At 64.6% G+C, this 56,995-nt stretch carries 53 protein-coding genes, 1 other RNA gene and 1 riboswitch (2 of these 55 running past the window's edge); of the genes, 30 read left to right on the top strand and 24 right to left on the bottom strand.

Annotation, left to right across the window (positions count from 1 at the left end; translation table 11 throughout):
- From BACI349Y_RS07695 to BACI349Y_RS20520, 5 genes are all read left to right on the top strand, one after another.
- On the top strand, positions 1–3,069 hold the 3' portion of the coding sequence (locus BACI349Y_RS07695) for a multifunctional oxoglutarate decarboxylase/oxoglutarate dehydrogenase thiamine pyrophosphate-binding subunit/dihydrolipoyllysine-residue succinyltransferase subunit (protein WP_442858401.1). Its footprint begins 537 nt before the window's first position; only the last 3,069 of its 3,606 coding nucleotides appear in the window; the start codon falls outside the window, past its left edge; it ends in the stop codon at positions 3,067–3,069.
- A 156-nt stretch (positions 3,070–3,225) separates the two neighbouring features.
- Positions 3,226–3,825, top strand: a complete 600-nt coding sequence (locus BACI349Y_RS07690) for a GDSL-type esterase/lipase family protein (RefSeq protein WP_141160025.1) — start codon at positions 3,226–3,228, stop codon at positions 3,823–3,825.
- Positions 3,826–3,909: 84 nt separating this feature from the next.
- The gene (locus BACI349Y_RS07685) at positions 3,910–4,749 is read left to right on the top strand and encodes a DUF4097 family beta strand repeat-containing protein (protein ID WP_159631614.1); all 840 of its coding nucleotides are present in this window, start codon (positions 3,910–3,912) and stop codon (positions 4,747–4,749) included.
- Positions 4,749–5,363, top strand: a complete 615-nt coding sequence (locus tag BACI349Y_RS07680) for a PadR family transcriptional regulator (RefSeq protein WP_159631613.1) — start codon at positions 4,749–4,751, stop codon at positions 5,361–5,363. Before BACI349Y_RS07685 ends, BACI349Y_RS07680 begins: the two co-directional genes overlap by 1 nt.
- Before the next feature lie 117 nt (positions 5,364–5,480).
- Positions 5,481–5,555, top strand: coding sequence for a 50S ribosomal protein bL37 (locus BACI349Y_RS20520; protein ID WP_369299106.1), 75 nt, complete (start codon positions 5,481–5,483; stop codon positions 5,553–5,555).
- Between the two features lie 124 nt (positions 5,556–5,679).
- On the opposite strand, the gene rsrA is transcribed toward BACI349Y_RS20520, so the two are convergent.
- Together rsrA and BACI349Y_RS07670 are read right to left on the bottom strand one after the other, a co-directional pair.
- Complete coding sequence (rsrA, locus tag BACI349Y_RS07675; protein ID WP_056334975.1) at positions 5,680–5,940, bottom strand: mycothiol system anti-sigma-R factor; 261 nt, start codon at positions 5,938–5,940, stop codon at positions 5,680–5,682.
- Positions 5,937–6,749, bottom strand: a complete 813-nt coding sequence (locus BACI349Y_RS07670) for a sigma-70 family RNA polymerase sigma factor (protein WP_159635361.1) — start codon at positions 6,747–6,749, stop codon at positions 5,937–5,939. The genes rsrA and BACI349Y_RS07670 overlap by 4 nt, the downstream gene beginning before the upstream one ends.
- A 236-nt stretch (positions 6,750–6,985) precedes the next feature.
- Between BACI349Y_RS07670 and BACI349Y_RS07665 the strand changes: the two genes are divergently transcribed.
- From BACI349Y_RS07665 to BACI349Y_RS07630, 8 genes are all read left to right on the top strand, one after another.
- Positions 6,986–7,534 (top strand): DoxX family protein, encoded by a 549-nt coding sequence (locus BACI349Y_RS07665; protein WP_159631612.1) that lies wholly within the window; start codon positions 6,986–6,988, stop codon positions 7,532–7,534.
- A gap of 6 nt (positions 7,535–7,540) precedes the next feature.
- On the top strand, positions 7,541–8,929 hold the full coding sequence (aroA, locus tag BACI349Y_RS07660; RefSeq protein WP_159631611.1) for a 3-phosphoshikimate 1-carboxyvinyltransferase: 1,389 nt from the start codon (positions 7,541–7,543) through the stop codon (positions 8,927–8,929).
- Complete coding sequence (gene rsgA / locus BACI349Y_RS07655; RefSeq protein WP_159631610.1) at positions 8,913–10,028, top strand: ribosome small subunit-dependent GTPase A; 1,116 nt, start codon at positions 8,913–8,915, stop codon at positions 10,026–10,028. The genes aroA and rsgA overlap by 17 nt, the downstream gene beginning before the upstream one ends.
- Positions 10,029–10,072: 44 nt before the next feature.
- A complete protein-coding gene (gene hisN, locus BACI349Y_RS07650) occupies positions 10,073–10,885 on the top strand; it encodes a histidinol-phosphatase (RefSeq protein ID WP_159631609.1) in 813 nt (270 codons plus the stop codon).
- A 153-nt stretch (positions 10,886–11,038) separates the two neighbouring features.
- Positions 11,039–11,152: riboswitch (SAM riboswitch) on the top strand.
- A gap of 36 nt (positions 11,153–11,188) precedes the next feature.
- Positions 11,189–12,607, top strand: coding sequence for an aminotransferase class V-fold PLP-dependent enzyme (locus BACI349Y_RS07645; RefSeq protein ID WP_159631608.1), 1,419 nt, complete (start codon positions 11,189–11,191; stop codon positions 12,605–12,607).
- Positions 12,608–12,692: 85 nt separating this feature from the next.
- The gene (locus BACI349Y_RS07640; RefSeq protein WP_159631607.1) at positions 12,693–13,451 is read left to right on the top strand and encodes a class I SAM-dependent methyltransferase; all 759 of its coding nucleotides are present in this window, start codon (positions 12,693–12,695) and stop codon (positions 13,449–13,451) included.
- A gap of 73 nt (positions 13,452–13,524) precedes the next feature.
- Positions 13,525–14,235, top strand: a complete 711-nt coding sequence (locus BACI349Y_RS07635; protein ID WP_159631606.1) for a metal-dependent transcriptional regulator — start codon at positions 13,525–13,527, stop codon at positions 14,233–14,235.
- Between the two features lie 48 nt (positions 14,236–14,283).
- Positions 14,284–14,661, top strand: coding sequence for a hypothetical protein (locus BACI349Y_RS07630; protein ID WP_159631605.1), 378 nt, complete (start codon positions 14,284–14,286; stop codon positions 14,659–14,661).
- A 58-nt stretch (positions 14,662–14,719) separates the two neighbouring features.
- Here BACI349Y_RS07630 and BACI349Y_RS07625 read toward each other — a convergent pair whose 3' ends face one another.
- Positions 14,720–15,703, bottom strand: a complete 984-nt coding sequence (locus tag BACI349Y_RS07625; RefSeq protein WP_159631604.1) for a S1C family serine protease — start codon at positions 15,701–15,703, stop codon at positions 14,720–14,722.
- A gap of 216 nt (positions 15,704–15,919) precedes the next feature.
- On the opposite strand from BACI349Y_RS07625, the gene BACI349Y_RS07620 reads away from it, so the two are divergent.
- Together BACI349Y_RS07620 and BACI349Y_RS07615 are read left to right on the top strand one after the other, a co-directional pair.
- On the top strand, positions 15,920–17,029 hold the full coding sequence (locus tag BACI349Y_RS07620; protein WP_159631603.1) for an acyltransferase family protein: 1,110 nt from the start codon (positions 15,920–15,922) through the stop codon (positions 17,027–17,029).
- A 10-nt stretch (positions 17,030–17,039) separates the two neighbouring features.
- The gene (locus BACI349Y_RS07615; RefSeq protein ID WP_159631602.1) at positions 17,040–17,504 is read left to right on the top strand and encodes a pyridoxamine 5'-phosphate oxidase family protein; all 465 of its coding nucleotides are present in this window, start codon (positions 17,040–17,042) and stop codon (positions 17,502–17,504) included.
- 55 nt (positions 17,505–17,559) lie between these two features.
- Here BACI349Y_RS07615 and BACI349Y_RS07610 read toward each other — a convergent pair whose 3' ends face one another.
- Positions 17,560–18,615: a zinc-dependent alcohol dehydrogenase family protein gene (locus BACI349Y_RS07610; RefSeq protein ID WP_159631601.1), complete on the bottom strand. Its 1,056-nt coding sequence runs from the start codon at positions 18,613–18,615 to the stop codon at positions 17,560–17,562.
- Positions 18,616–18,802: 187 nt separating this feature from the next.
- On the opposite strand from BACI349Y_RS07610, the gene BACI349Y_RS07605 reads away from it, so the two are divergent.
- Together BACI349Y_RS07605 and BACI349Y_RS07600 are read left to right on the top strand one after the other, a co-directional pair.
- Positions 18,803–19,273, top strand: coding sequence for a pyridoxamine 5'-phosphate oxidase family protein (locus BACI349Y_RS07605; protein ID WP_159631600.1), 471 nt, complete (start codon positions 18,803–18,805; stop codon positions 19,271–19,273).
- A gap of 48 nt (positions 19,274–19,321) precedes the next feature.
- Entirely contained in the window at positions 19,322–20,362 is a 1,041-nt protein-coding gene (locus tag BACI349Y_RS07600; RefSeq protein WP_159631599.1) for a zinc-dependent alcohol dehydrogenase family protein, read from the top strand.
- On the opposite strand, the gene BACI349Y_RS07595 is transcribed toward BACI349Y_RS07600, so the two are convergent.
- The 16 genes from BACI349Y_RS07595 to BACI349Y_RS07520 form a co-directional block, all read right to left on the bottom strand.
- Entirely contained in the window at positions 20,332–21,357 is a 1,026-nt protein-coding gene (locus tag BACI349Y_RS07595; protein WP_159631598.1) for an ATP-dependent 6-phosphofructokinase, read from the bottom strand. The two genes, BACI349Y_RS07600 and BACI349Y_RS07595, sit on opposite strands and share 31 nt — an antisense overlap.
- The gene (locus BACI349Y_RS07590; protein ID WP_159631597.1) at positions 21,354–24,539 is read right to left on the bottom strand and encodes an HAD-IA family hydrolase; all 3,186 of its coding nucleotides are present in this window, start codon (positions 24,537–24,539) and stop codon (positions 21,354–21,356) included. The genes BACI349Y_RS07595 and BACI349Y_RS07590 overlap by 4 nt, the downstream gene beginning before the upstream one ends.
- 57 nt (positions 24,540–24,596) lie before the next feature.
- On the bottom strand, positions 24,597–25,061 hold the full coding sequence (locus tag BACI349Y_RS07585; protein ID WP_159631596.1) for a pyridoxamine 5'-phosphate oxidase family protein: 465 nt from the start codon (positions 25,059–25,061) through the stop codon (positions 24,597–24,599).
- Between the two features lie 145 nt (positions 25,062–25,206).
- Positions 25,207–25,575: a transfer-messenger RNA gene (gene ssrA / locus BACI349Y_RS07580) on the bottom strand.
- A gap of 73 nt (positions 25,576–25,648) precedes the next feature.
- Positions 25,649–26,122, bottom strand: coding sequence for an SsrA-binding protein SmpB (gene smpB, locus BACI349Y_RS07575; protein ID WP_043453530.1), 474 nt, complete (start codon positions 26,120–26,122; stop codon positions 25,649–25,651).
- A gap of 83 nt (positions 26,123–26,205) precedes the next feature.
- Entirely contained in the window at positions 26,206–27,636 is a 1,431-nt protein-coding gene (locus tag BACI349Y_RS07570) for a M23 family metallopeptidase (protein ID WP_159631595.1), read from the bottom strand.
- A gap of 27 nt (positions 27,637–27,663) precedes the next feature.
- A complete protein-coding gene (gene ftsX, locus BACI349Y_RS07565; protein ID WP_159631594.1) occupies positions 27,664–28,578 on the bottom strand; it encodes a permease-like cell division protein FtsX in 915 nt (304 codons plus the stop codon).
- Complete coding sequence (gene ftsE / locus BACI349Y_RS07560; RefSeq protein WP_159631593.1) at positions 28,575–29,363, bottom strand: cell division ATP-binding protein FtsE; 789 nt, start codon at positions 29,361–29,363, stop codon at positions 28,575–28,577. The genes ftsX and ftsE overlap by 4 nt, the downstream gene beginning before the upstream one ends.
- Positions 29,364–29,559: 196 nt before the next feature.
- On the bottom strand, positions 29,560–30,675 hold the full coding sequence (gene prfB, locus BACI349Y_RS07555) for a peptide chain release factor 2 (protein WP_159631592.1): 1,116 nt from the start codon (positions 30,673–30,675) through the stop codon (positions 29,560–29,562).
- A gap of 54 nt (positions 30,676–30,729) precedes the next feature.
- Positions 30,730–31,176: a pilus assembly protein TadG-related protein gene (locus BACI349Y_RS07550; protein ID WP_159631591.1), complete on the bottom strand. Its 447-nt coding sequence runs from the start codon at positions 31,174–31,176 to the stop codon at positions 30,730–30,732.
- Positions 31,173–31,559 carry a hypothetical protein gene (locus BACI349Y_RS07545; protein WP_159631590.1) on the bottom strand — a complete coding sequence of 129 codons (387 nt, stop codon included), beginning with the start codon at positions 31,557–31,559 and terminating at the stop codon, positions 31,173–31,175. Before BACI349Y_RS07545 ends, BACI349Y_RS07550 begins: the two co-directional genes overlap by 4 nt.
- Positions 31,560–31,797: 238 nt before the next feature.
- On the bottom strand, positions 31,798–32,214 hold the full coding sequence (locus BACI349Y_RS07540; protein WP_159631589.1) for a TadE family protein: 417 nt from the start codon (positions 32,212–32,214) through the stop codon (positions 31,798–31,800).
- Between the two features lie 3 nt (positions 32,215–32,217).
- Positions 32,218–32,514 carry a hypothetical protein gene (locus tag BACI349Y_RS07535; protein ID WP_159631588.1) on the bottom strand — a complete coding sequence of 99 codons (297 nt, stop codon included), beginning with the start codon at positions 32,512–32,514 and terminating at the stop codon, positions 32,218–32,220.
- 77 nt (positions 32,515–32,591) lie between these two features.
- Positions 32,592–33,533, bottom strand: a complete 942-nt coding sequence (locus BACI349Y_RS07530; RefSeq protein WP_159631587.1) for a type II secretion system F family protein — start codon at positions 33,531–33,533, stop codon at positions 32,592–32,594.
- On the bottom strand, positions 33,530–34,387 hold the full coding sequence (locus BACI349Y_RS07525) for a type II secretion system F family protein (protein ID WP_159631586.1): 858 nt from the start codon (positions 34,385–34,387) through the stop codon (positions 33,530–33,532). The genes BACI349Y_RS07530 and BACI349Y_RS07525 overlap by 4 nt, the downstream gene beginning before the upstream one ends.
- Positions 34,384–35,607: a CpaF family protein gene (locus tag BACI349Y_RS07520; RefSeq protein ID WP_159631585.1), complete on the bottom strand. Its 1,224-nt coding sequence runs from the start codon at positions 35,605–35,607 to the stop codon at positions 34,384–34,386. The genes BACI349Y_RS07525 and BACI349Y_RS07520 overlap by 4 nt, the downstream gene beginning before the upstream one ends.
- Before the next feature lie 330 nt (positions 35,608–35,937).
- Here BACI349Y_RS07520 and BACI349Y_RS07515 point away from each other — a divergent pair, with 330 nt between their 5' ends.
- Positions 35,938–38,853, top strand: coding sequence for a GH25 family lysozyme (locus BACI349Y_RS07515; protein WP_159631584.1), 2,916 nt, complete (start codon positions 35,938–35,940; stop codon positions 38,851–38,853).
- A 66-nt stretch (positions 38,854–38,919) separates the two neighbouring features.
- On the opposite strand, the gene rfbA is transcribed toward BACI349Y_RS07515, so the two are convergent.
- A complete protein-coding gene (gene rfbA / locus BACI349Y_RS07510; protein WP_159631583.1) occupies positions 38,920–39,789 on the bottom strand; it encodes a glucose-1-phosphate thymidylyltransferase RfbA in 870 nt (289 codons plus the stop codon).
- Positions 39,790–39,844: 55 nt separating this feature from the next.
- Between rfbA and rfbB the strand changes: the two genes are divergently transcribed.
- Genes rfbB through BACI349Y_RS07490 form a run of 4 tightly spaced genes read left to right on the top strand, consistent with a single transcriptional unit; the run spans position 39,845 to position 43,394 of the window.
- Positions 39,845–40,843 (top strand): dTDP-glucose 4,6-dehydratase, encoded by a 999-nt coding sequence (gene rfbB / locus BACI349Y_RS07505; protein ID WP_159631582.1) that lies wholly within the window; start codon positions 39,845–39,847, stop codon positions 40,841–40,843.
- Between the two features lie 3 nt (positions 40,844–40,846).
- The gene (locus BACI349Y_RS07500) at positions 40,847–42,277 is read left to right on the top strand and encodes a sugar nucleotide-binding protein (protein WP_159631581.1); all 1,431 of its coding nucleotides are present in this window, start codon (positions 40,847–40,849) and stop codon (positions 42,275–42,277) included.
- Positions 42,274–42,999, top strand: a complete 726-nt coding sequence (locus BACI349Y_RS07495) for a glycosyltransferase family 2 protein (protein ID WP_159631580.1) — start codon at positions 42,274–42,276, stop codon at positions 42,997–42,999. Before BACI349Y_RS07500 ends, BACI349Y_RS07495 begins: the two co-directional genes overlap by 4 nt.
- A gap of 8 nt (positions 43,000–43,007) precedes the next feature.
- Positions 43,008–43,394, top strand: coding sequence for a DUF2304 domain-containing protein (locus BACI349Y_RS07490; protein ID WP_159631579.1), 387 nt, complete (start codon positions 43,008–43,010; stop codon positions 43,392–43,394).
- 85 nt (positions 43,395–43,479) lie between these two features.
- On the opposite strand, the gene BACI349Y_RS07485 is transcribed toward BACI349Y_RS07490, so the two are convergent.
- Positions 43,480–44,361 (bottom strand): glycosyltransferase family 2 protein, encoded by an 882-nt coding sequence (locus BACI349Y_RS07485; protein WP_159631578.1) that lies wholly within the window; start codon positions 44,359–44,361, stop codon positions 43,480–43,482.
- A gap of 192 nt (positions 44,362–44,553) precedes the next feature.
- On the opposite strand from BACI349Y_RS07485, the gene BACI349Y_RS07480 reads away from it, so the two are divergent.
- The 7 genes from BACI349Y_RS07480 to BACI349Y_RS07450 all read left to right on the top strand — a co-directional run bounded on the left by BACI349Y_RS07480 (position 44,554) and on the right by BACI349Y_RS07450 (position 53,360).
- Positions 44,554–45,273 carry a glycosyltransferase gene (locus BACI349Y_RS07480; RefSeq protein ID WP_224027177.1) on the top strand — a complete coding sequence of 240 codons (720 nt, stop codon included), beginning with the start codon at positions 44,554–44,556 and terminating at the stop codon, positions 45,271–45,273.
- A 104-nt stretch (positions 45,274–45,377) separates the two neighbouring features.
- A complete protein-coding gene (locus BACI349Y_RS07475; RefSeq protein ID WP_224026508.1) occupies positions 45,378–46,208 on the top strand; it encodes a glycosyltransferase in 831 nt (276 codons plus the stop codon).
- A 53-nt stretch (positions 46,209–46,261) separates the two neighbouring features.
- Positions 46,262–47,305 carry a hypothetical protein gene (locus BACI349Y_RS07470; RefSeq protein WP_159631575.1) on the top strand — a complete coding sequence of 348 codons (1,044 nt, stop codon included), beginning with the start codon at positions 46,262–46,264 and terminating at the stop codon, positions 47,303–47,305.
- 27 nt (positions 47,306–47,332) lie between these two features.
- The gene (locus BACI349Y_RS07465) at positions 47,333–48,565 is read left to right on the top strand and encodes a lipopolysaccharide biosynthesis protein (protein WP_159631574.1); all 1,233 of its coding nucleotides are present in this window, start codon (positions 47,333–47,335) and stop codon (positions 48,563–48,565) included.
- Positions 48,562–50,535 (top strand): DUF6541 family protein, encoded by a 1,974-nt coding sequence (locus tag BACI349Y_RS07460; RefSeq protein ID WP_159631573.1) that lies wholly within the window; start codon positions 48,562–48,564, stop codon positions 50,533–50,535. Before BACI349Y_RS07465 ends, BACI349Y_RS07460 begins: the two co-directional genes overlap by 4 nt.
- 150 nt (positions 50,536–50,685) lie before the next feature.
- Positions 50,686–51,666, top strand: a complete 981-nt coding sequence (locus BACI349Y_RS07455) for a substrate-binding domain-containing protein (RefSeq protein ID WP_159631572.1) — start codon at positions 50,686–50,688, stop codon at positions 51,664–51,666.
- The gene (locus tag BACI349Y_RS07450; protein WP_159631571.1) at positions 51,663–53,360 is read left to right on the top strand and encodes a DUF2142 domain-containing protein; all 1,698 of its coding nucleotides are present in this window, start codon (positions 51,663–51,665) and stop codon (positions 53,358–53,360) included. The genes BACI349Y_RS07455 and BACI349Y_RS07450 overlap by 4 nt, the downstream gene beginning before the upstream one ends.
- Before the next feature lie 251 nt (positions 53,361–53,611).
- Here BACI349Y_RS07450 and BACI349Y_RS07445 read toward each other — a convergent pair whose 3' ends face one another.
- Positions 53,612–54,088, bottom strand: a complete 477-nt coding sequence (locus tag BACI349Y_RS07445; RefSeq protein WP_236560761.1) for a GtrA family protein — start codon at positions 54,086–54,088, stop codon at positions 53,612–53,614.
- A gap of 102 nt (positions 54,089–54,190) precedes the next feature.
- On the opposite strand from BACI349Y_RS07445, the gene BACI349Y_RS07440 reads away from it, so the two are divergent.
- A complete protein-coding gene (locus BACI349Y_RS07440; protein WP_236560760.1) occupies positions 54,191–55,747 on the top strand; it encodes a DUF2142 domain-containing protein in 1,557 nt (518 codons plus the stop codon).
- 67 nt (positions 55,748–55,814) lie between these two features.
- Here BACI349Y_RS07440 and BACI349Y_RS07435 read toward each other — a convergent pair whose 3' ends face one another.
- On the bottom strand, positions 55,815–56,995 hold the 3' portion of the coding sequence (locus BACI349Y_RS07435) for a glycosyltransferase (protein WP_159631569.1). It continues 790 nt past the right edge of the window; only the last 1,181 of its 1,971 coding nucleotides appear in the window; its start codon lies off the right edge, out of view; the stop codon is at positions 55,815–55,817.

Here is a 56,995-nt window from a genome sequence, read left to right as displayed (position 1 = left end):
ATGCCCAAGCCCGACGGCACCCGGCTGCTCATGGTCCCGAACATCAAGAAGGCCGAGACCCTCAACTTCGCCGAGTTCTGGCACACGTACGAGGACCTGATCAAGCGGGCCCGCAACGGCAAGCTCACCGCCGAGGACCACCAGGGCACCACCGTGTCCCTGACCAACCCCGGCGGCATTGGCACCGTCCACTCGGTGCCCCGCCTTTCCAAGGGCCAGGCCGCCATCATCGGCGTCGGCGCCCTTGACTACCCCGCAGAGTTCCAGGGCGCCAGCGAGAAGATCATCGCCCAGAACGCCATCAGCAAGGTCCTCACCCTGACCTCGACGTACGACCACCGCGTCATCCAGGGCGCCGGCAGCGGCGAGTTCCTCAAGCTGGTCCACCAGCTGCTGCTGGGCGCGCAGAATTTCTACGACGAGATCTTCGAAGCCCTGCGCATCCCGTACGAGCCCGTCCGCTGGAGCCCGGACCTGCAGGTGGACCCGGCCGACGAGATCAACAAGGTGGCCCGGATCCAGCAGTTGATCCACTCCTTCCGCGTCCGCGGCCACCTCATGGCGGACACCGACCCGCTGGAGTACGTCCAGCGCAAGCACCCGGACCTCGACGTCCTCACCTACGGCCTGACCCTTTGGGACCTGGACCGCGAATGGCCCACCGGCGGCTTCGGCGGCAAGCCGATGCTGAAGTTCCGCGACATCCTCGGCGTCCTGCGCGATGCCTACTGCCGCACCACGGGCATCGAGTACATGCACATCCAGGAGCCTGCCGAGCGCAAGTGGTTCCAGGACCAGCTGGAGCACGCCTACTCCAAGCCCAGCCGCGAGGAACAGCTGCGGATTGTCTCCAAGCTGAACGCCGCCGAGGCCTTTGAGACGTTCCTGCAGACCAAGTTCGTGGGCCAGAAGCGCTTCTCGCTGGAAGGCGGCGAGTCCCTGATCCCGCTGCTTGACGCCATCATGTCCGATGCCGCCGACGACGGCCTGGACGAGGTTGCGATCGGCATGGCCCACCGTGGCCGCCTCAACGTGCTGACGAACATCGCGGGCAAGACCTATGCCCAGGTGTTCCGTGAGTTTGAGGGCACCCAGGATCCGCGCTCCGTGCAGGGCTCCGGTGACGTCAAGTACCACCTGGGCACCGAAGGCACCTTCACCTCGGACAACGGCAAGGAGACCAAGGTCTACCTCGCCGCCAACCCGTCGCACCTGGAAGCCGTGGACTCCGTCCTCGAAGGCATCGTCCGGGCCAAGCAGGACCGGCTGGACCAGGGCGAGTCGTTCCCTGTCCTGCCCATCATGGTCCACGGAGACGCGGCCTTCGCCGGCCAGGGCGTGGTGGCTGAAACGCTGAACCTGTCCCAGCTCCGGGGTTACCGCACCGGTGGAACCATCCACATCGTGGTCAACAACCAGGTGGGCTTCACCACCGCACCGTCGTCGTCGCGCTCGTCCACCTATTCCACGGACGTGGCCAAGATGATCCAGGCGCCGGTGTTCCACGTGAACGGCGACGACCCCGAGGCTGTTGTCCGCATCGGCCAGCTGGCCTACGAGTTCCGGCAGCGTTTCCACAAGGACGTTGTGATCGACATGGTGTGCTACCGCCGCCGGGGCCACAACGAGGGCGATGACCCCTCGATGACCCAGCCGCTGATGTACAACCTCATCGAAGCCAAGCGCTCCGTCCGCAAGCTGTACACCGAGTCACTCATCGGCCGCGGCGACATCACCGAGGAAGAAGCCGAGCAGCTGCTCCGCGACTACCAGGAACGGCTGGAACGGGTCTTTGCCGAGACCCACGCCGCCCAGACCTCGCCTATCCCGATCGTGACCGCCGACTCCGCTGCCGTGTCCGACATCGAACGGCCCAAGGCACAGCAGTCCGATTCCAGCGTCAGCGCACCGGCCTCCACGGCCATCAGCGCCGAAACCCTGGCCCGGATCGGCAAGGCACACGTCGAGATCCCGGACGGCTTCACGGTCCACCCCAAGCTGAAGCAGCTTCTGGAGAAGCGCGAACAGATGTCCCGCGAGGGTGGCATCGACTGGGGCTTCGGCGAGATTGCAGCCTTCGGCTCGCTGATCATGGAGGGCGTCCCCGTACGCCTGGCCGGCCAGGACTCGCGCCGCGGCACCTTCGTGCAGCGCCACGCCGTCTTCCACGACCGTGCCAACGGCAAGGAATGGCTGCCCCTGGGCAACCTCTCCGATGACCAGGCCAAGCTGTGGATCTACGACTCCCTGCTGTCCGAATACGCCGCCATGGGCTTCGAGTACGGCTACTCCGTGGAACGCCCGGACGCCCTGGTCCTGTGGGAGGCCCAGTTCGGCGACTTCGTCAACGGTGCGCAGACCATCATCGACGAATTCATCTCGTCCGCCGAGCAGAAGTGGGGCCAGCGCTCCTCGCTGGTCCTGATGCTTCCGCACGGCTACGAGGGACAGGGCCCGGACCACTCCTCCGCCAGGATCGAGCGGTTCCTGCAGCTGTGTGCCGAGGACAACATGATCGTGGCCAACCCGACCACGGCGGCCTCGCACTTCCACCTGCTGCGCCGCCAGGCGTACAGCCGCCCGCGCAAGCCGCTGATCATCTTCACGCCCAAGCAGCTCCTGCGCCTGAAGGCTGCCGCGTCGTCCGTCGAGGACTTCACCAACGGCACGTTCCGCCCCGTCATCGGTGACCACGAGCAGCTGCCGGCCACCGCCGTCGAACGCGTGCTCCTGGTGTCCGGCCGCCTGTACTACGATCTCCTGTCCACCCGGCAGAAGACCGGTGACAAGACCACCGCCATCATCCGCGTGGAGCAGCTTTACCCGCTGCCGCACGCCGAGATCGAGGCGGAACTTGCCAAGTACCCCAACGCCGAAGTGGTATGGGCGCAGGACGAGCCTGCCAACCAGGGGCCGTGGCCGTTTATGGGCCTGCACCTGCCGGAGGCCCTCGACCGCCGCGTCCGCCTGGTGTCCCGCCCGGCATCGGCCTCCACGGCCGCCGGTTCCATGAAACGGCACGCTGCGGAGCAGGATGTGCTGCTGAAGCAGGCATTTGCACGGAAGTAAGCAGTAAGGCTGCCCGGCCGGAGTCGAAATACCCGACTCCGGCCGGGCAGTTCTGTTTAATGGATTGACAGCGCCTCCCCGCGCCGCCGCAGCTGCGGCGGCAACGATGGCAGCGGCCGTATCGAAGTAAACCCGTACCGAAGTAAAGAGGAACGCGTGGAAGACAGGAAGCTGCGGATCGCGGCTGTAGGAGACGAACTGCTGGCCGGACTGGGCGATCCCCGGGCACTTGGCTGGCTGGGCCGCGTCCTGGCCCGCACTCCCCAGGACGGCATGCTGCTCGAAAGCTATGCCCTCCCCTGCCCGCAGGAAGGTACGGAAGGCCTCGCTGCGCGCTGGCTGGATGAAGCCGGCAGGCGATTCAGCCCCCAGGCGGAGAACCGGCTGGTCATCGGCCTTTCGGGCCGCGACATCGAGTTCGGCCTCTCCACTGCACGGAGCCGGCTGAACCTGGCCAATATCCTGGACTCGGCTTCCCAGAACCGGATCGAAGTATTCGTCGTGGGGCCACCCCCCACCCTGGACCCCGCCCAGAACCGCCGGCTGGACGAACTCAATACCGCTTTCGCGGATGTGACCACCCGCCGCAAGCACCTCTACGTTGACACGTTCTCGCCCCTGCTGAACCACGAACAGTGGCGCCAGGACCTCGCCGCAAACGGCGGAACCCCAGGCCAGGCCGGGTATGGCCTCATGGCATGGCTGGTGCTGCACCGCGGCTGGTTCCAGTGGCTGGGCATGGACGCGCCCCAGTAGCGCCGTTCGAGATATATCTTGACCCCGCCACCGGGCGGCGATACCTTGGAGCAACAACGCGATATATCGCCTTTGGAGGGGACCATGGCCGGAGAAAACTGGACAGTCGCCAGCCCGCAGACCATCGACGTGGACGCCGTGACGTCCGTGAAACTCGGCATGGTCGGGGGCAGGTTTGAGATCATCGAGCACGACGCACCCGCAGTTCGCCTGGAATTCTCCGAGGTCCACGGCGACCCCGTGGCGGTGTCCCTGAACGGCGGCAGGCTGGAAGTCCGGCATCAACTGCACGGTGCGCAGGGCTGGTTCAAAAACCTCATGGAGACCGTCAACCACACCAGCGACAACTCCGCCGTCATCACCGTCGCCGTTCCCCGCGGAGTGGAGGTGGAAGCCGGAACCGTGAGGGGGGACGGAACCGTCTCAGGTATTGCCGCCCATGTCCGGCTCAACACCGTGGCGGGTTCCGTCACTGCGGACAGCACCTCCGGCGAACTGCAGGTCAACACGGTCAGCGGCAGCGTGGCCGTCAGGAACCACCGGGGTGTCCTTACCGCCAAAAGCATCTCCGGCGAAGTCACTGCGTCCGGCCACTTCAGCCATGTACGCACCAACACCGTCAGCGGACACCTCAGCTTCGAGCTGCTCGATTACACGGAGGATTTTGGCTCCAACTCCGTCTCGGGAGACCTCACCATCCGCCTGCCCGCTGACGTGGGCGTCGACATCGTCGCCAAGTCCGCCGGCGGGGCGGTCATCCTGGACGGCCACCAGTGCCTCCTTACGAACGGCAAGGTGGAGACGATTGCCGGGCCCGATGGGCAGCTGATGCTTGTCCGGACCAACTCGGTGTCCGGCAAAACCTCCATCTCGCACGCACCGGCACCTGCGCCCGTCGACTCCCTTGGGGAAGCTGAACGCTGATGCCTCCCGTCTTCGCACACGGTGCGTTGCGCCTCTATCTCCTCTCCCTGCTCGAAAGCGGCCCCAAGCACGGCTACGAGCTCATCAAGGCGCTCAAGGACCGGTTCGGCGGGACTTATTCACCGAGTGCGGGAACCGTCTACCCCAGGCTGGGCAAGCTCGAAGAGGACGGACTGGTGTCCACCGAGCCGGCGGGACGGCGCACCAACTACCGCATCACAGCCGCCGGCCTTGCTGAACTGAACCGGCGCCGCGAGGACCTGGCGGGCGTTGAGACTGACATCGCAGCCTCGGTGCAACGGCTTTCCGGAACCCTCAGGGAGGACATCCGCAGCAGCATGCGGGGGTTCCGGAGCGACCTTGCGGCAGCGGCGGAGGCAGCCCGTGCCGCGGCTGCCTCGGCCACCACTCCGCCGGGAAGCGGCCAGCCGCAGGCGCGCAGGGGGCAGCCGCTCAGGGAGGCAGAACTGCTGCTGCAGGATTTCCGCGACGAACTCCGCGCGGACCTGCGGCGCCAGGCCATGCACCGGCCCATCAGCCCCGTGACGCTGGAGACGGTCAGGACGGCCCTGGACGACGCCCGTGCGGCCATCCGCGGCACCCTCCAGCCCTAGCACCCCGCCACGCAGACCTGCCGCAGGTCATCCGCCGTTTCCCGGTTCGCGGGGCGCCAGATCATGTGGGAGACTTGAGGGCAGCTCTTTTGAGTACCAACAGTAAGGAGGCCAGCTATGAGCAAGCGTGCACGCAAGCGTCGTGACCGTAAGCGTGGCGGCGCGAACCACGGGAAGCGCCCCAACACCTAGGCAAATGCCAGGGACTACGGTTCAAGTGAAGGACCCCGCAAGCCACTCAGCTTACGGGGTCCTTTGCTGTCTTACGGGGTCCTTTGCTGTCTTCGGCCCTGATGGGCGTTACCGCGTCCGGTACCTACGCCTCCACGGGACGGATCGCGTGGATCCGGTCCAGGATGGCGTTCTTGAGGTTGTCCGGTGCGGACTCGGTGCAGGACCGCTTGACCATGTTGCGGATGACGCATTCGAGGTCATACTGCTCCGTGCATTCGGGGCAGTCATCAAGGTGGTTCTTGATTTCCGTAATATCCTCGCGGGTCAGTGCCCCGTCAAGGTACTCGTAGATGCGTTGCATCCGGGTATCGTCGCAGTCGCCCAATCCCTGGCAGTCGCTCATTTCCTGTTCTCCTGTGCTTTGCTTCCTGCCGCATCCGACGCATCCGCGGCCGTTTTGAATCCCCGCTCGGCGGCGTATTCCGCGAGCATGTCCCGCAACATTCGCCGGCCGCGGTGGAGCCGGGACATCACGGTGCCGATGGGCGTGTTCATGATGTCTGAAATTTCCTTGTAGGCGAAGCCCTCCACGTCCGCGAAGTAGACCGCCAGGCGGAACTCTTCCGGAATGTCCTGCAGCGCCCTTTTGACGTCGGAATCCGGAAGGTGGTCCAGGGCTTCAGCCTCGGCCGAACGCAGTCCGCTTGACGTGTGTGATTCCGCCCGGGCCAGCTGCCAGTCCTCGATGCTGTCCGAGTTGGACTGCAGGGGCTCACGCTGCCGCTTGCGGTACAGGTTGATGTACGTGTTGGTCAGGATCCGGTAGAGCCACGCCTTAAGGTTGGTGCCCGGCTTGTACTGGTGGAAAGCCGAGAAAGCCTTGGTGTAGGCCTCCTGGACCAGGTCCTCCGCGTCCGACGGGTTCCGGGCCATACGCATCGCCGCTGAGTACAGCTGGTCGACATACTGCATGGCGTCCCGCTCAAAACGAAGGCGGCGTTGTTCCACGCTTTCCGTGGCAACGTCCACGGTGCTGTCTTCAGCGTCCGCGTCAACGGCCGGCGGACCGGCATCCGCCGGCCCTGCGGCCAGGGGTGACGTTCCTTCCCTGCCGTTCGCTTCGCCGGGAGAAGCCTCATACATGGCCGCGACGGCCGGATCCAGGGTGCTCATTGCCTTCAAGTCTACTGTCAGCCGCCCTGCCGGGGGCATGCCGTACCCGGGCGGCTCGGTGGCCAGCTTGTCCACTGCCACCGGTCCCGCCTGTCTGGTCCCGTCCAACACCTTCCGCAAGGCCCAACTCCGCTCTGTATCGGGTGATTGATCGCCGGGCCCATCCTTCAGACCCGACAGCCATAACCGTCTCCCGCGGGCAAATATTCCCCAAAAGTGCAAGACTAGGACCGACTCCGCCGCTCGCCGCGGTCCGTCCATCCAGGAGGAAATCCATGTCCTTTGTCCGCACGCTCGCCAGGCCCATGCTCGCCTCCAGTTTCGTTCTTGCCGGACTGGACAAGCTCAAGAACTCCGACGACACTGCACAGCAGCTCTCACCCCTGCTGCGCAAGGCTGCGGCCTCGCTTCCCTTCCAGACGAACGAGAAGACCCTGGCCCGCGTCATCGGCGGAACCCAGGTGGGAGCCGGCGTCCTGTTCGGCCTTGGCAAGTTCTCCCGGCTCTCGGCCGGCCTGCTCACCGTGGTTTCCCTCCTGAACACCTTCGTTGAGTGGCGCAGCGCGGACATCAGCAGCAAGGAAGGGCGCGAAGGCCGCAGGAACCAGCTGCTCAAGAACCTCTCCCTCAGTGGCGGCGCCCTGCTCGCCTCCGTGGACACTGCAGGCAAGCCCGGCCTCGCCTGGCGCGCCGAACACCTGGCCGCCGACGCCCGCCGGAACGCTTCGCACCTGGCCGCCGACGCCCGCCGGACCACCACGAAGAAGCTGAACAAGGCGGACAAGGCCGTACGCCGCGCCGTCGAGCACGCCGCGGGAGCCTAAGCACGAATGACCGCAGCAGCTGCCACCCGGGACACCTCCGGAACACCCGTCCAGCACTGGGCCGCACCTTTCGCGTCCCGGCCCGTCAACGCCACCGTGTCCGTCCCCGGATCGAAGTCCCTGACCAACAGGTACCTGGTCCTCGCGGCCCTCGCGGACGGCCCGTCCCGGCTCCGGGCACCCCTGCACTCCAGGGACTCCGCACTCATGATCGAAGCGCTCAGGCAACTCGGCGCCACGATCACCGAAGTGCCGGGGGACGGTTCCTTTGGGCCCGACCTGGAGGTTGTTCCGCTGGCGGCGGCAGCCGCGCCGTCCGCCACCAGGATCGACTGCGGGCTGGCCGGCACCGTCATGCGGTTCGTCCCGCCGCTCGCAGCGCTCCGCAACGGCGCCAGTGTGTTCGACGGCGATCCGCATGCCCGGAAGCGTCCCATGGGGACCATCATCGAAGCCCTCAAAGCCCTGGGCGTGGCTGTTTCCGCCGAAGACGGCACCGCGCCGTCGTCGCTCCCGTTCGTGGTGGAGAGCACCGGCGCCGTCCGGGGCGGCCACCTGGTTATCGATGCCAGCGCCTCCTCGCAGTTCGTCTCCGCCCTCCTGCTGGTGGGAGCAAGGTTCGACGAGGGCCTGCACCTTGAGCATGTCGGAAAGCCTGTGCCGAGCCTGGACCACATCAACATGACGGTGGCCGTCCTGCGCGGCGCCGGCGTGTCAGTGGACGATTCCGTCCCCAACCATTGGGTGGTGGCACCGGGACCCATCCGCGCCTTCGACCAAAGGATTGAACAGGACCTCTCCAACGCCGGGCCCTTCCTGGCGGCGGCCCTGGCCTCACGGGGTACGGTCCGCATCCCCAACTGGCCCTTGGAAACGCAGCAGGTGGGCGACCTCTGGCGCGGCATCCTGGCCCGGATGGGAGCCACCGTCACCCTGGCTGACGGCGTCCTGACCGTCACCGGCGGCCCGGAGATCAAGGGCGGTGACTTCGCTGACACCAGTGAGCTGGCTCCTACGGTCGCGGCCCTGTGCGCCCTTGCCATGGGGCCTTCCCGGCTCAGCGGGATCGCACACCTCAGGGGACATGAGACCGACCGGCTGGCGGCCCTGGTCGCGGAAATCAACCGGCTCGGCGGCGACGCCGAGGAAACCAGCGACGGCCTGGTCATCCGGCCCGCCCGGCTGCACGCCGGCGTCGTCCACAGCTACGCCGACCACCGCATGGCCACTGCCGGGGCAATCCTGGGCCTCGCGGTGGACGGCGTCCAGGTGGAGGACATCGCCACCACAGCCAAGACCATGCCCGACTTTCCGCAGCTGTGGGCAAACATGCTGGCCCAGGATGCCGCCGGGGCGCCGGGGCCGGAAGGGCGCGGCAGTGGCGCGGAGCACTGACTCCTGGGACGAATCAGACGTCCGGATCCGCCCCAGCAAGAAAGGCTCCCGGCCCCGCACCAAGGACCGGCCCAGCCATGACGATGCCGTCACCGGACGGATCATCACGGTGGACCGCGGCCGGTACACGGCAGTGGTGGGCGAAGACTCGGGCAACGAACGCGTTGTCATCGCGGCGCGGGCCCGCGAACTCCGCCGCTCGCCCGTGGTTGCCGGCGACTTCGTCTCACTCGTGGGGGACGTGTCCGGGGCACCGGACACGCTTGCCCGCCTGGTGAAAATCCAGGACCGCCACACCCTCCTGCGCCGCAGCGCCGACGACACCGACCCCGTCGAGCGCGCCGTGGTGGCCAACGCCGACCAACTGGTGATTGTGGTGGCGGCCGCCAACCCGGAACCACGCACCGGGTTCATCGACCGCGCCCTGGTGGCTGCCTATGACGCCGGGATCGAGCCGATCCTGCTGGTCACCAAGGCCGACGTGAAAGACCCCGCGGAGCTGCTGTCCAACTACACCCACCTGGACTTCCCTGTGATCATCAGCCGGACCGCCGATGCACAGGCCTCCGGGATCGATGCACGGTCGGACGACGGCCTCTCCGCCCGGCTGGACAGCGCGGCGGTGGCCGACCTCCGCGCCCATCTCGACGGCAAGGTCACCGTGATGCTGGGGCACTCCGGCGTGGGCAAGTCCACCATGGTGAATGCGCTGACCGGCGCCGAGCGGGCCACGGGCGGAGTGAACGCGGTCACGGGGCGCGGCCGCCACACGTCGTCGTCGGCCCTGGCCCTGCGCCTGGCGGACGCGCCGGCCGGCAGCTGGATCATTGACACCCCCGGTATCCGTTCCTTCGGACTGGCACACGTGGACCCGGACCGGATCCTGCGCTCCTTCCCCGACCTGTCCCCCGGCATCGAAAACTGTGAACGCGGGTGCAAGCACACTGCAAACGCGGTGAACTGCGGCCTCGACGACTGGGTGGCAGGCGGACACGCAGGTCCCACCGGCCCGGCACGCCTGGCATCGCTCCGGCGGCTGCTCGGCACGGACCCGCGCATGGACGCACAGGAAACCAAAGAGCTCGGCAGCGTCAACTGACGCGTTCTCCCGGCAGAAGCGTCCACAGACGGTAGTTTGTAACCATGATCCAACCCGCTTCGAGCTACAACGATGACCTGCGCCTGGCCCATGTCCTGGCCGACTCCGTGGATGACCAGACCATGAGCCGCTTCAAGGCCCTGGACCTCCACGTTGAGACCAAGCCGGACCTGACGCCCGTCACCGACGCCGACAAGGCAGCGGAGGAAGCCATCCGCGGCCAGCTCTCCCGCTCCCGGCCCCGCGATGCCGTCCTGGGTGAGGAGTTCGGCAGCACCGGGCACGGTTCACGGCGCTGGATCATCGATCCCATTGACGGGACCAAGAACTTTGTCCGGGGCGTCCCGGTCTGGGCCACGCTGATCGCCCTGGTGGATGAAGGCGAGCCTGTGGTGGGCGTGGTCAGCGCCCCGGCCCTCGGCAAGCGCTGGTGGGCGGCAAAGGGCATGGGCGCGTACATGGGCCGGTCCCTGGCAGCCGCCACCCGGCTGCGCGTCTCCGATGTGTCCAGCCTCTCCGACGCCTCCCTCTCCTACTCCAGCCTGAGCGGCTGGAAGGAACGGGGCAACCTCGACGAGTTCCTCGGGCTGACCGAGGACGTCTGGCGGACCCGGGCCTACGGCGATTTCTGGTCGTACTGCATGGTGGCAGAGGGCTCGGTGGACATCGCCTGCGAACCGGAGCTCAACCTCTACGACATGGCTGCGCTGGTGCCGATCGTGGTTGAGGCGGGCGGCCGGTTCACCTCCCTCGAAGGCGAGGACGGACCGTTCGGGGGGAACGCGCTGGCCACCAACTCGATCCTGCACTCAGAGGTGCTGCACCGCCTCAACCCGTACCTGGATGACCTGTTGTAACTGCCACGGTTTGGCCCCCTCAAACGAATATTGCGACACCGGACACCTCCAGACGGGGGTGTCCGGCGTCGCTTATTCGATATTGCGTAACAAAGCCCTTAACAATTGCCGCGGCTTCAATCCTGGCCGCCCCATGTCCTACGCTTTTATGCAGGTCACGAGTGCCAGCGCAAAACCCCGGTTTGCTGGCCGGCAACCCTCCATTCGCGGCGGGGTGCCCCGGGTGACGACCAGGCCGGTCCGGAGTGGATGCGGCAAGCGCGGATTCCCTGTGCCGGAGTCCTGTATTCAAGTGAGGTCTCTGTGACAACTGCCACCGTCTCCCCCCAGCCCGCCATTGCCGAATCCGGCGCTCCCGGCGATCGCCACGCCGTTGCCGGCCGTCCCCTGGCTGCCGTCACCGGCGCCGAAATCCAGGCACCGCTGATTTCCGGCGGCCACATCCGGTACGCGAACCTTGACTACGGCGCATCCGCTCCGGCGCTCTCCGTGGTCTCCGCCTACCTGAACGAGATCCTGCCCTACTACGCCAGCGTCCACCGCGGGGCCGGCTACGCGTCCCAGATCAGCACGTCCGTTTACGAGAACGCCCGCAGCATTGTCCGGGACTTCGTGGGCGGCCGGCCGGATGATTCGGTCATTTTCACCCGCAACACCACCGATTCGCTGAACCTCCTGGCCGGCTGCCTGCCTGCCACCGACGGCCGGCATGACGGCGAGGTCCTTTACCTGGACATCGAACACCATGCCAACCTCCTGCCGTGGCAGGGCGTCCCGCACCGCAGCATCGTTGCCGCGGACACCATCACCGGCACCCTGGACGCCGTCCGGACCGAGCTGGAGCAGGGCGGCGTCAGCCTGCTGGCCGTCACCGGCGCCTCCAACGTCACCGGCGAGATTCTTCCCATCCGGGCCCTGGCCGCGCTGGCCCACCAGCACGGCGCCCGGATCGTGGTGGACGCGGCCCAGCTCGCGCCGCACCGCAGGGTGGACATCAGCGCGGACGACGTCGACTACCTCGCCTTTTCCGGCCACAAGCTGTACGCACCGTTCGGTGCGGGTGTCCTGGTGGGACGTCCCGACTGGCTGGACACCGGCGTCCCGCACCTCGCCGGCGGCGGGGCGGTCAAGGAAGCACGGCTCGACGGCGTCAGCTGGGCCACGGGCCCGGCCCGCCACGAGGGGGGCTCGCCGAATGTCCTCGGCGCCGCCACCCTGGCCCGCGCCACCCAGGTCATCGCCGAACTCGACCAGGACCGGTGGCACGCCCACGAATCCGCCATCCGTTCCTTCCTGGTGGAGGGCCTGCAGGACATCGACGGCGTCACCGTCCACCAGATCTTCAAGGACACCAACCCGGAAACAGACACCATCGGCGTGGTCAACTTCTCGGTCGAGGGCTACGACGCAGGGCTGGTGGCCGCCTACCTTTCCGCAGAGCACGGGGTGGGCCTGCGCGACGGCCGCTTCTGCGCCCATCCCCTGCTGAAGCGCCTGGGCCTGCCGTCCGGCTCCCTCCGGGCAAGTTTCGGCGTGGGTTCGCGGCTGGAAGACGCCAAACGCCTCCTCACCGGCATCCGGACGCTGCGCAGCAACGGACTGGGATGGGACTACGTGGTGGATGCGGGCCGCTGGGTGCCCGCCAATGATTTCCGCACCTACCCGCACTGGGCGCCCAATACCCCCGGGACGGCCGGCGCAGCCCCCTGCCTGGACGACTAGGCGGCGGGGCGGCGGCTGCCTGCTGATGCCGGGCATGCGGTAAAATCAAAGGACATCCGCAGGCAGCACCAGAAGGAGGCCACGCGTGGTTCGGGGTGGCCCCAGGCTTGATCACGGCCGGCGCACGGAGCTCGGGCAGAGCTTCCAGGACGGCGGCCGCCACTACCAGCGTGTCCGTCCCGGCTATCCTGCGGAATCTGCACGGTGGCTGGTACCGGCCGGAGCCCATGACGCCCTGGACGTCGGCGCGGGTACGGGAAAGTTCACCGCGTTGCTGCTGACCATGGGACTGGACGTCACCGCCGTCGACCCCTCTGCGGACATGCTCGCCCAGCTGAAGGCCCACTGCCCCGCCGCCACGGCTGCGCCGGGGACTGCCGAGGCGACAGGCCTTCCCGACGCTGCCTTCGACGTCGCGACCGTTGCCCAGGCGTGGCACTGGTGCGACCCCCTGCTGGCAAGCACCGAGCTGGCGCGCGTCTTGCGCCCGCACGGAACACTTGGCCTGGTCTGGAACCAGCTGGACACCTCCGTCCCCTGGGTGCACCGGCTCTCCCGGATCATGCACGCCGGCGATGTGTACCGGCCCGGCCACAAGCCCGTCGTCGGGCCCGAATTCCACGGACTCGAAGGTCACGTCACCCACTGGCAGGACAGGGTGACCACCGGGGACTTGATGGAGCTCACCAAGTCGCGCAGCTACTACCTTCGGGCCGGTGAGGCGACGCGGGCAAAAGTTCTGGCCAACCTGGACTGGTACCTGCACGAGCACCTGGCCCATGCCCCCGGCCAGGAACTTGACCTTCCCTACCTCACCCTGGCCTGGCGCGCCACCAAGGCATGACGCACGCGGTCTGCGGCGGGGTGGCCGAAGCGGCGCACGCTGCCGCACCGGCCAAACCGGTAGGCTTGGGCATGTGAAGACCAGCGCGCCCTCCTCCTCGATCGAGGACTACGTCAAGGTCATCTACTCATTCACCGAATGGCAGGACAAGCCCATCACGTCCTCCCAGCTGGCACAGCGGCTGGGAGTGGCAAATTCCTCGGTCTCGGAAATGGTCCGGAAGCTGAAGGACCAGGGCCTGGTGGACCACAAGCCCTACAGCGCCGTCACGCTGACCGAGGCCGGCCTGCGCCTGGCCCTGTCCATGGTCCGGCGCCACCGGCTCATCGAGACCTACCTCGTCCAGCGGCTCGGCTACAGCTGGGACGAGGTCCACGATGAAGCTGAACAGCTGGAGCATGCAGTGTCGGATACGTTCATCGAACGCGTTGCCGCCAAGCTCGGGGACCCTAAGCGGGACCCGCACGGCGACCCCATCCCCACCGCGGACGGCCAGGTCCTGATGCCGCGCGCCCACCTGCTCGCCGCGCTGGACCAGGGACACAGCGGCAAGATCACCAGGATCAGTGATGACAACCCCGAGCTCCTGCGGTACCTCGCCGCCCAGGACATCGACCTCGACGCCGAAGTCGAGGTGATGGGACGGCGGCCGTTTGGCGGCGCGCTGATGGTCCGGATCGCCGGTTCGGGCGGCACCCGCGACTACGACCTTGCTGACGAAATCGCCTCAGCGTTGTGGGTCTCCAGCGACACCCCGCACCCTGGCTGCGTCCTCGGCGGTTAAGCGGGCTGTCCTCTGCCGATTTGGCCGGCTCCCGTATGGTGGAAGGTGATGATCAGCAGACGCGACGCAGCAATAACCCTTGATGTTCCCCTTGAGATGGCACAGCGCCACGGCCTGCCGAAATGGATGTCGGAGGACGAGCTCCGCGGCATCATGGACAATCCCCCGCCCTGGCTGGTGCAGTCACGGGCCAACCGCACCGGCAAACGGCCCGTCTGGGTACACCTGGAATGCGCCGTCTGCGGGTACGAGGAAGCCGCCCGGCCCAAGAAGTGGTGGCCGGACTTCACCTACGTGGTGTGCGGGCACCACGCCCCTTCGGACGTTCCCGCCGTGCGCCCCGGCTGCGTCCGCAGCGAGTACGACGGCGTGGGGACGCGTTTCGTGGGCATCGCTGACGTGGAAGCGCCTCCGGTCAGCCAGTAGTCTTTCGTACTTCGCCTTCCGGACGTGCCCGCCCACGGTGCCGGGCCGCCGTCGACCCTTATCCAGCGCCGTTGGCCGTCATTTCCTCCGGAACAGCCGTCAGGTGAAGCTCGGCGCCGTCCCGCAGCACGGCCAGGTCGAGGGGGCGGCCGATGGCATCGGCGAACAGCAGGCGCTGCAGGCTCTCGGCGTTGCTGACGGGACGGCCGCGGGCTGTGACGATGACGTCCCCTGCCAACAGGCCTGCCTTGCCTGCGGGCGAACCGGGCAGAACCTCAACGACGCGGAGACCTTCGCGCAGTCCGGTGCGGATCACGGCGCTGGATCCGAGCTGCATCGGGGTGCTCACCAGGCCCAGGTACGCGCGGCGCACCCTCCCGTCTGACAGCAGAGCGGAGATGATCCTGCGTGTGGTGGCGTTGATCGGGATCGCCAGCCCCAATCCGGCTCCGGCCACGGCAGTGTTGATGCCCACGATCCTGGCGTGGGTGTCCGCCAGCGCACCGCCGGAGTTTCCGGGGTTCAGGGCCGCGTCTGTCTGGATGACGTCCTCGATGACCCGCCGGTTACCGCCCGACCAAACCGGAATGGCCCTGCCCAGGCCGCTGACCACCCCCGCGGTCACCGAACCGGCCAGTCCCAGCGGGTTTCCCACTGCGACCACCAGTTGGCCCACCCGGAGCGATTCCGCCGCGCCGAACTCTGCAGGCCGGATTCCGGGCCGCGAACCTTTCACCACGGCAAGGTCTGACAACGGGTCCGCGCCCACCAGTTCCAGCTCCATCCTGCTGCCGTCGCCAAAGACCGCGAAGCCTTGCCGGGTGCCGGCCACCACGTGGGAGTTTGTGAGCAGGTAGCCGTCCTCGGTGAAGAGGACCGCGGAGCCCGCGCCCACCCTGACCCGTCCGTTGCGGCGCTGCGCCGTCATTTCAATGGCTGCGACGTGGGGCGTGACTGCTGCCGCGACGCGCATCACCGTCTGCGAGTAGGAGTCCAGGACGTCGCCTGTATCCGCTGGCATGGGTTCCTGCGCCTGTTCCATGGCGCACCTCCGGATTCAGTTCCGCTCTCGGCGGTCGGGTGCCCTCAGGGGCCTTACGGAAGTCAACGATGCAGGGCACGAATCCAGTCCCGCGCCGGCTACGCCTTCGGTGAACGGTGCCGGGGCAGCGCTGCACTTTGCGAGGGGGTACCCTCGACGCCCTCAATATTCCATCAAGTAGAGAAATACCGCTTTCGTCGCTGTTAGCTTGGGGCAATGTCACGGGGGAACCACGGACCAGCCGTTGCGGAGCAGCCGGCAAAGGTCCGCGTCGAATGGATTGATGCGGCACGGGGCCTGTGCGTCGTCGCGGTGGTGCTCTTCCACGTTGGGTCGTGGCACTTCCTCCGCTTCGAGCACGAGGCCAGCGTTGCGTTCACCTTCTGGGACATGGTGGCAACCGGACTTGGCTCGGTCCGCATGCCGCTGCTCCTTGCCGTCTCCGGAATCCTTGCCGCCTCCAAGGTCCGCAACGGGTTCGGGAACGGCAGGGCGTGGAAGTACAGCCTGAACAACTACTACCTGTACGCCGTATGGCTGCTTCTCTATGCACTGCTCAGCATCGTCCTGGCGGGTTCGCCGCGGCCGCAGCGGGTTGTCTCTGCCGGCGATTTCTTCCTGCAGCTCATCGCCCCGGACACTCCCCTCTGGTTCATTTACGCCCTGGCCGTCTACGTCCCGCTGCTGGCCCTCTGCAGGAAACTCCCGTCGTCGGTGGTCCTGGCCGCTCTTGCAGCCCTGAGCATCATCACCGCCGTACTGGTAGACAGCACCGCCGGCCAGTGGGGCAAAGTCCCGGAGCTTGCGGTCTTCTTCGCCGCCGGTGTCTACGGAAAGAACATCTTCCTAAACATCGCGGGCGCCCGCAGGCTGCGCTGTCTCGCTGTGTCACTCCCGGCCTTCGTTGCCCTGATGGCGCTGCCGGAGATCCACCCCGGACTCGATCAGGCCGTCTTCATAGTTCAGGGATTGGCCGCTGTCATTGCACTGGTAGCGGTGATCAGTGCGGTCACCAGGTACCGGCCCATTGCGGTGGCAGGGTCGTGGATTGGGCGGCGCACGCTTGGCATCTACCTCCTGCACACGCCCATCATGGATGTCCTTGTCCTGGCTTTCCACGGCCCTTTGTCGCCGGTTGGGCCGTCCATTTCGAAGTCATTGCCCATCACGCTGATCTACCCGCTTGCCTTGACCGCGGCCGTCATCGCCGCCTGCGTGGGGGTCCAATCCCTCTTCAGGAGATGCGGGTTGACGTTCCTGTTCCAACGTCCGGGCGCCATGCCGGGTCCTGTGCCCACCCGTGCGCGGCTGCTGTCCAGGCTCTAGGATCGGTAGCATGACTGATTCGCCTGCCGGGTCCCGGACCGAACTGTTGAATCCTGACGAATGCTGGCGGTATCTTCGGTCCTCCTACATCGGCCGGCTGGCAGTCATCAACGGTGACGTGCCCGAGATCTTTCCGGTGAACTTTTCCGTTTCCGGGGAAACGCTGGTGTTCCGCACGGCACCGGGCACCAAGCTGCGAGCCCTGCTCAGTGGCGCAGTTGCAGCCCTGGAAGTGGACGGGCTCAATCCGTACGCCACGGAGGTCTGGAGCGTGGTGGCCAAAGGCAGGCCGGAACCCTTCGATGAGGAACGGATGGCGTTACCGAACGCCGATGCCGACCGGGAACCGTGGGAGCCGGGTATCAAGGACCATCTGGTGGCCATTACCCCCACGGACATCACCGGGCGGCGTTTTGCCGTGCGGTCGCGCACGCGGTGGTGGCCGCCGGTCGACTTCTCCGCGGACTGGCTCTAGGTCCCGGCAGCCCCTCCGCAGTTCCCGTCAGGCCTGTGCAGTTCCTGCCAAGACGTCACGATGTGAGGATCACCTTGAGCGCCTTGGTCTCGGCAGCCCGGGAGAACGTGTCGTAGGCGTCGAGGAACTGGTCGAAGCCGAAGTGGTGCGTGGCGAATTTCTCCGCCTTGATCTTCCCCTGCGCCACGAGCCTGAGCAGCATGGGCGTGGTGTTGGTATTCACCAGGCCCATGCTGATGTTGATGTTCTGGATCCATAGATTCTCCAGATGCAGTTCCACTGGTTTTCCATGCACCCCCACGTTGGCCACAGACCCGCCGGGCCGCACTATCCCGGTGCACATGGAAAAGGTTGCGGGCACGCCCACGGCCTCGATGGCGACGTCGACGCCGCGCCCTCCGGTCAGGGCCATGACCTGGTCCTTCCAGTCAGCGCTGCCCGAGAGGACAGTGTCCGTGGCGCCGAACTCCGTGGCCTTGTGGAGGCGGTTGGCGTCCAGGTCGATGGCTACGACGGTGGCCGCCCCATAGAGCCCGGCGGTGGTGATCGCCGCCAGTCCCACGGGCCCGGCACCGACCACCGCCACAGTGTCGCCTGGCTTCACCCGACCGTACTGGACGCCGATTTCAAACCCGGTGGGAAGAATATCGGACAGCATCACCGCCTGCTCGTCGGTGACGCCCCCGGGCAGCAGGTGCAGCGAGTTTTCGGCGTAGGGGACCCGGACATACTCCGCCTGGGTCCCGTCGATCAGGTGGCCGAAAATCCAGCCGGTGCCTTCCTGGCCCTCGGCTCCCAGGCAGTGCGAATAAAGTCCCGTCCTGCAGTTCGCACAGTGGCCGCAGGATTTGATGCAGGAGATGATGACGCGGTCGTTCACCTTCAGTCCGGTGACGGACGGACCGGTTTCCACAACGGTTCCCACGCCCTCATGGCCCAGGATGCGCCCCTGTTCGACGGCGGGAACGTCACCTTTGAGGATGTGCAGATCCGTGCCGCAGATGGTGGTGGTGTCGACTTTGACAATGGCGTCACCAGGTTGCTGGATTCTGGGGTCCGGGACGTCGGTCCAGGACTTCTCCCCGGGTCCGCCGTAGACGAGGGCTTTCATGGGATTCTCCTTAGGCTGAAGGCCTGCCCTGTGGCATGCCGGGCGGCTTGCGCGGACTGTGCAGCCCCAGCAGGCATCCCACAGCGTCCCACCGGGCCGGGCGGGTCCCAAGTGCCATAGGTCCTTCCTTTTTCGCCGGGCCTTTATGCCCTTTCCGGACGCCGGAGAGTTGCCTACGCTGTGGCCTATGACTGACAACACGAACGTACCTGTCCCGGAAATCCTCGATGCGGAAGAGTGCTGGACCCTCCTCGGCCAAACCGGGGTGGGGCGGCTGGCCGTGATCGCCGACGGCCATCCCGACGTCTTTCCCGTCAACTACAAGGTGGACGGCCAAACGCTGGTCTTCCGGACCGGTGCCGGCACCAAGCAGCAGGCCATCGAGTCGGACGCCACCGTGGCGCTGGAAGCAGATGCTGTCAGCGCACAGTTCGGCCTTGCGTGGAGCGTCGTGGTCAAGGGCAAGGCCGTTGACACAGTGCCGACGGGACCTGACCTTGATAACATCCGGCGGGCCCTGTTTCCTTGGCAGGGCGTGGGGCAGGAGCATTTCATCCGCATCACGCCGGAGTCGGTAACGGGACGGCGCTTCACCATGAACGCCCCACTTTTGTGGCAGAGCCCCCTGGACGACGCGACCCGGGCCGGCTTCGAGTAAGCGGGCCGCGACGAGGCACGGGCCTGCAGGCTCCGGGCAGGAGAAACAGTGCGCGCATGGTGGGTTAATGAGCCCGGCGCCATATCCACCCATCCACTGGTACAGGGGATCCGCGCCGCGCCCCGGCCAGCAGCCGGTGAAATCCTGGTGGAAGTGAGCGTCTGCGGCGTTTGCCGCACCGACCTCCACCTCGCCGAGGGAGACCTGCCTCCGCGGCACCCGCAGGTGGTGCCCGGGCACGAAGCAGTCGGCGTCGTCATTGAAACGGGGCCGGACTGCTCCCGCTTCAGGCCCGGTGACAGGGTCGGGGTAGCATGGCTGGGCGGTGTCTGCGGCCGCTGCGACTACTGCCGCCGCGGCGACGAGAATCTGTGCGTAGCACCGGTGTTCACCGGATGGGACCGGGACGGCGGCTATGCCGAGCAGATGACCGTCTCAGAGGACTTTGCCTACCCGGTACCTCCGGTCTTCACCGACGAACAGGCCGCGCCGCTGCTCTGCTCCGGGATCATCGGATACCGGGCCCTGAAGCGCGCCGCCCTGCCCGTTGGCGGGCGCCTGGGCATCTACGGCTTCGGCAGCTCTGCGCACATCACGGCCCAGCTTGCGCTTAAGCAGGGCGCCTCCGTGTTCGTGATGACGCGTTCCGAAAATGCCCGGGCGCTCGCACTGGAGTTGGGTGCTGAGTATGCGGGAGACGCTTACGACAGCCCGCCGGTACCGCTCGATGCTGCCATTCTCTTCGCCCCGGTGGGCGGCCTGGTCCCGGTCGCGCTGCGTGCCCTGGACCGTGGCGGGACCCTGGCCATCGCCGGGATCCACCTGAGCGGCATCCCTTCCCTGGATTACGGCAGGGAACTCTTCTTCGAACGCCAGGTGCGCAGCGTGACAGCCAATACCCGGGCCGACGGGCGTGAGTTCCTGGCCCTCGCGGCGCGGCTTTCCCTGGCCATCACCACTACGGCCTACCCTTTCGATGCTGCGGACAGGGCTTTGGAAGACCTGGCAGCCGACAGGATTACGGGATCCGCCGTCCTGCGGATCCGGCCGGGGGACAGTCAGCCGAACAGGACAGCGGCCTCCTGGTAGCGCGCCTCCGGCACCACCTTCAGTGCCCCCAGCGCTTCCTCGAGGCCAACGTTGACGATGTCGGTGCCCCGGAGCGACACCATGGTGCCCCACCTTCCTGCCGCAGCGGACTCGACTGCGGCCAGGCCAAGCCGGGTGGCCAGGACACGGTCGAAGGCTGTTGGTTCGCCACCGCGCTGGATGTGGCCCAGGACCATGGCCCGGGTTTCGATGCCTGTTCTCATCTGCAGTTCCCCCTCCAGCAGCAGTCCGATGCCTCCCAGGCGCGGCCGTCCGAAGGTATCCAGGCCACGGGGAGCGTAGGGGGCCGGGTGGCCCTCGGGCGCGAAGGCCTCGGCCACGACGACAAGGGGCGCCCTGCCACGGTCACGGGCGGAAAGTACCCACGAGCAAATTTGGTCCAGGGACACGGGATGCTCAGGCATCAGGATGGCGTGTGCGCCGGAAGCCATTCCCGAATGAAGTGCTATCCAGCCAGCGTTGCGGCCCATGACTTCGGCAACCATGCACCGGTGATGGGATTCGCCTGTAGTCCGCAAGCGGTCGATGGCCTCGGTGGCAGTCTGGACCGCCGTATCAAAGCCGAACGTGTAGTCCGTGGCGCCGAGGTCATTGTCGATGGTCTTGGGCACCCCCACCACATTGATGCCCTGTCCGCACAGCTCGCGGGCTGCCGCCAAGGTGCCCTCTCCCCCGATGGCAATCAGTCCGTCGAGGCCGTTGCGCTGGACGCAGGCGCGGACGCCGTCGATCCCCTTCTCCACCAGCGGATTGGTCCTGGACGTGCCCAGGATGGTTCCGCCCAGGCGCGAAATACCCCGGACGCTCGTCCGGGGTAACGGAACAACGTCCTGTTCCAGGACACCACGCCACCCATCCCGGAATCCCAGGAATTCGTACCCATGCGCAACATCACCGCCCAGCACGGCTCCCCGGATAACCGCGTTGACTCCCGGGCAGTCACCCCCGCTGGTGAGGATCCCCAGCCTCTTCATGACGCCGCCACCCCCGGATCCTTTACAGGTATGGGGAACTGCCGGGTCTGGCCGGGTGGAAGGACCACATCATTGCCGGACACGTGCACAGTGATGGGGCCGGCGTCACCGGGTGCGGAAGCGATGCTCATGTGCCCGTCCTTAAGGTTGACCCGGAGGCGGTGGCCCCGGTACAGGACCTCAAAGGCTACCGCACGGAGCCCCGTCGGCAGGTTGGGAGCGAACAGGATGGTGTCGCCGCTGAACCGCAGCCCCGCAAAGCTGCGCTGGACCACGTCGATGGTTCCGGCCATCGCACCTAAATGGATACCCGTGCGGGTGGTGCCGTGCTGGGTGTCGTCGAGGTCGGCGTCGAGCGCTTCCCGGAAGCTGTCCCATGCCCGGTCCGCATCCAGGCCTGCCAGGACAGAGGCGTGTGCCACCCGGCTCAGCGTGGACCCGTGGGCCGTCCGGGCCAGGTAGTACTCGATGGTCCGGTTGAGTTGTTCCTGCGTAAAGCCGTAGTGCAGCCGCTGGAGGATGGCGATCAACCCTTCATGGCCCAGGAGGTACGGGAGCATCAGGACATCCGCCTGCTTTGCCAGTTTGTAGCCGTTGGTTGCGTCGTCTTCAGCTTCGAGGATCAGGTCCAGCCGTTCAATGTCGCCGTACCGGTCCCGGTAGTGTTCCCAGTCGAGTTCCTGCAAGTTCCCGTAGCCTTCGAACTGGCTGATCACGCCGTCACTGTGAAAGGGCACGTACATGGCGGTTCCCATGTGCGCCCACCCGGCTGTTTCCTCCTCGCTGACTCCAAGGCGTTCCATGAGTCCGGCACGCTCGCTGCCGTGCAGGAAGGACATGATGCCTGCTGCCTGCGAGCAGACCCAGGCCGCCATGACATTGGTGTACGCATTGTCATCCAGCCCGGGTTTGTCGCGGCCGGGATAGCCCGTATGGTACTCGTCCGGACCCACCACGTCCCGCAGATGGTACCTGCCGCCGTGGTCGTCGTAGACCGCCAGGGAGTGGAAGAACCGGGCAACCTCGATGACCAGCTCAGCCCCCTTCTGGAGGAGCCAGATCTTGTTTCCCGTGGCCTGGAAGTACTGCCAGGCATTGAAGGCCACGGCCAGGCCGGAGTGGACCTGCAGGTGCGAGTGGTCCCGCACCCACCTGCCGGACCTGTCGTTGTACAGCCATTTTGGGGTTTCTTCGGTCCCGTCACTTCCGCTTTGCCACGGGAACTTCGCGCCTGCGAGTCCCTCCGTGGCAGCCGCGTGCCGGGCCGCCGGAAGCCGGCGCCACCGGTAATCGAGCACTGAGCGGGCAATATCGGGAGTCCTTGAGGTGAGTACCGGGAGGACGAACAGCTCATCCCAGAAGACATGGCCTCGGTAGCCCTCGCCGTGCAGGCTGCGGGCGGTAACGCCGGCGTCCAGTTCAGCCGTGTGGTGTGTCAATGTCTGCAGGAGATGGAAGATGTGCAGGTTGAGGACCAGCCGCACCTGGACCGGCGCGTCAATCTCCACCAGGAACGGACGGAGCTCGCGCCGCCATGCCTCCTCGTGCGCCGCCAGCAATGCCTCGAAGTTTCCGCCGGTACGCTCAAGGACCGCACGGGCCCCCGTTTCCGGCGAGGCGATGGCCCGGTCGCGGGACGTCACCACCGCCACCGTCTTGGTGATCTGGACCGGGATACCGGCCTCGAGGGAGAGCCGCAGGGTCCGGAAGTGGAAAGCCCCTTTCCTGCCCACCTCGGTTCCGGCCGCCCCAGGAGAAACATGGGTCCGGTAGGCTGCGGCGATGCGGATCAGGCTTTGGGTGGTTTCAACTTCGACGACGGAGGCGGCGTCCGGGGGCAGGTCCTGGTCCGGGCACGGCGGGGCTGTCCTGTCTGCCAGGTGGACATCGGATCCTTGGGCGCGTTCGGGCAGGTTGGCATTGCGGACACCGGCATTGATTCCGCTGCGGACCTCAACTGCTCCGCTCCAGCCCAGTGCCGTAATAACCGTTTGAAGGGCCAGCAGGTGGGGTTCGGCCATGGACGCAATGCGGGTCTGTACCACTTCCAGGCGCCGCCGGTCCGGACCCTCCAGTAACAGCCTTCGCTCCAGCACCGCCCTCTTGAGGTCCAGGACCCTCCGTTCGCGCACCACGGCCATGCCGCCTTCCGACCACCATTGCCGGCCGGGCAGGCGAAGATCAAGGGGAAGGCAGTCGGGTGCGTTGACCATGTGTTCTTCCAGCAGCATCTCGTCGGCGGACTTTGCCCTGACACGGTTGTAGACGCCGGCGAGATACATTCCTGCGTAGCTGAACGGACCACCCTCCGGCGCCGCCCCACGGACGCCCATGTAACCGTTGCCAAGGGTGGTCAGGGCTTCCCGGTGTCCCTCGTGGGCGGCGTCGAAACCTTCGAACACGAGGTGCCAGGCATTGCCGATGACCTGGCCCAGGTCCAGCTCTCCCACGTCGTTGAGGACTGTTCCGGCGCCCGCGGCTTCGAGCTGCCTGCGGTTGCCGGTGCGGTCGATCCCCACCACGAGGCCAAAACCGCCCCGCCGCCCTGCCTCAACGCCTGCAGCGGAGTCCTCAATCACCACGGCATGCGATGGAGCGACTCCCAGCCTGGCTGCCGCCTCAAGGAAAGCGTCAGGTGCCGGCTTTCCCTGCAGCCCAAGACGTGCCGCCGCCGCTCCGTCCAACACCACGGTGAAGAAGCCCTGTATGCCCGCTGCCGCCAGAACCGACGCGGCGTTCCGGCTTGACGTGACGACGGCCGTTGGCACCTCCGCGCGTGCGAGCCGTTGCAGCAGTTGCAGCGTTCCGGGGTAGCTTTGGACGCCATCCCGCTGGAGGTGTTCCAGGAACAGGGCGTTCTTCCACCGGCCCAGGCCGAATCCGGTCCAGGTTCCGGCCTCATCTGCCTCCTGGCCTATTTCAAGATGCACTCCCCTGCTTGCCAGGAACCGCACCACGCCTTCCTCGCGGGGCATGCCATCGATGAAGGTGAGGTAGTCCGACCTGCTGAGCGGGGCACGGTTGGTACCGGATGGAATCCTCGGGTCCTGCAGGATCCGGTCGAAGGCGTCCTTCCATGCGGCATGGTGGACCAGGGCCGTGTTGGTGACCACCCCGTCCAAGTCGAAAATGACGGCGTCGAACGGAGGCTTGGCAGCGGCGGCGGTGGGGGACGCGATCATAGGTCAGTGCTACCAGCAAGGAGTCGTTCAGCAAAGGGCCGATGGGCCCGCCGCCGGCTACGCAGTGTCCCTGCCCGCACGTTGCCCCACGTGGTTCCACCAGGTCAGCGGGGACGTGATGGTGAAGCGCCTGCCGCTGACGGAAGTGGGGACGATTCGGACAAAGTGGTCCTTTTCTCCGGCCTGCCAGGGAAACAACGTGAGGCCCGCCCCGGACAGGAGCTCCTCTGACGGCTCCAGGATGACGGCGTTGCCTTTGACCAGCACGCTCCACGCCTGGACGTCGTCATGGCCGTCTGCTTCAAGCGCGACGGCGAGTGGTCCCCCGGCGGCCCGCAGCTTGGTTCCTTCCCCGGTGCGGAAGATCACCGACTGTTGATCCACCTTGTAGTTGACGGGGAAGACTTCCGGATATCCGTCCACCAGCACGGCCAGATGGCCGACGGACACTCCGTGCAGGAGGTCCCAGCATGTTCCGGCGTCCAGTACTTCAGTGGGCGGTTGCGGCGGGTCGTTGTGCATGGACTGGACGGTACCGGCCTGCCGGGCCACCCCGCTAGAGCATTTTGGCCCGGACGTGGATCATGGGCAAAGAAAAACACCCCGGTCCGAAGACCGGGGTGTTTTACGAAGCGGGCCGGACATCCTGTGGATGTCCGGCCCGCCGGGGTGGAGATGGGGGGAATTGAACCCCCGTCCGATGTCGTGTTGTCAGGGCTTCTCCGGGCGCAGTTTGCGTCGGATTTTCTCGGCCCCAGCCATGCCGCAAACAGCTGGCTGATCCGGGCCCAGTCATCTAAAAGTCCCGTTTACTCCGATGACGGGAGCAAACAGCAGTGGCTATCTAAATGACGCCAGGATCCGGGGCGATAGCAACCCCGGGCTGACGGACTGTCTTACTGCTTAGGCAGCAAGAGCGAAGTCAGTGCGCTTAGATTCGGCACTTATTGGTTTGCAGAAAGCGTTTACGAGATAATTCTGCATCCTCGGCCCGCTTCACCTGTCGCGACTAACACCGTCGAAACCGATCATCCCCGTATTTTGTTACCAAACCGGCTGGCAAGCCTGCCGGACTATCCATACTAACGCACGCCCTGCCGAAATAATTCCTAGCGGCGGCGGTTGCGTTCGCGCATCTCGCGCTGGGCCTCACGGTTGTCCTGCTGTTCCCGCAGCGTCTGCCGCTTGTCATACTCACGCTTACCGCGGGCCACCGCGATTTCCACCTTGGCCCGGCCGTCCACAAAGTACAGCTGGAGCGGCACGATGGTGTAACCGGCTTCCTGGACCTTGCGGGAAATCTTGATGAGCTCCTCGCGGTGCAGCAGCAGCTTACGGCGGCGGCGCGCAGCGTGGTTGGTCCAGCTGCCCTGGTTGTACTCGGGAATGTGGATCGCTTCCATCCACAGTTCGTCGTTGTAGAACGTGCAGAATCCGTCCACCATCGAGGCGTGGCCCTCGCGCAGGGACTTCACCTCGGTGCCCATCAGTGCGATGCCGGCCTCGTAAGTGTCCAGCACGTGATAGTCGTGCCGGGCCTTGCGGTTGGTGGCCACCACCTTACGGCCACTTTCTTTAGGCACGGGAAAACTCCTCGGGTTCAGGTCGGATGCTTCCGGGCCTTTGGCCCGAAGCTATACAAGTCTACGGCAGCGGCGCTTGTCCCCTAGAGCAGACCCATGGGGTCCACAGCCCTGCCGTTGAGCCAGGTTTCGAAGTGGGCGTGGCAGCCGGTGGAGTTGCCGGTGCTGCCCGAGTACGCGATCAGCTGGCCCTGCGAGACCCGCTGCCCGTTTGAAACCACGATGCTCGAGTTGTGGTAGTAGATGGTGGTCAGGGTGTTGCCTTGCATCACGCCATGATCGATCTTGACGCGCCACCCGCCACCGTCGGCGGAGTTCCACCCGGAGCTGAAGACCTCCCCGGCAGCCGCCGCATACACGGGGGTGCCGCAGGCGGCACCGAAGTCGATGCCGGTATGCATGTAGCCGCCGGTGCCGTAGAAGTCGATCGTTCCCGGCGGAGTGGTGCGGTATCCAAAGCCGGAGGTGATGGGAATGCTGCCGTCAAAGGGATGGCGAAGGCCAAAGGCCGACGGCGAGCCGGCCGCCGGCGGTACGTACGGCTGGACGGGCGGGGCGGGGCGGTTCGCTGCCGCGGCTGCGGCGGCAGCGGCTGCAGCTGCGGCCTCAGCCTGCCGGCGCTGTTCTGCTTCCCACGCCTCGCGGGCCTTGCGGTCACGTTCAGCAATTTCGTTGGCCACCTGGTTCTGGTTGGCCTGGACACCGGCCAGCTGCGCCTGGATCCCGGGCTTGGCCGCCTGGAGCTCGGCATCGAGCCGGGTGGTATCGGCAATCAGCTGGTCAACCTGGGCCTTCTTGGCCGCAGCCTCATCGCGGGCCGCCTTCTCCCGCTCCAGCGCGGCGTCTGCTTTGGCCTTAAGGTCCTTGATCTCCGCTTCGACGGCCTGAAGCCGTGCTTCGGAGTTGACGTTGGTGGCATTCTGCTGGCTGAGCTTGTCCATGGCAGCGTTTTGGCTGCGCATGGCCTGGTCCGCGAGGTCCATGGTTTCGGTCAGGCTGCTGCCGCTGTTGGAACCGAAGAAGAGCGACAGGTTGGAGGGAACGCCGCCGGACTTGTAGGCCTGGGTGGCGATCTGCCCGATCAGTTTTTTGGTGTCCGCGATCTTCTGCTTGTCTGTTTCCAGCTGCTGGGTGATCTTGGCTTTGTTCTGCTGGGCCATGTCCACGCGGGCCGACAGGGCTTCGACTTCCTTGACCGCGCCGGCGACCCGCCCCTGGGCTTCAAGCAGCGCCTGCTGGGCACCCGGCAGCTGGCCCTGGTAGATCACCAGGTCACCGGCGGCCTTGGCAATCCGGGAATCGACAAATTCCAGGGACGCCTGGACACGGGCAGCTTCAGCTTCGAGCGCAGCCTTGCGGTCTTCGAGGTCGTCTGCGAAAGCGACGGGTGTCGCAACGGCCATCCCGGCGGAAAGGATGATGGTGAGCACGCCGCTGACGATCCCCAAACGGCGGGCAGCGGTCCGCCCGCGGCTGTGCCGGGGGCGGTGCAAGGTCTGATCAGTTACGTTCATGGGCATTCCTCGGTCGGTGTGCACAGCCTAAACGCGCAAATATCTGCGTAAGGTCAAGAGAGACGAAATTCCTGCCAAGGATCCGCCAAGGACCAGCAGCGCCGGTGCGAGGATCAGGGTCTGGCCGGAGGAGATGAAGGCCGTGTCAGGGTACTGGCGGGACATGTAGTCGCCCAGGAAGAACTGCGCCACTGCCCACAGGGTGCCCGAGGCCAGGGCTGCACCGATGACCGCCGCTATGACGCCCTCGAGGATGAACGGCAACTGGATGACGGTCTTGGATGCACCGACAAGCCGCATGATTCCGGTTTCCCTGCGCCTGCTGAATGCAGAGAGCCTGATGGTGGTGGCGATCAGCAGGATCGCGCAGACGATCATCACACCTGCGATGCCCACTGCCACCAGGGAAGCCCCGTTCATCACCGAGAAGAGACGCTCGAGCAGCTGGCGCTGGTCAATCACCGTTTCCACGCCAGGCTGGGAGGAGAAGGACTCGCTGATGATCTGGTACTTCTCCGGGTCCTTCATATTGATCCGGAACGATGCCGGCAACTGGTCCGGCGTCACGGAATCAACGATGGGCGAGTTGGAGAACTGGTCCTTGAAGTGCTTGTAGGCCTCATCCTTGGACTCGAACTGGAAGTCATTGATGTACTGCGCCACGGCCGGTGACTCCAGGAGCGCGTTCAAGCCCTGTTGCTGCTCAGGGGTGACGGGCCCCGAGGCGCAACCCGGCGCCGTCGAACCTTCGCTGCAAAGGAAGATGGCCACCTGGACCTTGTCGTACCAATAGCCCTTCATCTGGTTGATCTGCATCTGCAGCATGCCGGCCGCGCCCACGAATGTGAGGGACACGAACGTGACCAGGATGACTGAGACCACCATGGAAAGGTTGCGGCGCAGGCCGCTGCCAATCTCGGAAAGAATGAATGCGAGCCTCACCGCTGGGCCTCGCCTTCGGCACCGTTGCCCGGAAGGCCGGCGTCGGGCGCTTCCCGGCCGCTGGCGTCCTTCAGGCGCCGGGACTGCCCGACGACGGGGATCATCGAGGTGTACAAGGCCCTGGCTTCGTCGCGGATCACCACGCCGTTCTTGAGTTCCACCACCCGCTTGCGCATCTCGTTGACGATGTCGTCGTCGTGGGTGGCCATCACCACCGTGGTTCCGTTCTGGTTGATCTTGTCCAGCACGCCCATGATTCCCATGGAGGTGGTGGGGTCAAGGTTTCCTGTCGGTTCGTCCGCGAGGAGGATTCCGGGCCGGTTGACCACGGCGCGCGCAATGGCAACGCGCTGCTGCTCGCCGCCGGACAGCTCGTGCGGCATGCGGTGTTCCTTGCCTTCGAGCCCTACTGTTTTGAGGACCTCGGGGACGGTGTCGCGGATCACGCTGCGGCTCTTGCCGATGACTTGCATGGCGAACGCCACATTGGCGAACACGTTCTTCTGCGGCAGGAGCCGGAAGTCCTGGAAGACGACACCGATGCCGCGCCGGAGGCGGGGAACACGCCAGCTGGAAATCTTGGCGACATTCTGGCCAGCGACGTACACGGCACCGGAGGTGGCGCGGTCTTCCTTCAACACCAGCCGGAGGAAGGTGGACTTCCCGGAACCGGAAGCACCCACGAGGAAGGCGAATTCGCCGCGGTCGATCTCAAGATTGACGGAATCCAGTGCCGGTCGGGCTTTCTGGTCGTAAACCTTGGTGACATTTTCGAATCGGATCATGGCCCTAAGTACCCTGCAGGGCATGGCTGATCCGTCTGATGCAGCCCAGTTCTGCAGCCGGTGCACGGGTTTTCGTTTGGGGAAAGTAGGGCCCCGGCCCCTCGACTATACGCAGGATGGCCGGCGGTTGGGCGGGCTTTCGGTGGCGTGTCGCCGGATCAGCCGGCGGGCAGCCGGGAGGATCCGGGAGGACCGCCTACTTTTCAGCGTTGCGGTTGTCAGTACGCCAGCGGATGCCCGCGTCGATGAAATCGTCAATCTCGCCGTCGAACACCGCGGACGTATTGCCCACCTCGTGTTCGGTGCGCAGGTCCTTCACCATTTGGTACGGGTTCAGGACATAGGAGCGCATCTGGTCACCCCAGGAGGCCTTGACGTCGCCGGCCAGCGCCTTCTTTTCCGCGTCCTCCTGTTCCTTCTTCAGCAGCAGGAGCCGGGACTGCAGCACGCGCATGGCAGCTGCGCGGTTCTGCAGCTGCGATTTCTCGTTCTGCATGGAGACCACGGTGCCGGTGGGGATGTGGGTGAGGCGGACGGCGGAGTCAGTGGTGTTGACCGACTGGCCACCCGGGCCGGAGGAACGGAATACGTCCACCCTGATTTCGTTGTCCGGGATCTCGATCGAGTCTGTCTGCTCAATCAGCGGAATGACTTCAACGGCTGCAAACGACGTCTGGCGGCGTCCCTGGTTGTCGAACGGGCTGATCCTGACAAGGCGGTGGGTGCCGGCTTCCACGCTGAGCGTGCCGTACGCATACGGCGCCTTCACCTCAAAAGTGGCTGACTTCAGTCCGGCTTCCTCCGCGTACGAGGTATCCATGACCGTGGTGGGGTACCCGTGACGCTCAGCCCAGCGGAGGTACATGCGCATGAGCATTTCGGCGAAGTCCGCCGCGTCCACACCGCCCGCACCGGCCCTGATGGAGACCACAGCTTCGCGTTCGTCGTATTCGCCGGACAGCAGGGTGACCACTTCCAGGTCCTTGAGGGCCTTCTTGATGGACTCGAGTTCGGCAGCGGCCTCCCCCATCGAGTCGGCGTCGTCCTCGTCCTGCCCGAGTTCCACCAGGACCTCGAGGTCGTCGATCCGGGACTCCAGGTTGGTGAGGCGCTCCAGTTCAGACTGGCGGTGGGACAGCCGGGAAGTGACTTTCTGCGCGGCCGCGGGATCGTCCCAAAGGTTCGGCTCCCCCGCCCGCTCGCTGAGTTCGGCGATGTCTTCCTTGAGCGCCTCCACGTCGGTGACGCGTTCGATGGACTCGTAGGTGGCGCGGAGCGCGCGGATTTCAGCGGAAAAATCAATATTGGCCATGGTGGTTTAAGCCTACGCTATCGGGGAATACCGGCCGGCTCGGCGGCCTGCGTCCTACCGGGTCAACCGCGAGCGCGCGGTTGACGTCGCTTCAATGGGGATGCCGTCGGGTATCAGGAAATTCACCACAGGCGGGTGGACGGCCGCTGTGAGGACCACGACGGCGGTGGAACCGTCCGGCGTACCCGTTGCCCCCGCGACGGTAAGGCTGGAGAAACGTTGCGAGGCAGGGCTCCTGGCAACGAAGTCGGCTGCCACGTTCCGGACGCGGGAAGGGTTGAGGACTGCCGAGGGGCTGCCGCCCTGTGTTGAGACTTCCCCCAGCGTGTAGCTGTCCGCAGCAGCAAGCGAGGCCCCGTCCGCCAGGGACAGCAGGCGCTTGTGCTCCAGATAGACGGCGGATATTCCGATGACCACCGTCGCCACCAGGAGCGCCAGGACCACATAGCCGAGGATCATGACCATCAACTGGCCGTTCTCGTCCGGTTCCCTGCGCTTCATCGGTACCGCCCTACCAGCTGGGAGGATGACGCTTGAACCTCTGTGGCGGACAGCCCCTCGGCAAAGGGGATGTACGGCAGCGGCACACTCAGGCTCACCGTCACTGTTACCGTACTGCCCGCCGCCTGGCAGTCTGCGGGGCTGCAGGCGGTGGTCATGCTGGCCCGGTCCGCCTGGTGACCGAAATCGGAGAGGGCAAGTGCCACCGCCTGCTCGGCTGCAGCCTGGGCGGTTACAGCATCGGGCTGGGCCACGTAGACCTTCGCTGCCTGGTCCGCGGCGCCCACCACGGCGAAGGAGCCTCCCTGGATCTGCCCGACCGTGATGACGAAGTACACAAGCGGGACCATCAACAGGAGTGCAAGGAACGTAAACTCGACCACTGCGCTTCCCTGGTCATGTGTCAGGCGCGGCTGGTTCCCGCTTTTCCGGCAGGCAGGCGCGGACTCCTGGGATGTGTCCCCCGGGCCGGCGTCCCCGGACCGCTCCCGGCAGAGTGCTTCTGCCAGGCGGGTCCGGAAGCGCAGGTGCGCCTTGGAGCCCGGCACCGGATGGCAGCCGGGCATTCCTTGGGAGCAGGGCTTTGTTTTCCAGCCGGGCATTGTTTTCCAGGTGGCTGGGTCAGGGCTGAACGGCTGCATGCCCCTTCACCTCCAGCAGGTCCCGCGGCCCAATGAGGCCAATGACAGGCATGGGAGAGCGGACCGTGACTTCCAGGGTGCGCATGCCGTGGACGTCCACTTCCTGGGTACTGATGTGTTCCGCGAAGCCCGGGTTGAGGGCCAGGATTATGAGGCTGCGGGTCCGTTCTTCGGCGTCGGAGGCATTGCGGTCAGCGAGGGTTCCGTACCGCGCCCCGGAGGCGGCAGCATCGATGAGGGTGTTCCTGACGTGGAGGACCAGCGTTAGCTGGACTATCGCCAGGAAGAACATCGTCAGCAGCCCGCCGACCAGGACGAAGTCCACCACGGCCGATCCCCGCTCGCCTGCCCGGGACAGGGCAGGCTGCTCAGCCGTGCGGGGAGCAGCCCTCCTCATGGTTCAGTTCCCCACCTTGTCCATTGCCTGGTTGAACATGGCCTCAAGTGCAGGGCCTGCGAGCGCCAGCAGGGCCGCCACCAGGACCGCTGACATCAACGTAATCATCACCCAGCCCGGTACGTCGCCGCGCTCGGGATGATCGCTTTCGGCTGCCGGCGCCTCCCGGCGGTGGTCGGAACCGGCGTCGTACTGTGCGGCCTGACGCGGGTGCAGGCGAACAGCCCGGATCATCTGGAGCTGCAGCAAGGCCGCCAGGGAAAGAAGCAGCGTCGCCCAGCGGATTCCCATGGTTTTCATCTTTGCGTCCTATTCCTGTTTCGTTGAGGGGACTTGAAGGGTGTTGCTGAAGTGCGGGCTTCGGGTTGTACTCATCGTCAGAAGCCCAGGTTGATGGCCGCGAGACCGGGGAACACCGCGAAGACCACGGTCAGGGGAAGCACTCCGAAAACCAGCGGGACCATCATCGCGATCTCCTTCTTCCCTGCGGCTTCCATGAGGTCGCGCTTCGCTGAATCGCGTACGTCCTGCGCCTGGGCGCGGAGCACGTCTGCGAGGGGTGTGCCCCGTTCCACCGCGACGATGATGCCGTCGACGAACCTGACCAGCGGTGCAAGGTCGGTTCGCGCGGAGAACTCCTGCAAGGCCAGAACCAGGGGCTTGCCTGCCCTTGTCTCCGCGAGGATCTTCGAGAATTCCTTGGACAGTTCGCCTTTCGCACTTCTGCAGACGCGGTCCAGGGCGCCTGTCGCGCTCTCCCCTGCGCCGACCGCCAGGGCCATTAGTTCGGCAAGGCTGGGGAACTCTGCCATCATCCGGGTTTCCCGTCGCCGGACCTGGACGCCGAGCCAGTAATCGCGCAGCACAAAGCCCGCTGCAGCACTGCCAACGATCACCCCGGCCGCGAGGAAAGGGCTGAACCTGCCCGCTGCGGCACCAATGAGGATGACGGTGAGCGAAAAAACGAAACCGGCCGCGGCCCACAGCAACTGCTCGGCTCGGAAGTCGATGGGTGACTTGTTGATTCCAGCCTGGGCAAGCCGCCGCGAGGTGGCCCCTGGCGAGGGGTTGAGTCTTCCCAGTGCGGACAACCAGTCGCGGAAGACGGGACGGAGGATCCGTTCAAGGGGGCCGAATGGCGTGAGGTTCTGCTCGCCGGCGCGAAGGAGTCGCGACTCCAGGTTCTGCGACTTCAGTTGGGGCTCAATCCGCTCCGACAGTGTCAGGGGGCGCATCGGAGGGGACCGGAAAATCACGAGCCACAACCCCAGGCCGAGGCCGATTCCACAAGCCACCGCTGCAGGAGAAGAGAGAATCATCGGAGCACCCTTTCGTCCTGCGGCAGCGCCCCGATCTTCAACATGATCGTGTAGCAGACCAAAGAGACCACCAAGCCCCCGAGCAGTACTGCGGCACCCATGGGCGTGTTGTATGCCTGGATTGCCTCGGGCCTTGTCGCGAGGAGGATCATCACGATCCACGGCGCAGCGACGGCGAGCCGTGCGGCGTTGATGGTCCAGGACTGCCTCGCCTCGAGCTCGCTGCGGGTCCGTGCGTTTTCCCGCAGGAATTCAGCCAGTGTGCCCAAGAGCTTCCCGAGGTCGGAGCCGCCTACTTCGCGCGTCAACCGGAGTGCTTCGATGATGCGGTCGGCAACGGGGTCGGCCAGCCGCTGTTTCAGCTTGTTCAGAGAGCCATCGAACTGGCCACCGGCGCGGTAGTCGGCACCGAACTCGCGAAAGAGGGGCCGCAGTTCCTCGGGCCCCTTGTCCCCGAGCTGGATAAGGGCTTCAGGCAGGGGCAGGCCTGCCCGGATTGCAGACCGCAGGTGATCGACGACGTCGGGCCAGAGCTGGCGCAGCATTGCCGTCCGCTTCCTGGCCCGCCAGCGGAGGATGGTGATCGGCAGCCACGCGCCGAAGAGCCCGAAGCAGCCGGCGATAGGCCAGGAGCGGCTAAGCGCGTAAAAGAGCAGTGCCACACAGATCCCCAGCCCAAGGCACGTCCCCACCAGGCCGCGCGCCGAGACTTTGTCGACCCCGGCGGCCGCGAGCAGGTCGCCCAGGCGGCCTGGCTTACGCTCGCGCTGACCGCGGCTTGGCGTTTCCCAGCAGGACCACCAAATGAGGAAGAAGCCAACCCCGGCGACCGTTCCCACCAGCGTGGCCGTCATCGCGGATCCAGCAGAGCGGCGACGTCGTACCCGGCCCTCGAGAATTTCTCCGCCGAAGGCATGGCGTTGGCGCGGGGGTGCAGGGCGCCGTTCTCCAGGCCAAAGACCAGGGATGATTCGATAATGCCGTTCTCCACGCGGCGGCCCAGCGACAGGATCTGCGTGACTTGCCGCCGTCCATCAGGATGCCTGCTGCAGTGCACGACGAGATCGATGCAGGATGCGACAGTGGGAACGACGAAGGCACTGGAAATGTTTTCGCCCGCCAATAGCGGGAGCGTGCATATCTTGGTGACTGCATCATGTGCCGAGTTCGCGTGGACAGTACACATTCCCGGCAGGCCCGAGTTCAGGGCAATGAGCATGTCCAGGCTCTCGGCTTCGCGCACCTCCCCCACCACCAGCCTGTCCGGACGCATCCTCAGCGCTTCCTTCACCAGGCGCCGGAGTGGAATTTCACCCTCGCCTTCGAGATTCGGTTGACGGCACTGCAGGCCCACCACGTCCCGGAGGGGAAATTGCAGTTCGAAGATCTCTTCGACGGTGATGACACGCTCCCGGCTGCCGATGCTCGCGGCCAGGCAGTTCAGCATGGTGGTTTTACCTGCCTGGGTTGCTCCGGACACGAGGATGTTGAGGCCACTGGACACCGCCGCGCCGAGAAAGCGTGCTGCTTGCGGCGTCAGCGTGCCCAACTCCACCAGATGTTCCAGGCGGCTGGCCTTCACCACAAACTTGCGAATGTTCACTGCCCAGTGACGGCGGGTGACATCTGGAATAACCACGTGCAGCCTTGAGCCGTCCGGCAGTGCGGCATCGACGAAGGGCGATGACATATCCAGTCTTCGGCCGGAGCTTTTGAGCATGCGCTCCACGAGATCGCGCACCTGCTGTTCCGTGAGGCTCAGCGACGTCAGTTCAGACTCGCCATTGCGCGCCACGTAGATTTCGTTGGGTGCATTGAGCCAGATTTCCTCGATGGACGGGTCATCGAGGAGTGGTTGGAGTACACCGAAACCGGCGACGGCGTCGAAGAGGAACCGGCGGGCCGCATCAAGCGGGCCGAGGGGCGGCAGTGGCCCCATCAAAGCCCGTTCGTCATAGTCCGTGACGGCTGCTTCGACCAGCCGCCGGACCTCGCCTGCCTGCCTGAGCGGGTCCAGTCCGCGGCGGCGGATGAGCTCGCGGACTTCGTCCTCGACAATTCCCAGCGCGTCCATATGTTCCCCCATACAACTGCCGCCCCCGGCGGAGGCAGTGCGACTGGGCTACAGCCTAGGGAGCTTGCCCGGCGGCAACAAGTCATCCTCCGGCTGTGTGGATAACCGAGGAACCTCAAGATTGTCTCCAGTAGGCCTCAGGATTGGATCTGGATGACCACAGGATTCACATAAGTAACACCAGAATCACTGGTTTCGCTGGTAACACCGGTGCTATGGTGAGCGCGTTATTTATCGAAATAGCACTATCAGGTGCCTTCCTGGGGGAAATCACCTGAGCAGTATCCAAAGAGGCGCTTGGGGGAGCGCCTCATTGTCTCCGGAGCACACATGAAGCGGAACCTGTCTCAGTCCCGTCGCCCAGTCCTGAAGTCTTTTGGGCTCGTACTACTTGCCTGCTCCCTTTTAACAGGACCGGGCCTGAGCGGAGTCGCCTTCGCCGTTGATTCCAGCCCGACGCCCGCTCCGTCACCGACGTCCACCGCGGCGCAATCCCAGACCGCGCCTTCGCCGGCACCGGCTTTGCAGGGTGCACCCTCTACAACCCCTCCGGCCGTCCCGACCGCTTCACCTGCAGCTCCCGCCCCTGCGCCGTCTCCCACCGGCACTAACCCGGCAGCGCCCTCCACCACGAAGAAGTTGTCCAGGCAGGAGCTGCTCGCTGCCGGTGGGGCCCAAATGGGACAGCGTTCCTCGCGGGTGGCACGTGATACGGCAATCGCGGCAGGCTCAGGCTTGTCGACGCAGTCTTTGTCCACGGAAGGCACTTGGAACCCAACATTTGGCGTCCTTGGACTGGACGTCAGCAAGTGGCAGCCAAGCGTGGACTGGCAAGGCGAGTGGAACAAGGGCGCGCGGTTTGCCTACGTAAAGGCGTCCGAAGGCACCTACTACACGAACGAATTATTCAACTCCCAATACCAGGGTGCACGGAACGTGGGCATGATTCGCGGTGCCTACCACTTCGCCCACCCGTCATCGACATCCGGTGCTGACCAGGCGCGCTTCTTCGTCAACAACGGAGGGGGCTGGAGCGCGGACGGCTACACACTGCCCCCCGTCCTTGACATTGAATACAACCCTTACGACGGCAACATCTGCTATGACATGACGCCCGCCCAAATGACGGCATGGATTGCGGACTTCGGCTCCACCATGCGGGCGTTGACGGGCCGGCTGCCGGTGATCTACTCAACCACCGATTGGTGGGCAACCTGCACCAACAACTCCGCCGCATTCGGGGACTACCCGTTATGGGTTGCTGCCTATCCGATGACACCGGCGTCATCGCCCGGAATGCTGCCGGCAAGCTGGAGCACCTACAGCATCTGGCAATACAGCAGCACCGGTCCCTTTGCCGGCGACTCAAATGTATGGAACGGCGACTTCGCAGCACTCCAGCGGTTCGCGGGAAGCAGCGCTCCCACTATCCAGGTCCCGTCGCAGGCCACCCAGCAAATTGCAGCGTATGCAGGGAGCCACCCCTCCCTCGGCAGCCAAACCACCGCCATCACATGCGGTTTAACCAGCGGCGGCTGCTACCAAGGGTTCCAGGGCGGGACCGTCATGTGGTCCTCAGCCTCCGGGGCTTTCGCTGTTTCGGCCGGACCGGTCACCGGCGCGTGGCAGGCCCTAGGCGCTGAGCGCAGTCCGGCCGGCTATCCGACCAGTGACTTGATCTGCGGACTGAAGAATAACGGCTGTTTCCAGAACTTCCAGGGCGGCAGCATCATGTCTTCCCCTGCCACAGGTGCCGCCTTCGTTCCATTTGGCGCGATCCGGGATGCCTGGGCGGCGCAGGGCTACGAAAACGGGCCATGGGGCTACCCGACGAGCAATGCGACATGCGGGCTGCGGTCGGGCGGATGCTTCCAACTGTTCCAGGCAGGATCGGGGCTGTGGAGTCCTTCCAGCGGCGCGCACCTGGTCAAATCAGGACCGATTCTTGATGCCTGGGCGAAAGACGGGTTTGAGAACGGCCTCCTTGGCTTCCCCAGCACGGATGCGACCTGCACAGCTTCCGACTGCACCCAGCTGTTCACCGGCGGAGTTATTGGATGGACCTCCACAGCTGGAGCCTGGCCCATCTACATGGGGATCGGTGACACCTGGAAGGCAGCGCGCGCAAAGGGCGAACCGATCGGATTCCCTTTGGCCAAGGAAGTGTGCGGACTGCGTGGCGGCGGCTGCTACCAGCTGTTCCAGGGTGGAAGCATCCTGTTCTCCCCCACATCCGGGGCGTACTCGATGACGGGCCGCATCCTTAACTACTGGGCGCAATCGGGCTTCGAAAACGGCCAGCTGGGCTACCCGACGGGTCCGGCCAGTTGCGGCGCCGTTCAGAGCGAATGCTGGCAGTCCTTTGAAAAGGGCACGGTCGCCTACTCAGCGGCCACACCGATCCAGACCGTCCCGGCCGGACCCATGGCGCAGGCGTGGAAGAACCTCGGCGCCTCAGGAGGGGCCCTCGGTTACCCCTCCTCAGCACAGATCTGCGGCCTCAAGGACGGCGGATGCTTCCAGATGTTCGCCAAGGGTGCCCTCATGTACTCCCCCGCAGCAGGCGCGCAGCCCAGCCTGCTCGGACCCATCCGTGACTTCTGGCAGAAGCAGGGGTTCGAAAATGGCGCCCTTGGCTACCCCGCCTCGAATGTTATTTGCGGGCTGGTCGGTGCCGGGTGCTTCCAGAACTACCTGGGCGGGACAGTGATGTGGTCCAATGCCAGCGCGGCGCACGCCATGTCGTTCGGCCCGGTCCGGGACGCCTGGATAGCTTCCGGTTTTGAGAACGGAATCCTTGGCTACCCAACGAGCGAACAGGTGTGCGGTCTGCGGAACGGCGGCTGCTTCCAGAACTTCGTCAACGGAACCGTGATGTACTCACCTGCCACCGGAGCCCAGACCATGTCATCGGCACCTATCCGCGACAAGTGGGCCACCACCGGCTTTGAGGGCGGATCGCTGGGCTACCCCACCAGCGGCGCCATCTGTGGCCTGCGGAACGGCGGCTGCTTCCAGAACTTCGAGAAGGGGACCATCATGTGGTCCGCCGCGAGCGGCGCCCAGGTGATGATGCCGGGACCAATCCAGCAGAGCTGGGCGGCGCAGGGCTTCGAAAACGGTGCGCTGGCATTCCCTACTAACAGCCAGACCTGTACCGCCGACAAGCTTTCCTGCAGCCAGACCTTCCAGGGAGGCACTGTCAGCTGGACCTCCGCGGGCGGGGCGAAAACCCGCCTCAACTGACCCGGCCCGCAAACAGCAGGGGCGGGACCGCTTTCGCGGTCCCGCCCCTGCTGTTTTGTTTGTGGATCAGCGGCCGTGTTCCAGCAGCTCGATAAGGTAGGAGCCGTAACCGCTCTTGACGAGAGGCTCCGCCCGCTCACGCAGTTCGTCATCCGTGAGGAATCCCAAACGCCAGGCAATTTCCTCGGGTGCCCCGATCTTCAGCCCCTGCCGGTTCTCAGTGGTCCGGACAAAGTTCGAGGCGTCGTTCAGGTCATTGAAAGTTCCCGTGTCCAGCCATGCGGTCCCCCGCGGAAGAATCTCGACCTGCAGCTTGCCGCGCTCCAGGTAGGTTCGGTTGACGTCAGTGATCTCAAGCTCTCCCCGGGCGGACGGCTTGAGGTTCTTTGCAATATCCACGACGTCGTTATCGTAGAAATAGAGCCCGGGCACCGCATAGTGGCTCTTGGGTTCCGCAGGCTTCTCTTCCAGCGAGACCGCCTTGCCGTTCTCGTCGAACTCCACAACGCCGTAGGCTTTCGGATCGGCCACCCAGTAACCGAACACTGCACCACCGTCAATGTTTTCGAAGCGCCGCAGCTGCGTGCCCATGCCGTGCCCGTAGAAGATGTTGTCGCCCAGGACAAGGGCCACGCTGTCGTCACCAATGTGCTCGGCACCGAGCACAAACGCCTGAGCGAGGCCGTCGGGAGACGGCTGCTGCTTGTAGGTGATGGAGACACCAAACCGGGACCCGTCCCCCAGGAGCCGCTCGAACTGCTCAGCGTCGTGGGGGGTGGTGATAATGAGGATGTCCCGGATGCCCGCGAGGATCAAGGTGGAGAGCGGGTAGTAGATCATGGGCTTGTCGTAGACCGGGACCAACTGCTTACTGACGCCCAAGGTGATGGGGTGGAGCCTCGAGCCGGTACCGCCGGCGAGTATTATTCCGCGCATGCACCCATCTTTCCTTTAGCTAAGTGCAGCGGCAAATCCGGTAGTCTTGGGAATTATGCAGCGACTTCTTGTTACCGGCGGTGCCGGCTTCATTGGCTCGAACTTTGTCCACTACGTTATTGAGAACACCGAAGACCATGTCACTGTTCTGGACAAGTTGACCTACGCCGGCAACCTCGCGTCGCTGCAGGGCCTCCCAGCCGACCGCTTCTCATTCGTTCAGGGTGACATTGCCGACCCCGCACTCGTGGACGGGCTCGTTGCCGAGGCAGATGTAGTGGTCCACTACGCAGCAGAATCGCACAACGACAACTCCCTGCACGATCCTCGGCCCTTCCTTGACACCAACATCATCGGTACCTACACCCTCATCGAAGCAGCGCGGAAGCACAACAAGCGCTTCCACCACATTTCCACTGACGAGGTCTACGGCGATCTCGAGCTCGATGATCCCGAACGCTTCACGGAACAGACCCCCTATAACCCGTCCAGCCCGTACTCCTCCACGAAGGCCGGGTCCGACCTTCTGGTCCGCGCCTGGGTCCGCTCATTTGGGCTCCAGGCAACCATCAGCAACTGCTCCAACAACTACGGTCCGTACCAGCACGTGGAAAAGTTCATCCCGCGGCAGATCACCAATGTGATCGATGGCATCCGGCCCAAGCTCTACGGCAAGGGGGAAAATGTCCGCGACTGGATCCACGCGAACGACCACTCCTCCGCCGTCCTGGCCATCATTGCCAAGGGGCGCATCGGCGAGACCTACCTGATTGGTGCCGACGGTGAGAAGAACAACAAGGACGTTGTTGAGCTGATCCTGAAGCACATGGGCCAGGCGCCGGACGCCTATGACCACGTCATCGACCGGGCCGGCCACGACCTGCGCTACGCGATCGATTCCACAAAGCTGCGGACCGAGCTCGGCTGGGAACCCCGGTTCTCCAACTTTGATACCGGCATCGAGGACACTATCGCCTGGTACCGGGACAACGAGGACTGGTGGCGCCCACAGAAGGCCGCCACCGAGGCCAAGTACAAGGAACAGGGCCAGTAGGGCATGTCCATCGAGTTCTCCAAAAAGCTCGCCGTCCACGAAACGCCCATTCCCGGCGTCGTTCTCTACGACCTTCCTGTCCACGGCGACAACCGCGGCTGGTTCAAGGAAAACTGGCAACGGGAAAAAATGGTTGCGCTCGGCCTGCCGGACTTCCGGCCCGTCCAGAACAACATCTCCTTCAACGAGAAGGCGGGTACCACCAGGGGGATCCACGCAGAGCCCTGGGACAAGTTCATCTCGGTCGCCACGGGACGGATCTTTGGAGCATGGGTGGATCTGCGTCAGGGGCCCACCTTTGGTTCCGTCTTCACCGCTGAACTCGACCCCAGCCAGGCGATTTTCATTCCGCGGGGCGTCGGCAATGCTTTCCAGACCCTTGAAGACACGACGGCTTACACCTACCTCGTGAATGACCACTGGTCCGCCGACGCCCAGGGCCAGTACACCTTCCTGAACCTGGCGGACGAAACCGTGGCCATCGAATGGCCCATCCCGCTCTCCGAAGCCGAACTGTCCGACAAGGACAAAGCGCACCCCCGCCTCGCGGACGTCGTGCCCATGCCACCGAAGAAGACCCTGGTCATCGGCGCCAACGGCCAGCTGGGTAAGGCACTGCGGAAAAAGTACGACGGCGACACTTCCGTTGAGTTCGCATCGCGCAGTGAGTTCGACCTCGGCAGTCCGGACGCGTTCAAAGGCCGCAACTGGAAGAACTACTCCACCATTATCAATGCGGCGGCCTACACGGCCGTTGACGCGGCGGAGACTTCGGAGGGGCGCGCAGCCGCCTGGGCCACCAACGTGACGGCGTTGACGCAGCTTGCGCGGATTGCCGTTGAGCATGACCTCACCCTGGTGCACGTCTCCTCTGACTACGTGTTCGACGGGGCCAAGGAAGTCCATGCGGAAACTGAAGCGCTCACACCGCTTGGTGTCTACGGTCAGACCAAAGCAGCAGGCGACGCCGTCGTCAGCGTGGTCCCCCGGCACTACATCGTCCGCACGAGTTGGGTCATCGGTGAAGGCAACAACTTTGTCCGTACCATGGCCTCGCTCGCTTCGCGCGGAGTAGAACCTTCCGTGGTGAACGACCAGTACGGCCGCCTCAGTTTCACTGATGACATCGCGGCAGGTATCCGGCATTTGCTGGACACCGGCGCTCCCTACGGCACCTACAACCTGAGCAACGACGGCGACCCGCAGTCGTGGGCGGACATCGCCGCGGACGTCTACGAATTGTCCGGCAAAAGCCGGGCCGCCGTGACGGGCGTGAGCACCAAGGAATACTTCGAGGGGAAGGATGCCGCCCCCCGGCCGCTCAACAGTGTCCTGGACCTCTCCAAGATCAAGGCAGCAGGCTTCGAGGCACCGCCGGCAGGGCTGCGCCTGACCGAGTACGTTAATTCGACCACGAGCGGATTCCCAGCATGACCGAAGCACGCCACGACACCCTCGTCATCATGCCGGCCTGGAACGAGTCGGAAGCAATCGGCAACACCATCGCGGAAGTCCTCGAGTTTGGACCCCCATGCGATGTGCTGGTGGTGGACGACGGCTCCCGTGACAACACCGCCAGGGTGGCACGCGCGGCCGGCGCCACCGTCGTGCAATTGCCGTTCAACATGGGCGTCGGCGGCGCGATGCGGACCGGCTTCAAATATGCCCAGATGCATGGTTACCGGCAAGTCATCCAGGTGGACGCCGATGGCCAGCATGACCCCCGGGACATCAAGGCAGTCCTTGACGGATTGCGCGACGCCGATATCGCCATTGGTGCCCGCTTCGCCGAGGCGGGGAACTACACCGTCCGCGGCCCCCGAAAGTGGGCAATGAACGTCCTGGCGTGGACAATTTCCCGGCTTGCACGGACAAAGCTCACCGACGTGACCTCCGGTTTCCGCGCAGCGAACACCAAAGCCATCCGCCAATACCTGGACCATTACCCCGCCGAGTACCTGGGCGACACGATTGATTCATTGGTCGTGGCGATCCGTTCAGGCTGCACTGTCCGCCAGGTTGGCGTTTCTATGAGGGAGCGTCAGGGAGGCACCCCCAGCCATGACCCGATAAAGGCCGCGATCTACCTCGGCCGCTCAGGGATGGCGCTCTTGTTCGCGCTGACGCGCAAGAAATCCACACCTTCCACCAACTAGGAATCCACATGTCCCTCCTTATGGGCTCCATCGTCGTCGTGGCGATTCTCTTCTTCGTCTTCGAAATGCTGCGACGGCAGAAGTTGCGCGAGAAATACGCTGTTCTCTGGATCGTCATCGGCATCGGCACTCTTCTGCTGGCGGCCTTTCCCGCCCTGCTTGAGCAAGCCAGTGGCCTGCTCGGAATCCAGGTCCCCGCGAACCTTCTCTTCATCACCACCCTCGTCCTCCTTGTCGGGGTATGCCTTCACCTGTCACGCGAGCAGTCGCAGGCCGAGGACGAGGTGCGCATTCTTTGCGAAGAGGTGGCCCTGTTGAAGGTAGAGCTTTCGGCACTGCAGCAGAGCGTCGGGTCACACCCGCGACAGGAAGGAACCACCGGGCCCGCTGCGTAGCAGAAGCATTTCCGCGGGCCTGGCCAGGCGGACCAAACAAAAAAGGGAGCGACCCCGCGGGGCGCTCCCTTTCCTATGCGGCCGGTCAGCCGAAGATGTGCTTTGCCAGCCGTGGGAGGGAGTCCACCTTGCCCATGGCCACAGACTTGACCACCAAGGATGCAGCATTCAGCCGCGAGGTGGTGTGGAAGGACGCAGCGCGGGCAGCGCGGTTCCAGCCAAGTTCCTTGAACCGGGCTGCCTGCCCCTCAAAGAAGCGCCGCTCTTCATCAAAGCGGCGTCCGTCCAGGGCACGCACGGAAGAATCTGACGCCGAGTGCCTCCGGTACAGAAAGGACAACGTGGGGTCCACCACAAGGGAGCCGCCTTCGGCCGCTATGTCCAGCAGCAGCGCGAGGTCCTGAACGACGTCCAGGCCGTCGGTGAAGCCGATCCGCACAATGGTCTCCGACCGCCAGGCCAACGACGGAAAGTATGCCCAGTCAGCACGTACCAGGCTCGTGGCCATCTGCTCGCCCTTGAGCTCGATCCGCTCACGGGTCTTCGGGGCGTAGGCCTTTTTGACGGCATCAGCCAGGGGAATGCAGGCAATGCCCTTTTCATCAATGACCTGGACACCCGGCTGGACAACGCTGGCATGCGGGTAGGTCTCGAACGCATCCACTACGACGTCCAGGTAGTTGGGCAGCATGACATCGTCTGCGCCCATGATGACCACATACGGTGCCTCGACCATGGTCAGCGCCTTGCGATAGTTGCCGTTGGCGCCCAGGTTTTTCTCGTTCTTGAGGTACGTAACGCGTGGGTCAGTAATCGTCGAGAACCAGCGTTCCGGCTCGGGGTCCGGGTAGCCGTCATCGATGACGATGAGCCGCCAGTCTTCGTTTTCCTGGTTCATCACGCTTCGGGCTGCGAGCTTCATCTGATCGACATCGCCGTAGTAGGGCAGCATTACGTCAACGGTCATGGACCTGGGATTCCTTCCGTGGGCTCCGCTCGAAGAACTCGGCGGCTTCCCCACGATTATAGTTGACCGGCCCCTGTCGGGCCTGTCAGGCACGGCTTGCTAGACTGCTTGGGGTCCTGCCCGCCCCGCTGGCACCGCCCGGAGTGAGGAGAATTACTTTTGGAGCCCACAACCACACGGCCGCGCATCAGTGTGTGCATGGCTGCCTACAACGGCGCCCGCCACATCAGCGAGCAAATCGATTCGATCCTTCCCGAACTTGGCCCCCACGACGAAGTCGTGGTCGTCAACGACTGTTCCACGGACAACACTGCTGCCATCGTCGCCGCCGTTCCGGATGGCCGGATCCGGCTGATCAATGCCGAACAAAACCGCGGCTACGTTTCAACATTTGAAAGAGCCCTTGGGGAGGCGCGGGGAGAGTTCGTTTTCCTTTCGGACCAGGACGACGTGTGGCTCCCGGGCCGGGTGGAACGCATGATCTCGGCCTTGGACGGCAAGGACATGGTGGTGAGCAACTGCCGGCACTTCGACGGAGCGCCCGGCTCATTCCATGAAATCCGTCTCAGGGCCAAGGATTCCACCCACCACCTGCGGAACCTCCTGGGCATCGTGGTCGGTTACCGGCTCCACTGGGGTTGCGCGATGGCCGTCCGGCGGAACCTTTTGGCGCAGGCACTGCCATTCCCCCACTACATGAACGAATCCCACGACCAGTGGCTTGCCACTGTGGGCAACGTCAACCGTTCCATCGTCTACATGGAAGAAGACACCATCCTGCACAGACTTCACGGCGAGAACCTGACGCCCCACGGTATCCGCTCAGCCTCAAAAATAATCCGTGCACGGATCGCCTTCCTGCGCAACGTCTACATTGCAGTACGGCGCTCCCGGCAGGCGAGGCAGGCGTGATGGTCCAGCCCGGCCCGAACCCGACCAGTCCCCACCCCGACGTGTGCGGAGTCGTATCGGCCTATAACCCCGGTGATGAAAATGTTGCCAACGTAAAGTGGCTGTTGCGCTTCGTCGCCCACGTCGTGGTTGTCGACGACGGCTCCCGCGACGATGTATCGCAGGCACTGGCAGAGATGGAGCAGGCAGGTGCCGTCGTTCTGCGCCTCGGCACCAACTCCGGCATCGCCAGGGCCCTGAACACGGGAATCAAGGAAGCACTCGAGCGCTGGAACCCGGAGTGGATTGTCACCATGGACCAGGACTCCAGGTTCACTGGAGACTACATCGGTGCCGCTCTCGCCACTGTTGCAGCATCCAGTGACCCGCACAGCGTAGGCATGGTGTGCGCGGAGTCGCACAACCACATCCCCCTGCCGGTATGGGGCAGTCGGGATGAGCCCCAGATCTTCGACCCCATGACCAGCGGCACCTTGGTGCGTGCGCGCACGTTCGATGCAGTTGGCCTCTTCGATGAAGGGTTCTTCATCGATTGCGTGGATTCCGAGTTCAATGCCCGGCTCCGGGAGCACGGACTTCGTGCACTGGCAGGACGGGGCTGCAATCTCGAGCACAGCCTGGGCAGTGCACGGCCAATGAAGATTCTCGGCTGGCATGCGCACATCGGTGCCAAAAAGCTCTACATCTACTACCACGCGCCGTTCCGGGTCTACTACATCACCCGGAACTCGCTGACCCTCGCGCGCCGGTATGCGCTGAAACAACCGGCCTGGGTGCTGCGCAGAATCTACATGGAAATCCAAAGCAACATTGTGCGCTTCGGATTTGGTCCCAACCGGCGCAAACACGCGGTTGCCGCTGCAGCCGGCATCCGGGACGCCGTTCGGCAGCGGATGGGCAAAATAGACGACGACCTCGCAGCCCGCCTGCGCTAGGCGCCGGCTCCCCCAGTCCCCTGCACTGCCCGGTCAACATCGAAAGAAAACTCATGACCACCACCTCAGGATCAATCTTCGTCCTCTATCACCGCGGCTTGCGCACCGGAGGGCCCGAAGCCCTCCACCAGCTCGTCGATATGCTGCGTGAGCTTGGGCAGGACGCCTATCTGGTCCCGCACCCGCACACCGCAGGCAACGACCGCGTGGAGCAGTACGGGATTTACGACGCCCCGGAAGCACCTGAAATCATCGATTCCGCCGAAAACGTGGTGGTCTATCCGGAGACCTACGTCCACGAGATGTCCCATATCAAGCAGGCCCGCCGCATGTGCTGGTGGCTCAGCATCGACAACTCGCTGACTTTCATGGCCGAGCGCATGTGGTACCGGAATACGGCCGGCCTGTTTGAAAAGGCAAAGGAAGCGGCCGTCCCCTTCGCCCGGATGTGGAAGAACGGCGTGACGCCGGCAAAACTGCGCACGGACAAGGACGTCATCCACCTCGTGCAGTCCTCTTATGCATGGGCCTTCGTTGCCACCAGGTTGGACGTCGTGCCATCCCTGGTCTCCGACTACACCCCCACCGGGGAGTTCCAGGCCACCGCCACCGCCAAGCGCAACCGCCAGCTGGTCACCTACAACCCCGCCAAAGGCGGACACATTATCGATGCGGTGAAGGCGGCGAGCCCATCCACCATTGAGTGGCAGCCAATCGTCGGGATGACCCGTGCCGAGGTTGTTGCGACCCTGCAGCAGTGCGGCGTTTATTTGGATCTGGGGCACCACCCCGGTAAAGACCGCATGCCTCGGGAGGCAACACTTTCCGGCGCCCTGACCATCGTGGCCCGGCGCGGATCCGGCGCCTTCTACGCTGACGTTCCCATTCCCTGGGAACACAAGATCACGCCGGGAGATACCGAGGTTGCCACTGCTGCAGCCATGCTTCCGCAGCTCATCGCCAACTTCGAGCAGGAAGTGGCGAAACAAGGCAGCTACCGCGAAACCATCCTCAACGAACGTTCCCGGTTCAAGCGGGAGGTTGAGGACGTCTTCGTCAACGGCCGCCTGGGCAAGGACGCCTATGACTATGTGTAGTCGACGCACCGCGGCCGGGACCACGGCATGATCAAAAGGATCGCGGCTTTCGCCGGATTGCCGCTGCTCGCCTCTCTTGCGTCATTCATCCTTTTGCCCATCATCGCCAGAGTGGGTGGGGCGCCGGCTTGGAATTCCCTCGCCGTAGGCCAGGCTGTAGGGGCAATCGCCGCGATCGTCATAGGTCTGGGGTGGCCGCTGACAGGGCCTGCCGCCGTCGCCTCAGAAAGCGATGCCGTAACCCGGCGCCGGCTTTACGCCACCAGTTTCGTCACCCGCGCATTTGTTTTCGTCTGCGCCCTCCCCCTTATGGCAGCCGCCCTCTCGATCACGGGAGCCAAAGAACAGTTCTGGGTTGCTTTCCTGATGGCCTGCGCCCAGGCGGCGGCAGGACTGACCCCGGCCTGGTACTGCATTGCCACCGGGCACGCTGGCAGGATCGCGAAATACGACGTCGTTCCCCGTATGGTGGCGACTCTGGGCGTCATCCCACTTCTGTTCGCGACAGGTCAGATCTTCCTCTACCCACTGGCGCTTCTGCTGCTGGGCCTCGCGGGAACCATGTGGTTCAACAAGGATCATTCCCGACGGACCGACTTCGAGGGGCTGACGCCCCGCGCAGTGGTCCGCGAGATCTGGGCACTGAGGGGCGGTGCGGGCGTGACGGTCGCGGCAGGAGCGTACGCGTCCACCCCAGTCCTTGTGGTGCAGTTCGCTGCTTCTGCCTCCGGCCTGGCTGCGTTTGTATCAGCGGAGAAGCTGTACCGCATCGGACAGCTCGCGACGGCCGCGCTGGGAAACAGCCTCCAGGGGTGGGTCAACGAGTTCGGCTCAAACCACGCCGAGCGGCGAAAGTTCTCCCTTCTGGCATTGTCAGTCCTGGGAGCAGCCGGCTGGCTGATCCTTGCTGTTCTCGGCCCATGGGTCAGCACCCTCCTTTTCGGTTCAGAGTTGGCCGCTGACTTCTGGACCTGTTTCTGGTTCGGTCTGTCGTTCCTCCTCGTCTGTGTCACAACGTCCACCGGTGCCCACTGGCTGGTGCCCGCAAAACAGATGCGCACCGTCTTCTCCAGCACCATCGCAGGAGCCATCGCTGGGCTCCCGGCCATGGTCATCCTGGCGCACCTGATGGGCGGCCCGGGCGGCGCGCTGGGTCTGGTAGTAGGCGAAGTTGCGGTAACCGTCATACAGCTGCGCGCCATCATCCATCTGCTGCGGGAACCGTCGCCGCAGGACAGGACTGAGGAAATTCCGTCGTGAACTGGTTGACCATTCTTCCGGCCTCGGCGGTCGCAATCCTGCTCCTGTACGTCCCCGGGGCCGCCATCGCGTCGTGCCTCAAGTTCCGGTTGGGCGGGGTTCTCGGCATCGCGCCCCTGCTATCAACTGCAGCCGCCGGACTTGCCGGGGTCATCGGCGGGTTCCTCCATGTGCCCTGGAGCATCCTGCCGTATCTCCTCGTCAGCGCCCTCCTGGCTGCCGGAGCGTTGCTCCTGACGCGGCGCATTCCGTGGCGCCTGGCTGCGCCCGCCTGGAGGCAATCCCTGCCCCTCGCGGCCTTGGCACTCGCAACGCTGCCCATGACCTGGCGGTTCATCCAGCTGGTAGGGTCACCGGACCACCCGTCGCAGGTCTTCGATAACGTGTTCCACCTCAATGCAATCCGCTTCATCATCGACAGCGGAAACGCCTCATCGCTGACGCTGGCGTCGATACAAGGAGTGCAGGGCCTGGACGCGGTCTATCCCGCGGCGTGGCATTCTTTTGCTGCCCTCCTGGTGCAGCTGGCTTCAGTGGATATTCCTACCGCCGAGAACGTCCTGAACCTGGTCATCGTCGTGCTTCTCTGGCCCGCGTCCTGCCTGTTCCTCGTCACGAAGACCATCTCGCGCAGGCCGGCGGCCCTCATCATCACCGCGGTGGTCGCCGGCACACAGGTCGCCTTCCCCTTCCTCATGATTGTCTGGGGCCCTTTGTTCCCGTACGCCATGGCCCTCAGCATGATGCCGGTAGTGATAGTCGAACTCGCAGCGCTGGTCCGCATCGGGCGGACGCGGACGGAACCACTGCCCAGCTGGGCAGCGGCACTGGTGTTGTCGCTGGCGGGCCTCGCATTTGCCCACACGAGCTCCATCAACATCACGGTGGCGCTTGGCCTTCCGATCCTCGCCATGTTGTGGTGGCGGATCATGCCGCGCCGGGAGATGTGGCGGGTGAACCCCGCCGGCGCGTGGCTGTTCCTTGGCGGGACCGTGGGGATCCTCGCCGTCGCCGGGGTCCTGTGGTTGAAGCTGCGCCCTGCCCCGTATGACAACTGGGGACCAACCGTGAAGCCGGGCGCCGCCGTCGGGGAAATACTCACAGCCAGCACGATGCAATCAGCCATACCGGCAGTAGTGGTCTCCATCCTGTCGGTCTACGGTCTCCTCACCACCTTCAAAGTGGGGAAGTGGCGCTGGATGGCTGCGTGCTACGCCGTACTCGGCGGGCTCTATGTCGTTGCGGCGTCGTTTCCGAAAGGCAGCATCCGGGACCTCCTGATCGGCACCTGGTACCAGGACACCTACCGCCTGGCTGCACTCCTGCCCCTGCTGGTGACCCCACTTGCCGTCATCGGAGGTCTGCGCCTGTGGGACTCAGCCCGCTGCTCCCGCAGCGGTGCGCGGACGTGGCAGGTGTGGGAAGCTTCCATCGACCGGGCAGGCGCAAACGGGAAAACTGTGCTGTCCACGGCCGTTGTGGTGGTCTTCGCCCTCCTCGCTTCGTTCGCAGGCCCGCTGAGCCACTACATCAATGGCGCCTCCTCCGTATACCGCTTCGACGCACAATCGGAGCTCCTCACACCCGATGAGCTGGCGTTGATACAGCGGCTCCCTGGTCACGTCCCTTCCGATGCAGTCATAGCTGACAATCCGTGGAACGGGAGTTCACTCGCTTATGCGTACACAGGCCGCCGCGTCCTGACCACTCACCTGTTTTCAACAGACGACCCTGATACGGAACTGATTAATCAAAAGCTCGGAGACGCCGCGGACAACCCCGCCGTCTGCGCCGCCCTGCGCAATAAAAACGTGCAGTACGTCCTGGACTTCGGGCCCCGTTACCTGATCGACCTGCCAGGGTCCGAAAAGTACCCGGCGTTGACCAACCTTGCGCCGGGAAACGGAGTGACCCTGGTGGATTCGCAAGGCCCGGACGCACGGCTATACCGGATTTCCAGTTGTGGATGAGCGTGGCCTGCACCGGTGCGGCGCCGGCCGTGTCCCATACTTGCAGTGCTGGACCACTAGGCTGGATAGGTGATTCCCGTTTCTCGACGAACTAAAATCGGCGCCGCTGTTGTGCTGTCCGCACTCCTGCCCTTGTCCGCATGCGCAACCATGCCGCCGGGGACAATCGAGGGTGCCCTGACCGGAATTGGAAGCAATGCCGGCCAGGGAGCTGTCAGTGCGTGGGGCCTCGCATGGGGCAGCTCCGTGAAGGGAACCTACGTCAGCTACTCCCCCGACGGGTCCGCGGCAGGCCTGAAAGCGTTCCAGGACGGGCAGTCACAGTTCGCTGTTGGTTCCGCCCCGCTCCCGGAAACCGAGGCTTCCGCGGTCCGGGGAATGTGCACATCCAAGGGTGCCATGTCCCTGGCTGCCGGTGTCCTGCCCGTGGGCGTCGCCGTCAAGCTCAAGGGCGTCAACGACCTCATCCTGGACGCCAAAACCCTTGCACAGATCCTGCAGGGGGGCATCACTCGCTGGAACAACCCCAAAATAGCGGCACTGAATCCGGAGACCACCCTTCCGGACGTAGCCATCACGGTTCTGGTACAGGAGGGGCCCTCGGATACTGTCCGCCCGGTCAATTCCTACCTCAAGGACGCGGGAACTGACTGGAACGCGCCCGCCGAAGACAGGTGGCCGGGCAGTGTCAAAGGTCAAGTCCAGTCTCCCCCATTGGATCTCGCGAACAAGCTGGACGACACCAACGGAGGCCTGTCAATCCTTGATGGAAGCATCATCGGAAACAGGTTTGTCGCTGCCCAGCTCGTCTTCGACGGCAAGCCCCGGCGGCTCCAGGCATCCTCAGTGGTCGACGCCGTGTCCACCGGTAACGTAGCCGCGTCATCAAGGGCAGTCACCCAAGCACTCGATGGGCGCTCGGGTTATGGCCTGGGCACCGTTATCTACATGTACATGTGCAGGGAGTACACCGACGACCATATGGGCCGGCTGGCCCGCTCATTCGCTGAAAGCGCACTCAGCGAAGAAGCACAGAAGAACGCGAACGCATTCGCCTTCGTCATGTCGCCAAGCAAGAAGGCGGTGAACGAAGGTCGCGCCCTCGTCAATGCAATTGGAGACGGACAGTGAGTTTATTCCTAAGAAGTGTTCGCGCGCGTTCCCTTCCCCGGCCCCTTCCCACCTTCGCGCTCCTGACTGGGATCTTCTTCCTGCTGTTTGGCCTGTGGTCCCTGGCAACACCCTTGATGGGCGTCCCCGACGAACCGGCCCACACCATCAAAGCGGCAGCCGTGGTCCGGGGCCAGGTCCTGGTTGAGGACGGCACATCATTTGGCCATGGCGTCCACGTCCGCGTTCCCAACTACATCGCCAGTCTCCATGCCCAGAGCTGCTACAAGTTCAACAGGGCGCAGGCAGCCGACTGCGCAGCGCCCATCTACGTGGACGATACGTTCACGAACATCGGTGTCACATCCGCAGGCTCCTACAACCCGATGTACTACTGGATAGTAGGGCTTCCCACCCTGTTCATGTCCGGCGCCCCCGCAATCTATGGCATGCGCCTGGTCAGCGCGCTCCTGTGCGCCGTGTTCTTCGCCGCTGGGTTCACAGCCTTGACTGAGCTGAGGCGGCCAAAGTACGCCGTCCTTGTCGCAGCCCTTGCGATGACGCCCATGGTTCTGTTCCTCGGCGGAGGCATCAACCCCAACTCGTTGGAGATTGCCGCCACAATGGCTGCCTTCTCAGGTTTCGTCGTCGTCCTTGACAACCGACGGGGCACCAAGCGTGTCTTGCCCGCCCTGGCCACCGTCGCGGCCGCGACGGTGGTGCTGGCCAATGCCCGGCAAATATCGCTGGTGTGGCTGCTGTGCGCCCTCGTCGTAGGGGTTTGCTCCTTCCGGCTCCGCAGGGTCGTAACCGTCTTCAGCGACCGGCGGGTCCTTACCGCCGTAGCACTGGCAGTTCCGGGGGCCCTGCTGGGCCTGCTGTGGATGTACATCGCGGCGAACGGCCCCGCCAACGTCGGAGTTGCTCCTGAGGGTATTGCCAGCCCGCACCCCGACGCTCCCCTCTACAGGGGCTTCATGATCATGCTTGACCAGACCTACGACTTCTTCCCGCAATACATCGGAACCATGGGCTGGCTGGACACGCCGGTCCCCGAACTGGTTGCCCTTGTGTGGGGCGGCCTCATGATTGCAGGGCTCGTGGTCCCCTTCTGCGTCCGCCCGCTGCGGAACTGGACGGGTTACTGGGTGGCGCTGGCCATGCTGTACCTGGTCCCGGCGCTCCTGCAAACCGCGCTGTGGCGCGGGATGGGATTCATCTGGCAGGGCCGCTACACGCTTCCGTTGGTGGTGGTTCTGTTCATCAGTGTGGGCCTTGGCCTGCGGAAGCTGCGGTTTCCCGGCGGCCCCCTGGCATTGCGCATTTCCAGGGTCTTCTTTTGGCTCATCGTTGGGTGCCACACGCTCGCCTTTGTCTATGTTCTGCGCCGCTACGTCGTCGGCATCAGCGAAATAGCCAACTGGCAAACACTGTTTTCGTCACCGCACTGGCAGCCGCCCCTGGGCTGGCTGCCTCTGACCGTCCTGTACCTGCTCGTGACGGCGGTCGGAGCCCTGCTCCTCTTCCGGTACCTCCACCCAGGAAGTCCCCTGGTGAAGGGAACTTTGTCCCGGAAGGGCGGAGCCCAACACAACTCAAGCCGGGCTGCAGATACAACGCAAGAAGTTGTTGGTCGGGAGCCTGCGCCGTCAGGTGCACCTGCTGCGGCTGAAGCGCAGATGAGCGCTGGCGAGAGACTGCGGCAGGGAAAATAGACTGACCCGGGGCCACCCGGCGGGTCCGAGGGACTTTACCTTCGGGGCACCCCCGGGCCGCCCGTTGTCAACGGAGTACCCTGCAGACAGCCTGCCCGGCATCGAACGGCGGGCAGGCAGTCTTGCGGGCGGCCGGACTGAGGCGGGGGCAGGCGTCCAGCCAGCCGGTCCTCTACAGAGTGGTTAAGCCCGGCGGAATAGTCGGGCCGGCGGGCGTGGGTGGAAGCCTGAAGCGCACCACCCGCGTTGCCTTATGAGCGGGTCTCTTCCGGTGAACGCCGGAAAATCCAGTGCCGGTACAGGAAGTAATTCCACGCCGTCGTAAGGATGGTGGCAGCTGTCTTGCCGATGACGTAGGTCCAGCCGACGGCGTCAAACCCAGTGACGATGAGGTCGCTGATCACGATGTTGACGATGACCAGCAGGATGTACTTCAGCGCGCTGATGCTGCCACTGTTGTTGGCGCGGAACGTGAACAGGCGCTGCAGGAGGAAGTTGAAGACCAGGCTCACGATAAACGCGATGGGAGTCGCTATCCACAGCGGGACATCGAAAATTTCGTGGAGGATGGCCAACAGCCCGAGGTCCAGGGCAAACGAAACGCCGCCAACAAGCAGGAACCTGACCACCGGGTGCCGGTAAAGCCCCATCACCATTCCCGGAACAGCTGGAGCAGCTTCGACGGGGGTTTCCGGTGATGAAGACGTGCCTGACGGCGGTGTTGGCATGGGTGGGTGATCCTCTCATGGTTGCGGAGTGTTCAGCCTCTGCACAGCCCGCCTCCAAGTATCCTTAAAGCTATCATGCCGTATTCCACTCGCTCCTTGCCCATGCCCAAAATCAGGACTGCCGGCCCGCGCCGCCTCCCGCCGTCGCCCCTCCGGGTCCTCATCGTTGCTTGGCTGATTTTCGGCTCCATTGGCAGCGTCTGGAGCTTCGCGTCCCCCCTGATGTCCGTCCCTGACGAACCCGCGCACGCCATCAAGGCCGCTGCGGTGGCCAGGGGGCAACTTATGGGTACGGGATCGGGAGTGCAGGGCGATCCGTTGGTTGTCCAGGTCCCGGGATACATTGCGAACCTGAATGTCCGCAGTTGCTTTGCCCAGCACTCGAACATCACCGCGGACTGCGCCAAGCCGGTTGACGCAACGGACCGCGGCTGGACCGCAGGAAAGACGTCCGCCGGAAACTACAATCCTGTCTATTACGCGATCGTCGGCATGGGAAGCCGGGGCCTCAGTGGTGAGCCGGCAATCTACGCCATGAGAATCATCAGCAGCTGGCTCGTCGGGTTCTTCCTGGCAGCAATCTTCACGGCCGCCTTCTCGCTTCGCCACTTCAGGCGGCCTGTCATCGCCGCCGCTGTTGCCCTGACGCCGGCGGTGTTCTTCCTCTCCGGTTCCATTAACCCCAATGCTCTGGAAATAGCAACCACCGGCGCCGTCTTCCTCAGCCTGTGCGCCGTCTTTGAACAGGTGGCCGGCAGGACATCACTGCAACGGCTCCCGCTGGTTCTCCTTACCCTGTCCGCATCGCTCCTGGCGCACACCCGTCCGCTTTCTCTGCTGTGGCTGGCGCTTGCTGCGATCGCAGCCGTGCTGTGCTACGGCTTCGGGACGCTTATGAAGACCCTGGCCCAGCGCGGCTTCCAGATCGCCATGGGCATCATTGCGTTGTCGTGCGTGTTCGCTCTGTGGTGGGTCTTCGCCGCCAGGAGCTTTGACAGCCTTCTTGCGGGCGCACCGATGCGGGCAGAAGATGCGGCCGTCGCCATGCTGGATAAGACGGTGTTCTTCATGGTCGAGTACGTCGGTGTCCTCGGCTGGATCGACACCATGCCCCCGCCGGGCACCCTTTACACCTGGGTACTCGGATTCGGCGCCCTGCTGTTTCTCGCCTACACAGCCCGCCCCGTGCGCGGCCGCTGGGTCATGGCCCTGCTCACGGTCACAGTCATCGCCGTGCCCACCGCGCTCCAGGCAAGTTCGAGTGAGAAGCTCGGCTGGATCTGGCAGGGCCGCTACGCACTCGCCATGGTGGTGACCTTGATCCTGGCAGCCGGGGTAACCACGCGGTTCCGCCAGTTCCGCATCACACCGTGGACCAAGTCCATGATCCGCTGGGGCCTGGTCCTGGGCGTCCTCGCCCACACGTACATCTTCCTGGAGGGACTGCGGCGGTACACCATCGGCATTCAGGACCACGTCAACTGGACTGAAATGTTTGATCCCCGCTGGCAGCCGCCGCTGACCTGGCAGGGCCTCGCCGTCATTTACATGGCACTTCTGGCGGCCGGTGCCGTGTGCCTGTACCGCCTGCTCACGGTGAAACCTGCAGGGTCCAGCCTGCCGCGTGCACATGCAGTCTCCGCTGGGGAGCGGGCCTGAGCCCCATCTGGAACGCGAAACGGCTGCCGGATGTGAATCCGGCAGCCGTTTCGTTGTTTAAGTGCAGCTACCCGTCCCCGTGGAAGGTTTTCCGCCACGCCTCCATGGATACCAGGTCCGCAAGCGCTGCGCGGTAGTCCGCCGCTAAGGCGTCCCAGTTTTTATAGAGCGCCGCGTGCTGAAGAGCGGACTGGCCCAGCATGGCTTTCAGCTTTTTTGGGTCGCGTTTATACCAGGAGGCGGCTGTTCCCTCGGCGTTGGATACTACGACGGAATCAAACTGCGCCGTACGGAACCACCTGTTGTCGACGTGGGCAAGGTAAGCCTGCGGGCGTTCGAGCGAAGCCGGGGATGGCTGCTTAAGCAACTGCCGGGCCACTGTCGTCAGGCCCCACTTGACCATGTCCTTCTTCGCGGGCATCTGGCTGTCGGCCTGCCCCGAAAGTCCTGTCCCGAGGGAAGGTGCAGGAAAATCGTCAACATCTTCACGCAGCTGTGCATCGGGGAAGGAGTCCCGCATCTTGTTGATGCTGGCCAGCTTGGTGGCGAGGGACGGATGCAGGTGGGAGGGACCGGTCATCAGGTCCGACCTCGCCGTCAGCCGGTTCTGCACCGTGAAGTACTGCAGCGAGACGAGGTGCTTTACGTCTTCCTGGAAAGATTCCCGCAATACGGAGCCGCCCTTCGGTTGGGGGCTGTGGAGGAGGGCGGTTATCAGGCGGTTCCGGTTATGGAAATATGCCTGCCAGCCAACCAGGTCGTCTTTGTCAATCCATGAGATATGCCAGAGCGCTGCGCCGGGCAACGATACGGTCCGGTAGCCGGCGGCCCGGGCGCGCAGCCCGTACTCCGAGTCGTCCCATTTGATGAACAAAGGCAGCGGAAGGCCGATGTCGCGTATGACGGAAGTGGGTATCAGGCACATCCACCAACCGTTGTAGTCGACGTCGACGCGCCTGTGCAGCCACGGCGTCTGCCGGAGGTTCGACACACTGAAGTCGTGCCGCATCTGCATGTCCTGGTGTGGCTGGCTGGGCGAAAACCGCCGGGAATCAATCGTTTCGCCCATTGAATACAGCGTGCTGCGGCTGTACAGGTCGAACATGTGGCCGCCGACGATGGTGGGCTTACGGCAGCGGCCGGAGAACGCCATCATTCGCAGGATGCTTTCCGGCTCCATCACAACGTCGTCGTCAAGGAGCAGAACGTAATCGCTGCCGTTTTCAACAGCTTCATACATTCCGCGGG

Source organism: Arthrobacter sp. 8AJ (assembly GCF_902506025.1).
Taxonomy (GTDB): Bacteria; Actinomycetota; Actinomycetes; order Actinomycetales; family Micrococcaceae; genus Arthrobacter.
The sequence above is the reverse complement of the archived record's forward strand: the minus strand, read 5'-3'. Positions and strand labels throughout refer to the sequence as shown.

Bases quoted from the DNA above. Each gene is read 5' to 3' on its own strand.
- BACI349Y_RS07685 (WP_159631614.1), top strand. From the start codon at position 3,910: ATGGCCGGAGAAAACTGGACAGTCGCCAGCCCGCAGACCATCGACGTG.
- BACI349Y_RS07680 (WP_159631613.1), top strand. From the start codon at position 4,749: ATGCCTCCCGTCTTCGCACACGGTGCGTTGCGCCTCTATCTCCTCTCC.
- rsrA (WP_056334975.1), bottom strand. From the start codon at position 5,940: ATGAGCGACTGCCAGGGATTGGGCGACTGCGACGATACCCGGATGCAA.
- BACI349Y_RS07670 (WP_159635361.1), bottom strand. From the start codon at position 6,749: ATGCCCCCGGCAGGGCGGCTGACAGTAGACTTGAAGGCAATGAGCACC.
- BACI349Y_RS07665 (WP_159631612.1), top strand. From the start codon at position 6,986: ATGTCCTTTGTCCGCACGCTCGCCAGGCCCATGCTCGCCTCCAGTTTC.
- aroA (WP_159631611.1), top strand. From the start codon at position 7,541: ATGACCGCAGCAGCTGCCACCCGGGACACCTCCGGAACACCCGTCCAG.
- hisN (WP_159631609.1), top strand. From the start codon at position 10,073: ATGATCCAACCCGCTTCGAGCTACAACGATGACCTGCGCCTGGCCCAT.
- BACI349Y_RS07630 (WP_159631605.1), top strand. From the start codon at position 14,284: ATGATCAGCAGACGCGACGCAGCAATAACCCTTGATGTTCCCCTTGAG.
- BACI349Y_RS07625 (WP_159631604.1), bottom strand. From the start codon at position 15,703: ATGGAACAGGCGCAGGAACCCATGCCAGCGGATACAGGCGACGTCCTG.
- BACI349Y_RS07620 (WP_159631603.1), top strand. From the start codon at position 15,920: ATGTCACGGGGGAACCACGGACCAGCCGTTGCGGAGCAGCCGGCAAAG.
- BACI349Y_RS07615 (WP_159631602.1), top strand. From the start codon at position 17,040: ATGACTGATTCGCCTGCCGGGTCCCGGACCGAACTGTTGAATCCTGAC.
- BACI349Y_RS07610 (WP_159631601.1), bottom strand. From the start codon at position 18,615: ATGAAAGCCCTCGTCTACGGCGGACCCGGGGAGAAGTCCTGGACCGAC.
- BACI349Y_RS07605 (WP_159631600.1), top strand. From the start codon at position 18,803: ATGACTGACAACACGAACGTACCTGTCCCGGAAATCCTCGATGCGGAA.
- BACI349Y_RS07595 (WP_159631598.1), bottom strand. From the start codon at position 21,357: ATGAAGAGGCTGGGGATCCTCACCAGCGGGGGTGACTGCCCGGGAGTC.
- BACI349Y_RS07590 (WP_159631597.1), bottom strand. From the start codon at position 24,539: ATGATCGCGTCCCCCACCGCCGCCGCTGCCAAGCCTCCGTTCGACGCC.
- BACI349Y_RS07585 (WP_159631596.1), bottom strand. From the start codon at position 25,061: ATGCACAACGACCCGCCGCAACCGCCCACTGAAGTACTGGACGCCGGA.
- BACI349Y_RS07570 (WP_159631595.1), bottom strand. From the start codon at position 27,636: ATGAACGTAACTGATCAGACCTTGCACCGCCCCCGGCACAGCCGCGGG.
- ftsE (WP_159631593.1), bottom strand. From the start codon at position 29,363: ATGATCCGATTCGAAAATGTCACCAAGGTTTACGACCAGAAAGCCCGA.
- prfB (WP_159631592.1), bottom strand. From the start codon at position 30,675: ATGGCCAATATTGATTTTTCCGCTGAAATCCGCGCGCTCCGCGCCACC.
- BACI349Y_RS07550 (WP_159631591.1), bottom strand. From the start codon at position 31,176: ATGAAGCGCAGGGAACCGGACGAGAACGGCCAGTTGATGGTCATGATC.
- BACI349Y_RS07540 (WP_159631589.1), bottom strand. From the start codon at position 32,214: ATGAGGAGGGCTGCTCCCCGCACGGCTGAGCAGCCTGCCCTGTCCCGG.
- BACI349Y_RS07535 (WP_159631588.1), bottom strand. From the start codon at position 32,514: ATGAAAACCATGGGAATCCGCTGGGCGACGCTGCTTCTTTCCCTGGCG.
- BACI349Y_RS07530 (WP_159631587.1), bottom strand. From the start codon at position 33,533: ATGATTCTCTCTTCTCCTGCAGCGGTGGCTTGTGGAATCGGCCTCGGC.
- BACI349Y_RS07525 (WP_159631586.1), bottom strand. From the start codon at position 34,387: ATGACGGCCACGCTGGTGGGAACGGTCGCCGGGGTTGGCTTCTTCCTC.
- BACI349Y_RS07520 (WP_159631585.1), bottom strand. From the start codon at position 35,607: ATGGACGCGCTGGGAATTGTCGAGGACGAAGTCCGCGAGCTCATCCGC.
- BACI349Y_RS07515 (WP_159631584.1), top strand. From the start codon at position 35,938: ATGAAGCGGAACCTGTCTCAGTCCCGTCGCCCAGTCCTGAAGTCTTTT.
- rfbA (WP_159631583.1), bottom strand. From the start codon at position 39,789: ATGCGCGGAATAATACTCGCCGGCGGTACCGGCTCGAGGCTCCACCCC.
- rfbB (WP_159631582.1), top strand. From the start codon at position 39,845: ATGCAGCGACTTCTTGTTACCGGCGGTGCCGGCTTCATTGGCTCGAAC.
- BACI349Y_RS07500 (WP_159631581.1), top strand. From the start codon at position 40,847: ATGTCCATCGAGTTCTCCAAAAAGCTCGCCGTCCACGAAACGCCCATT.
- BACI349Y_RS07495 (WP_159631580.1), top strand. From the start codon at position 42,274: ATGACCGAAGCACGCCACGACACCCTCGTCATCATGCCGGCCTGGAAC.
- BACI349Y_RS07490 (WP_159631579.1), top strand. From the start codon at position 43,008: ATGTCCCTCCTTATGGGCTCCATCGTCGTCGTGGCGATTCTCTTCTTC.
- BACI349Y_RS07485 (WP_159631578.1), bottom strand. From the start codon at position 44,361: ATGACCGTTGACGTAATGCTGCCCTACTACGGCGATGTCGATCAGATG.
- BACI349Y_RS07470 (WP_159631575.1), top strand. From the start codon at position 46,262: ATGACCACCACCTCAGGATCAATCTTCGTCCTCTATCACCGCGGCTTG.
- BACI349Y_RS07465 (WP_159631574.1), top strand. From the start codon at position 47,333: ATGATCAAAAGGATCGCGGCTTTCGCCGGATTGCCGCTGCTCGCCTCT.
- BACI349Y_RS07455 (WP_159631572.1), top strand. From the start codon at position 50,686: ATGCCGCCGGGGACAATCGAGGGTGCCCTGACCGGAATTGGAAGCAAT.
- BACI349Y_RS07445 (WP_236560761.1), bottom strand. From the start codon at position 54,088: ATGCCAACACCGCCGTCAGGCACGTCTTCATCACCGGAAACCCCCGTC.
- BACI349Y_RS07440 (WP_236560760.1), top strand. From the start codon at position 54,191: ATGCCCAAAATCAGGACTGCCGGCCCGCGCCGCCTCCCGCCGTCGCCC.